57 protein-coding genes and 1 tRNA gene (2 of these 58 running past the window's edge) are annotated in these 56344 nt (G+C 55.4%); 39 read left to right on the top strand and 19 right to left on the bottom strand.

Features of this window, described 5'->3' with window-relative positions:
• On the bottom strand, nt 1-1139 hold the 5' portion of the coding sequence (gene nupC, locus ACQG1Y_RS16125; protein ID WP_006811440.1) for a nucleoside permease NupC. It extends 49 nt beyond the left edge of the window; only the first 1139 of its 1188 coding nucleotides appear in the window; the start codon lies at nt 1137-1139; its stop codon lies off the left edge, out of view.
• Nucleotides 1140-1484: 345 nt separating this feature from the next.
• Between nupC and ACQG1Y_RS16120 the strand changes: the two genes are divergently transcribed.
• Nucleotides 1485-2723 carry an Nramp family divalent metal transporter gene (locus ACQG1Y_RS16120; RefSeq protein WP_023295104.1) on the top strand — a complete coding sequence of 413 codons (1239 nt, stop codon included), beginning with the start codon at nt 1485-1487 and terminating at the stop codon, nt 2721-2723.
• A 33-nt stretch (nt 2724-2756) separates the two neighbouring features.
• Here the strand turns inward: ACQG1Y_RS16120 and ACQG1Y_RS16115 are convergent, their stop codons facing one another.
• Together ACQG1Y_RS16115 and mgrA are read right to left on the bottom strand one after the other, a co-directional pair.
• On the bottom strand, nt 2757-3104 hold the full coding sequence (locus ACQG1Y_RS16115; protein ID WP_015572233.1) for a DUF2502 domain-containing protein: 348 nt from the start codon (nt 3102-3104) through the stop codon (nt 2757-2759).
• 126 nt (nt 3105-3230) lie between these two features.
• Nucleotides 3231-4229: an L-glyceraldehyde 3-phosphate reductase gene (gene mgrA / locus ACQG1Y_RS16110; protein ID WP_017692976.1), complete on the bottom strand. Its 999-nt coding sequence runs from the start codon at nt 4227-4229 to the stop codon at nt 3231-3233.
• Between the two features lie 186 nt (nt 4230-4415).
• On the opposite strand from mgrA, the gene ipdC reads away from it, so the two are divergent.
• Complete coding sequence (ipdC, locus tag ACQG1Y_RS16105; RefSeq protein WP_368740559.1) at nt 4416-6074, top strand: indolepyruvate decarboxylase; 1659 nt, start codon at nt 4416-4418, stop codon at nt 6072-6074.
• Here ipdC and ACQG1Y_RS16100 read toward each other — a convergent pair whose 3' ends face one another.
• Nucleotides 6075-7310: an ion channel protein gene (locus ACQG1Y_RS16100; RefSeq protein WP_032619299.1), complete on the bottom strand. Its 1236-nt coding sequence runs from the start codon at nt 7308-7310 to the stop codon at nt 6075-6077.
• 205 nt (nt 7311-7515) lie between these two features.
• Here ACQG1Y_RS16100 and glk point away from each other — a divergent pair, with 205 nt between their 5' ends.
• Nucleotides 7516-8481 (top strand): glucokinase, encoded by a 966-nt coding sequence (gene glk, locus ACQG1Y_RS16095; protein ID WP_045327736.1) that lies wholly within the window; start codon nt 7516-7518, stop codon nt 8479-8481.
• A gap of 35 nt (nt 8482-8516) precedes the next feature.
• Here the strand turns inward: glk and ACQG1Y_RS16090 are convergent, their stop codons facing one another.
• Both ACQG1Y_RS16090 and ACQG1Y_RS16085 read right to left on the bottom strand, forming a co-directional pair.
• A complete protein-coding gene (locus ACQG1Y_RS16090; RefSeq protein ID WP_017383462.1) occupies nt 8517-9248 on the bottom strand; it encodes a LytR/AlgR family response regulator transcription factor in 732 nt (243 codons plus the stop codon).
• 13 nt (nt 9249-9261) lie between these two features.
• Complete coding sequence (locus tag ACQG1Y_RS16085) at nt 9262-10959, bottom strand: sensor histidine kinase (protein WP_032619300.1); 1698 nt, start codon at nt 10957-10959, stop codon at nt 9262-9264.
• Nucleotides 10960-11345: 386 nt separating this feature from the next.
• Here ACQG1Y_RS16085 and alaC point away from each other — a divergent pair, with 386 nt between their 5' ends.
• Entirely contained in the window at nt 11346-12581 is a 1236-nt protein-coding gene (gene alaC / locus ACQG1Y_RS16080) for an alanine transaminase (protein WP_017383460.1), read from the top strand.
• A 58-nt stretch (nt 12582-12639) separates the two neighbouring features.
• On the opposite strand, the gene ypdK is transcribed toward alaC, so the two are convergent.
• Both ypdK and lpxP read right to left on the bottom strand, forming a co-directional pair.
• A complete protein-coding gene (gene ypdK / locus ACQG1Y_RS16075; protein WP_099458937.1) occupies nt 12640-12711 on the bottom strand; it encodes a membrane protein YpdK in 72 nt (23 codons plus the stop codon).
• Nucleotides 12712-13070: 359 nt separating this feature from the next.
• Nucleotides 13071-13991: a kdo(2)-lipid IV(A) palmitoleoyltransferase gene (gene lpxP / locus ACQG1Y_RS16070; RefSeq protein WP_086524742.1), complete on the bottom strand. Its 921-nt coding sequence runs from the start codon at nt 13989-13991 to the stop codon at nt 13071-13073.
• A gap of 268 nt (nt 13992-14259) precedes the next feature.
• On the opposite strand from lpxP, the gene ACQG1Y_RS16065 reads away from it, so the two are divergent.
• Complete coding sequence (locus tag ACQG1Y_RS16065) at nt 14260-15639, top strand: diguanylate cyclase (protein WP_063138651.1); 1380 nt, start codon at nt 14260-14262, stop codon at nt 15637-15639.
• Between the two features lie 13 nt (nt 15640-15652).
• Here ACQG1Y_RS16065 and ACQG1Y_RS16060 read toward each other — a convergent pair.
• Both ACQG1Y_RS16060 and ACQG1Y_RS16055 read right to left on the bottom strand, forming a co-directional pair.
• Nucleotides 15653-15724 (bottom strand) — tRNA-Arg (locus ACQG1Y_RS16060).
• A gap of 75 nt (nt 15725-15799) precedes the next feature.
• Nucleotides 15800-16729 (bottom strand): formate/nitrite transporter family protein, encoded by a 930-nt coding sequence (locus ACQG1Y_RS16055; RefSeq protein WP_062938268.1) that lies wholly within the window; start codon nt 16727-16729, stop codon nt 15800-15802.
• A gap of 314 nt (nt 16730-17043) precedes the next feature.
• Here ACQG1Y_RS16055 and mlaA point away from each other — a divergent pair, with 314 nt between their 5' ends.
• Nucleotides 17044-17796 (top strand): phospholipid-binding lipoprotein MlaA, encoded by a 753-nt coding sequence (gene mlaA / locus ACQG1Y_RS16050; RefSeq protein WP_003861365.1) that lies wholly within the window; start codon nt 17044-17046, stop codon nt 17794-17796.
• A gap of 44 nt (nt 17797-17840) precedes the next feature.
• On the opposite strand, the gene fadL is transcribed toward mlaA, so the two are convergent.
• Entirely contained in the window at nt 17841-19124 is a 1284-nt protein-coding gene (gene fadL / locus ACQG1Y_RS16045; RefSeq protein WP_032102746.1) for a long-chain fatty acid transporter FadL, read from the bottom strand.
• Between the two features lie 372 nt (nt 19125-19496).
• On the opposite strand from fadL, the gene ACQG1Y_RS16040 reads away from it, so the two are divergent.
• The 4 genes from ACQG1Y_RS16040 (at nt 19497) to sixA (ending at nt 24162) form a co-directional block, all read left to right on the top strand.
• Nucleotides 19497-19781 carry a YfcZ/YiiS family protein gene (locus ACQG1Y_RS16040; RefSeq protein ID WP_017383455.1) on the top strand — a complete coding sequence of 95 codons (285 nt, stop codon included), beginning with the start codon at nt 19497-19499 and terminating at the stop codon, nt 19779-19781.
• Nucleotides 19782-20009: 228 nt separating this feature from the next.
• Entirely contained in the window at nt 20010-21320 is a 1311-nt protein-coding gene (gene fadI / locus ACQG1Y_RS16035; RefSeq protein ID WP_017692982.1) for an acetyl-CoA C-acyltransferase FadI, read from the top strand.
• Entirely contained in the window at nt 21320-23467 is a 2148-nt protein-coding gene (gene fadJ / locus ACQG1Y_RS16030; RefSeq protein ID WP_368740561.1) for a fatty acid oxidation complex subunit alpha FadJ, read from the top strand. The genes fadI and fadJ overlap by 1 nt, the downstream gene beginning before the upstream one ends.
• Nucleotides 23468-23676: 209 nt before the next feature.
• Complete coding sequence (gene sixA, locus ACQG1Y_RS16025) at nt 23677-24162, top strand: phosphohistidine phosphatase SixA (RefSeq protein ID WP_003861375.1); 486 nt, start codon at nt 23677-23679, stop codon at nt 24160-24162.
• Nucleotides 24163-24208: 46 nt separating this feature from the next.
• Here sixA and smrB read toward each other — a convergent pair whose 3' ends face one another.
• Nucleotides 24209-24760 carry an endonuclease SmrB gene (gene smrB / locus ACQG1Y_RS16020; RefSeq protein WP_015572246.1) on the bottom strand — a complete coding sequence of 184 codons (552 nt, stop codon included), beginning with the start codon at nt 24758-24760 and terminating at the stop codon, nt 24209-24211.
• A gap of 145 nt (nt 24761-24905) precedes the next feature.
• On the opposite strand from smrB, the gene prmB reads away from it, so the two are divergent.
• From prmB to ACQG1Y_RS15990, 6 genes are read left to right on the top strand one after another with little or no spacing between them, the layout of a single operon-like run.
• Nucleotides 24906-25838 (top strand): 50S ribosomal protein L3 N(5)-glutamine methyltransferase, encoded by a 933-nt coding sequence (gene prmB, locus ACQG1Y_RS16015; RefSeq protein WP_003861381.1) that lies wholly within the window; start codon nt 24906-24908, stop codon nt 25836-25838.
• Between the two features lie 60 nt (nt 25839-25898).
• Nucleotides 25899-26984 carry a chorismate synthase gene (aroC, locus tag ACQG1Y_RS16010; protein ID WP_015572247.1) on the top strand — a complete coding sequence of 362 codons (1086 nt, stop codon included), beginning with the start codon at nt 25899-25901 and terminating at the stop codon, nt 26982-26984.
• Nucleotides 26985-26986: 2 nt separating this feature from the next.
• On the top strand, nt 26987-27811 hold the full coding sequence (gene mepA, locus ACQG1Y_RS16005) for a penicillin-insensitive murein endopeptidase (protein ID WP_017692986.1): 825 nt from the start codon (nt 26987-26989) through the stop codon (nt 27809-27811).
• Entirely contained in the window at nt 27811-28620 is an 810-nt protein-coding gene (locus ACQG1Y_RS16000; RefSeq protein ID WP_003861386.1) for a sulfite exporter TauE/SafE family protein, read from the top strand. Before mepA ends, ACQG1Y_RS16000 begins: the two co-directional genes overlap by 1 nt.
• Nucleotides 28620-29165, top strand: a complete 546-nt coding sequence (locus ACQG1Y_RS15995) for an elongation factor P hydroxylase (RefSeq protein WP_017692987.1) — start codon at nt 28620-28622, stop codon at nt 29163-29165. The genes ACQG1Y_RS16000 and ACQG1Y_RS15995 overlap by 1 nt, the downstream gene beginning before the upstream one ends.
• Nucleotides 29166-29178: 13 nt before the next feature.
• Nucleotides 29179-29457: a YfcL family protein gene (locus tag ACQG1Y_RS15990; protein WP_063932371.1), complete on the top strand. Its 279-nt coding sequence runs from the start codon at nt 29179-29181 to the stop codon at nt 29455-29457.
• A 58-nt stretch (nt 29458-29515) separates the two neighbouring features.
• Here the strand turns inward: ACQG1Y_RS15990 and mnmC are convergent, their stop codons facing one another.
• Complete coding sequence (gene mnmC / locus ACQG1Y_RS15985; RefSeq protein ID WP_063134546.1) at nt 29516-31513, bottom strand: bifunctional tRNA (5-methylaminomethyl-2-thiouridine)(34)-methyltransferase MnmD/FAD-dependent 5-carboxymethylaminomethyl-2-thiouridine(34) oxidoreductase MnmC; 1998 nt, start codon at nt 31511-31513, stop codon at nt 29516-29518.
• A gap of 158 nt (nt 31514-31671) precedes the next feature.
• Here mnmC and fabB point away from each other — a divergent pair, with 158 nt between their 5' ends.
• Both fabB and ACQG1Y_RS15975 read left to right on the top strand, forming a co-directional pair.
• The gene (gene fabB, locus ACQG1Y_RS15980; RefSeq protein ID WP_015572249.1) at nt 31672-32889 is read left to right on the top strand and encodes a beta-ketoacyl-ACP synthase I; all 1218 of its coding nucleotides are present in this window, start codon (nt 31672-31674) and stop codon (nt 32887-32889) included.
• Between the two features lie 68 nt (nt 32890-32957).
• A complete protein-coding gene (locus ACQG1Y_RS15975) occupies nt 32958-34136 on the top strand; it encodes an MFS transporter (protein ID WP_047741425.1) in 1179 nt (392 codons plus the stop codon).
• Nucleotides 34137-34221: 85 nt separating this feature from the next.
• Here the strand turns inward: ACQG1Y_RS15975 and flk are convergent, their stop codons facing one another.
• Complete coding sequence (flk, locus tag ACQG1Y_RS15970) at nt 34222-35226, bottom strand: flagella biosynthesis regulator Flk (protein ID WP_141414264.1); 1005 nt, start codon at nt 35224-35226, stop codon at nt 34222-34224.
• Nucleotides 35227-35337: 111 nt separating this feature from the next.
• On the opposite strand from flk, the gene pdxB reads away from it, so the two are divergent.
• The 15 genes from pdxB (at nt 35338) to hisP (ending at nt 49407) form a co-directional block, all read left to right on the top strand.
• Entirely contained in the window at nt 35338-36474 is a 1137-nt protein-coding gene (gene pdxB / locus ACQG1Y_RS15965) for a 4-phosphoerythronate dehydrogenase PdxB (protein ID WP_252013265.1), read from the top strand.
• Nucleotides 36475-36540: 66 nt separating this feature from the next.
• Nucleotides 36541-37554 carry an aspartate-semialdehyde dehydrogenase gene (locus tag ACQG1Y_RS15960; protein WP_141414262.1) on the top strand — a complete coding sequence of 338 codons (1014 nt, stop codon included), beginning with the start codon at nt 36541-36543 and terminating at the stop codon, nt 37552-37554.
• Nucleotides 37554-38366: a tRNA pseudouridine(38-40) synthase TruA gene (gene truA / locus ACQG1Y_RS15955; RefSeq protein WP_001286071.1), complete on the top strand. Its 813-nt coding sequence runs from the start codon at nt 37554-37556 to the stop codon at nt 38364-38366. The genes ACQG1Y_RS15960 and truA overlap by 1 nt, the downstream gene beginning before the upstream one ends.
• Nucleotides 38367-38394: 28 nt before the next feature.
• Entirely contained in the window at nt 38395-39054 is a 660-nt protein-coding gene (locus tag ACQG1Y_RS15950) for a DedA family protein (protein ID WP_003861406.1), read from the top strand.
• A gap of 154 nt (nt 39055-39208) precedes the next feature.
• The gene (gene accD / locus ACQG1Y_RS15945; RefSeq protein ID WP_014884667.1) at nt 39209-40114 is read left to right on the top strand and encodes an acetyl-CoA carboxylase, carboxyltransferase subunit beta; all 906 of its coding nucleotides are present in this window, start codon (nt 39209-39211) and stop codon (nt 40112-40114) included.
• 70 nt (nt 40115-40184) lie between these two features.
• Nucleotides 40185-41453, top strand: coding sequence for a bifunctional tetrahydrofolate synthase/dihydrofolate synthase (gene folC / locus ACQG1Y_RS15940; protein WP_023295092.1), 1269 nt, complete (start codon nt 40185-40187; stop codon nt 41451-41453).
• Complete coding sequence (dedD, locus tag ACQG1Y_RS15935) at nt 41443-42138, top strand: cell division protein DedD (protein WP_414234670.1); 696 nt, start codon at nt 41443-41445, stop codon at nt 42136-42138. Before folC ends, dedD begins: the two co-directional genes overlap by 11 nt.
• A 220-nt stretch (nt 42139-42358) precedes the next feature.
• Nucleotides 42359-42847: a colicin V production protein gene (gene cvpA, locus ACQG1Y_RS15930; RefSeq protein ID WP_000262116.1), complete on the top strand. Its 489-nt coding sequence runs from the start codon at nt 42359-42361 to the stop codon at nt 42845-42847.
• A gap of 33 nt (nt 42848-42880) precedes the next feature.
• Nucleotides 42881-44398, top strand: coding sequence for an amidophosphoribosyltransferase (purF, locus tag ACQG1Y_RS15925; RefSeq protein ID WP_006811407.1), 1518 nt, complete (start codon nt 42881-42883; stop codon nt 44396-44398).
• Between the two features lie 89 nt (nt 44399-44487).
• Nucleotides 44488-45057: a UbiX family flavin prenyltransferase gene (locus tag ACQG1Y_RS15920; RefSeq protein ID WP_015572254.1), complete on the top strand. Its 570-nt coding sequence runs from the start codon at nt 44488-44490 to the stop codon at nt 45055-45057.
• Nucleotides 45058-45347: 290 nt separating this feature from the next.
• The gene (gene argT / locus ACQG1Y_RS15915; protein WP_015572255.1) at nt 45348-46130 is read left to right on the top strand and encodes a lysine/arginine/ornithine ABC transporter substrate-binding protein ArgT; all 783 of its coding nucleotides are present in this window, start codon (nt 45348-45350) and stop codon (nt 46128-46130) included.
• 226 nt (nt 46131-46356) lie between these two features.
• Nucleotides 46357-47139: a histidine ABC transporter substrate-binding protein HisJ gene (gene hisJ / locus ACQG1Y_RS15910; RefSeq protein WP_045906782.1), complete on the top strand. Its 783-nt coding sequence runs from the start codon at nt 46357-46359 to the stop codon at nt 47137-47139.
• An 88-nt stretch (nt 47140-47227) separates the two neighbouring features.
• Nucleotides 47228-47914 (top strand): histidine ABC transporter permease HisQ, encoded by a 687-nt coding sequence (locus ACQG1Y_RS15905; RefSeq protein WP_015572256.1) that lies wholly within the window; start codon nt 47228-47230, stop codon nt 47912-47914.
• A complete protein-coding gene (locus ACQG1Y_RS15900; protein ID WP_003861424.1) occupies nt 47911-48624 on the top strand; it encodes an ABC transporter permease in 714 nt (237 codons plus the stop codon). The genes ACQG1Y_RS15905 and ACQG1Y_RS15900 overlap by 4 nt, the downstream gene beginning before the upstream one ends.
• Nucleotides 48625-48633: 9 nt before the next feature.
• A complete protein-coding gene (hisP, locus tag ACQG1Y_RS15895; RefSeq protein WP_003861426.1) occupies nt 48634-49407 on the top strand; it encodes a histidine ABC transporter ATP-binding protein HisP in 774 nt (257 codons plus the stop codon).
• Nucleotides 49408-49547: 140 nt separating this feature from the next.
• Here the strand turns inward: hisP and ACQG1Y_RS15890 are convergent, their stop codons facing one another.
• The 4 genes from ACQG1Y_RS15890 to yfcG form a co-directional block, all read right to left on the bottom strand.
• Nucleotides 49548-50048 carry a GNAT family N-acetyltransferase gene (locus tag ACQG1Y_RS15890; RefSeq protein ID WP_045343827.1) on the bottom strand — a complete coding sequence of 167 codons (501 nt, stop codon included), beginning with the start codon at nt 50046-50048 and terminating at the stop codon, nt 49548-49550.
• Nucleotides 50049-50092: 44 nt separating this feature from the next.
• Nucleotides 50093-50986, bottom strand: coding sequence for a TIGR01777 family oxidoreductase (locus ACQG1Y_RS15885; RefSeq protein WP_032648963.1), 894 nt, complete (start codon nt 50984-50986; stop codon nt 50093-50095).
• A 13-nt stretch (nt 50987-50999) separates the two neighbouring features.
• On the bottom strand, nt 51000-51368 hold the full coding sequence (folX, locus tag ACQG1Y_RS15880; protein ID WP_003861432.1) for a dihydroneopterin triphosphate 2'-epimerase: 369 nt from the start codon (nt 51366-51368) through the stop codon (nt 51000-51002).
• 75 nt (nt 51369-51443) lie between these two features.
• Nucleotides 51444-52073 carry a GSH-dependent disulfide bond oxidoreductase gene (yfcG, locus tag ACQG1Y_RS15875; protein ID WP_003861434.1) on the bottom strand — a complete coding sequence of 210 codons (630 nt, stop codon included), beginning with the start codon at nt 52071-52073 and terminating at the stop codon, nt 51444-51446.
• Nucleotides 52074-52213: 140 nt separating this feature from the next.
• Here yfcG and yfcF point away from each other — a divergent pair, with 140 nt between their 5' ends.
• From yfcF to yfcD, 3 genes are read left to right on the top strand one after another with little or no spacing between them, the layout of a single operon-like run.
• Complete coding sequence (gene yfcF, locus ACQG1Y_RS15870; protein ID WP_017692996.1) at nt 52214-52858, top strand: glutathione transferase; 645 nt, start codon at nt 52214-52216, stop codon at nt 52856-52858.
• Nucleotides 52859-52914: 56 nt separating this feature from the next.
• Nucleotides 52915-53466 carry a phosphodiesterase gene (gene yfcE / locus ACQG1Y_RS15865; protein WP_003861437.1) on the top strand — a complete coding sequence of 184 codons (552 nt, stop codon included), beginning with the start codon at nt 52915-52917 and terminating at the stop codon, nt 53464-53466.
• A 55-nt stretch (nt 53467-53521) separates the two neighbouring features.
• Nucleotides 53522-54088 carry an NUDIX hydrolase YfcD gene (gene yfcD / locus ACQG1Y_RS15860; RefSeq protein ID WP_006811396.1) on the top strand — a complete coding sequence of 189 codons (567 nt, stop codon included), beginning with the start codon at nt 53522-53524 and terminating at the stop codon, nt 54086-54088.
• Nucleotides 54089-54091: 3 nt separating this feature from the next.
• On the opposite strand, the gene ACQG1Y_RS15855 is transcribed toward yfcD, so the two are convergent.
• Nucleotides 54092-55111, bottom strand: a complete 1020-nt coding sequence (locus ACQG1Y_RS15855) for a LacI family DNA-binding transcriptional regulator (protein WP_017383439.1) — start codon at nt 55109-55111, stop codon at nt 54092-54094.
• A gap of 236 nt (nt 55112-55347) precedes the next feature.
• Here ACQG1Y_RS15855 and ACQG1Y_RS15850 point away from each other — a divergent pair, with 236 nt between their 5' ends.
• The 3 genes from ACQG1Y_RS15850 to ACQG1Y_RS15840 all read left to right on the top strand — a co-directional run.
• Nucleotides 55348-55791 (top strand): PTS sugar transporter subunit IIA, encoded by a 444-nt coding sequence (locus tag ACQG1Y_RS15850; RefSeq protein ID WP_017383438.1) that lies wholly within the window; start codon nt 55348-55350, stop codon nt 55789-55791.
• 79 nt (nt 55792-55870) lie between these two features.
• Nucleotides 55871-56143 carry a PTS sugar transporter subunit IIB gene (locus ACQG1Y_RS15845; protein ID WP_003861447.1) on the top strand — a complete coding sequence of 91 codons (273 nt, stop codon included), beginning with the start codon at nt 55871-55873 and terminating at the stop codon, nt 56141-56143.
• Nucleotides 56144-56164: 21 nt separating this feature from the next.
• Nucleotides 56165-56344 carry the 5' end (the start) of a PTS ascorbate transporter subunit IIC gene (locus ACQG1Y_RS15840; protein ID WP_017383437.1) on the top strand. Its footprint extends 1212 nt past the window's final position, so 180 of the gene's 1392 nt are visible here — the first part of the coding sequence; the start codon lies at nt 56165-56167; its stop codon lies beyond the right edge, outside the window.

Genomic DNA, 56344 nt, shown 5'->3' with positions numbered 1-56344 from the left:
GAACCGTAAACCAGCTTCAGGCCAAAGCGAGAAACGACGTTACCTTGCTCTTCGTTCAGGCCTTTAATCGCACCAGCGATAATACCGATGGAAGAGAAGTTCGCGAAGGAGACCAGGAAGACGGACAGGATCCCTTCCGCACGAGGGGAGAGTGTGCTGGCAATCTTCTGGAGATCCATCATCGCCACGAACTCATTGGAAACCAGTTTCGTTGCCATGATACTGCCCACCTGCAACGCTTCGTGAGCGGGCACGCCCATCACCCAGGCAATCGGGTAGAAGATGTAGCCCAGAATACCCTGGAAGGAGATACCGAGTACGGCCGCAAACAGGGCGTTCAGCGCAGCGATCAGCGCGATAAAGCCAATCAGCATCGCGGCGACGATAATTGCAACCTTGAAACCCGCCAGAATGTATTCACCCAGCATTTCGAAGAAGCTCTGTCCCTCGTGCAGGTTTGACATCTGAATGTTCTCTTCGCTGGCATCCACACGGTACGGGTTAATCAGCGAAAGCACGATAAAGGTGCTGAACATGTTCAGAACCAGCGCCGCAACTACGTATTTTGGTTCCAGCATGGTCATATACGCGCCCACGATAGACATGGAAACGGTAGACATTGCGGTTGCCGCCATGGTGTACATGCGGTTACGGGACATCTTGCCGAGAATATCTTTATACGCAATGAAGTTCTCAGACTGACCCAGGATCAGCGAGCTGACTGCGTTAAAGGATTCCAGTTTGCCCATGCCGTTAACTTTCGATAACAGGAAGCCGATCGCACGGATAACTACCGGCAGAACGCGGATGTGCTGAAGGATACCGATCAGGGCAGAGATGAAGACGATAGGGCAGAGCACCTTCAGGAAGAAGAAGGCCAGACCCTGATCGTTCATGCTGCCAAAGACGAAGTTTGTCCCTTCGTTGGCAAATCCGAGCAGTTTTTCGAACATTTCGGAGAAGCCTTTCACGAAGCCCAGGCCTACGTTGGAGTTCAGGAAGAACCACGCAAGTAAAACTTCAATGACCAGCAGTTGGACAACATAGCGAATACGAATTTTTTTGCGGTCTGTGCTGACCAGCAATGCAAGTGCAGTAACGACAACGAGTGCCAGGACAAAATGAAGGACGCGGTCCATATTTGCTCCAAATATGAGGCAGGTTTAATTTCCGTGCACATTCTATGTAACAAGCACAAAGAAAACGAGATCAAGCCCACACTATAGTTACATCCTGTGACGAGTCTCAAAAATAGTGATCAACAAGACATTTTTGTTATGTTAGGTAAATGAGTGAAAAGTTAAGTTTGTGTGCTACGCTTCACAAATGTCTGCGCATTTTCACATTCTGTGACCTTGCTCCACCTGCCTGTCTATCGTTCCTGACTATCAGAGAAATCATGTTAACCGTTACAAATGAACTTGATAATCATTCTCATTTTGATAGCATAAAACATAGCAAAGGCTATATTTTCAGAGGCAGAAATGACGAATAGTCGCGTAGAGAGTAGCAGCGGCAGAGCGGCACGCAAGCTGCGGTTCGCATTAATGGGACCGGCATTCATTGCCGCGATTGGCTACATCGATCCGGGTAATTTTGCGACCAATATTCAGGCCGGGGCCAGTTTCGGCTATAAACTGCTGTGGGTTGTGGTCTGGGCCAATCTGATGGCGATGCTGATTCAGATGCTCTCCGCGAAGCTGGGTATTGCTACCGGAAAAAACCTGGCGGAGCAAATCCGCGATCATTATCCACGTCCGGCAGTTTGGTTTTACTGGGTTCAGGCGGAAATTATCGCCATGGCCACCGATCTCGCCGAGTTTATCGGGGCGGCGATCGGCTTTAAGCTTATCCTGGGCGTCTCCCTGCTTCAGGGGGCGGTGCTGACCGGTATCGCCACTTTCCTGATTCTGATGCTCCAGCGGCGGGGGCAAAAACCGCTGGAGAAAGTCATCGGCGGCCTGCTGCTGTTCGTCGCTGCCGCCTATATTGTTGAGCTGATTTTCTCCCAGCCGAATCTGGCGCAGCTGACGAAAGGGATGGTGATCCCGTCGTTACCCACTTCTGAAGCCGTTTTTCTGGCTGCCGGGGTGCTGGGGGCGACCATCATGCCGCACGTCATTTATCTGCACTCTTCATTAACCCAGAATCTGCATGGCGGGACGAGTAAAGAGCGCTACTCCGCCTCGAAATGGGATGTGACTATCGCGATGACCATTGCCGGATTTGTGAATCTGGCGATGATGGCGACCGCCGCCGCCGCGTTCCACTTTAACGGGCATACCGGGGTTGCCGATCTCGACCAGGCTTATCTGACGCTGGAGCCGTTGCTGAGTCATGCCGCTGCCACTATTTTTGGTTTAAGCCTGGTTGCTGCGGGTCTTTCATCTACGGTTGTGGGGACACTGGCCGGGCAGGTGGTGATGCAGGGGTTCGTACGTTTCCATATTCCGCTGTGGGTTCGCCGCTCGGTCACGATGCTGCCTTCCTTTGTTGTGATCCTGATGGGGCTGGATCCGACCCGCATTCTGGTGATGAGTCAGGTACTGCTAAGTTTCGGGATTGCGCTGGCGCTGGTGCCACTGCTGATCTTCACCAGTAATAAATCGCTGATGGGCGAACTGGTGAATTCGACGTGGGTGAAGCGCGCCGGGTGGGCCATTGTGGTCGTGGTGGTGGCGTTAAACTTGTGGTTGCTGATAGGCACAGCCGCAGGCCTGTAAAAGAAAAAGGAGCCGGAAGGCTCCTTTTTGTTGTTAATGGTGATGGCCGTGACCGTGGCCTCTGCCTTTTCCATGACCCCAGCCGCCACGGCGGTCGTCACGATCGTTCCAGCCTTCGCGGTAGCCGCGTTCGTAAGCCTTACGCTTATCCCAGCCACGGTGATAGCCGTTATCGTGTTTCCACCAGCGGTTTTGACGCCATTCATAATGGCGATGCCAGTAGTCACGGTCGCGCCAGTAGCCACCGTCCCAATATCTGCCGTAGTCATCACGATCGCCAATTTGTAATTTAATCGATGGCAACAGGGTGATTTCGCCCGCACTGGCGACCAGCGGGGCCGAAGCCAGTAATACCGCTGCAAGAATCAGTGACCTGAACATACTCTTCTCCTTCACGATCGGGGCCGCTGTGCGACCTGTTAACGCAATTTTACGAGTTGGTAAACATTCGTTTCATCGCCTCAACTCCTAAATCAGGAACGAGAGCACTTTTTGCTAAAAGTGTTTTTAATCTGAACTGGACAGGATCGTATCTATCGTCTTCAGCTCTTCTGCCGTGAACCGACAATTCTCAAGCACGCCTGCTGCATCTTCAATTTGTCCGGTCTTGCTTGCGCCGATGAGCACGGATGTCACCGCATCGTGGCGCAGGATCCAGGCCAGTGCCATTTGCGATAGCTTTTGCCCCCGGTTTTCCGCCAGCGCATTCAGCTTGCGTACCTTTTCCAGCTTTTTGTCGGTGATCTGCTCCGGGTTAAGGAACTTACTGCCGCTTGCTGCGCGAGAATCCGCCGGGATACCGTTCAGATAGCGATCGGTCAACTGTCCGCCCGCCAGGGGGGAGAAGGGGATACATCCCACCCCTTTATGCTGCAACACGTCCAGCAACCCCTCTTCAGGCGCACGTTCAAACATGGAGTACTTCGGCTGGTGGATCAGACATGGCGTGCCCAGATCCTCCAGTATTTCAATCGCCTGCCTTGCCACTTCTGCCGGGTAGTTGGACAGACCGATGTACAGCGCCTTGCCCTGACGCACCACATGGTCAAGCGCTTTCATGGTTTCACGTAGCGGCGTTTGTGGATCCGGGCGGTGGTGATAGAAAATATCGACATACTCCAGCCCCATACGCCTGAGGCTCTGGTCCAGGCTGGCGATCAGATATTTACGTGAGCCCCAGTCGCCGTAAGGCCCGTCCCACATGGTGTAGCCCGCTTTGGTGGAGATGATTAGCTCATCGCGCCAGGGCAGGAAATCCTCCTGCAAAATGCGCCCGAAATTACGTTCGGCCGAACCAGGAGGCGGGCCGTAATTATTGGCAAGGTCAAAATGCGTAATACCCAAATCGAAAGCACGCTGTAAAAGTTGACGGCTGTTTTCGAGTAACGTCGCGTCGCCAAAATTATGCCAAAGCCCCAGCGAGATGGCGGGAAGCTTAAGGCCGCTTTGTCCACAACGGCGATATTGCATTGTCTGATAACGATTTTTGTCAGGCTGATAACCCATTGACGAGACCTCTGGCGCTGGAAAGAAACATCAGTGTATACGTTTACACTAACCTGAAGAAAATGAGCATAGCTCAGCTTTTTTCGTAAAGCATTCTTTCCAGACCCTGATTGTCGCCAATTCTGGACACGCTTCACGCTTATTTAATACTCAGAGTGAGGTCAACGTCAGAAGGACACTTATAATATGCGTACCCCCTATTGCGTCGCCGATTACCTGCTGGACCGACTAACAGATTGTGGTGCCGATCATCTGTTTGGCGTGCCAGGCGACTATAACCTGCAATTTCTCGATCACGTGATAGACAGCCCGGACATCTGCTGGGTGGGCTGTGCCAATGAACTGAACGCGTCTTACGCCGCAGACGGCTATGCCCGCTGTAAGGGCTTTGCCGCGCTCCTGACGACATTCGGCGTTGGGGAGTTAAGCGCCATGAACGGTGTGGCGGGCAGCTTTGCCGAACATGTTCCCGTCCTCCATATTGTGGGGGCCCCGGGTATGGCGGCGCAGCAGCGAGGAGAGTTATTGCACCATACGTTGGGCGACGGCGAGTTCCGCCATTTCTATCATATGAGCGAACCCATCACCGTTGCACAGGCGGTACTTACCGAACAAAACGCCTGCTATGAAATTGACAGAGTCCTGACCACTATGCTGCGGGAGCGCCGTCCGGGCTACCTGATGCTGCCCGCTGATGTGGCGAAAAAAGCCGCTACGCCCCCTGTAAGCGCTCTCACTGTTAACCCCGCACCGGCTGATTCAGCCTGCTTGCAGGCGTTCCGTGAGGCTGCCGAAAAGCGCTTGTCCACGAGCAAACGCACCGCGCTGTTAGCGGACTTCCTGGTACTCCGCCATGGTCTGCGCACGGCCCTTCAGACGTGGGTGAAAGAGGTGCCGATGGCACACGCCACCATGCTGATGGGCAAGGGCATTTTTGACGAACGACAGAGCGGTTTTTACGGCACCTACAGCGGATCGGCGAGCGCCGCGCCGGTCAAAGAGGCCATCGAGGGGGCTGATGCGGTGCTGTGTATTGGCACGCGCTTTACCGATACGCTCACTGCCGGGTTTACCCACCATCTGACGCCAGACCAGACGATAGAGGTTCAGCCACACGCGTCCCGCGTCGGCGACGTCTGGTTTACGGGTATCCCGATGAGGGAGGCCATTGAAACACTGACAGCGCTGTGTAAAACCTATGTTCGTGATACGCGAGCGCCATTGGATCACAGCGGCTTTTCGTTCCCGACTATCGAAGGGGCGCTGACTCAGGAGAGCTTCTGGCGTACCCTGCAAACGTTTATCCGCCCCGGAGACATTATTCTGGCTGACCAGGGAACGTCTGCTTTCGGCGCTATCGATCTGCGTTTACCGGCGGACGTGAACTTTATCGTCCAGCCGCTGTGGGGATCGATTGGCTACACGCTGGCGGCGGCGTTTGGCGCGCAAACGGCGTGTCCGAACCGACGCGTGATTGTCCTGACGGGTGACGGCGCCGCGCAGTTGACCATTCAGGAGCTGGGATCGATGCTGCGCGACAAGCAGCGCCCGATTATTCTGGTGCTTAACAACGAAGGATACACGGTGGAAAGGGCCATCCACGGGCCGGAGCAGCGCTATAACGACATTGCCCTCTGGAACTGGACGCAGATCCCGCAGGCGCTGAGCCTGGCGCCTCAGGCAGAGTGCTGGCGCGTCAGCGAAGCGGAAGCGCTGGCGGAGGTGCTGGATAAAGTGGCACACCATGAGCGGCTTTCGCTGATCGAGGTGATGCTGCCGAAAGCCGATATTCCGCCGCTGCTGAGCGCGCTGACCAAAGCGCTGGAGGCACGCAATAACGCCTGATTACCTGTCGTTTCGCCATCCCATCAGCATCGGTTTGCCCGCCAGCAGGAGCCAGGCGGGCAACATCACGATACAGAGCAGCGGCAGAAGCGTGGTATCCGGCACGACAACGGCCGCCATAAACAGGCTCAGCCACGCATCGCGCGTGACCACCAGTACCAGCCCCAGAATGGAACAGGAGACGGTAATCGCCGCAGGGACAGCGTCAACGTGCTCATGCAGCATCAGCCCCAGCGCGACGCCAACAAATACCGCCGGGAAGATACGACCTCCCCGGAAACCACAGGCCGCAGCGACCACCAGCGCCGCCAGTTTTACCAGCGCGAACAGCAGATAATCGGAGACGCTAAAGACCTGGCTGAAGGCCAGCTGCTGCATCTCGTCCAGACCCTTAAACAGCGTAACCGTCCCGCCGATGGCGCCTAAAACGCCCAGAATAAAACCCCCCATGCCCAGAATCAGCACCGGATGCTTCAGCCTGTGCATCAGGCGATGCAGGCGAGGGAGACACCACACCGCGACCATCCCCAGCGCAATGGCGATCGCGACGACGACGGCACCGCTGAAAATATCGGTGAGTTGCATCTGGCCGTAGTGGGGGATGGTGAGTGAAAAATGGGGATGGAAAAACAGGCTGGTGGTGAGGGCTCCCGCAGCGGCGGCCATTAGCGGCGCGAAGAGTTTATCCCACAGCGGTACTTCATGATCACTGCTGAGGGTTTGCGAAAAAATGAGCGCAGCCGCGACCGGAGTGCCAAACAGCGCCCCGATGGTGCCTGCTGACGCCAGGATCGTCCAGTCCAGCGCGCCAACGCGCGGAAAAAGACGCGCCCCCAGAAAGACCGCCAGCGCGATATTAACCGCCATAATGGGATGTTCAGGCCCGAGGCTTACGCCGCCTGCAAGACCGATAATCAGCGCGATAATAAGCCCCGGCAGAGCAGAGGGAGAGACAGGGGCGCCAATCAAGGGTTCCAGTGCCGGATCCGGCCCGGCATGACCCGGGCTATAGCGGATCACCAGCCCTACGGCAATCCCGGTCAGGGTCAGCATCATCATGATCCAGCCCGGCGAGTCAATGCTGATGCCGAGTTTTACCGGAAGCGCGGTCCATAAAATCGTTTGCAGCACCGCCGCCACTTTCATGACGACGATGAGCACCAGGCTCGACGCCACGCCAATAATCAGCGCCGGGACAGCCAATAACAGCATGGTTCTGGCTCGCGGATGGAGCATGATGATTTCCTTGTACAAAACGGCTTAACGTTACTTTGCACAATCAGCATTGTGGCAATAGTGCAAAAGGTGCTGAAACGGTAAAGTTATAATGTGACGAAGATCGATAATCCATGGGCAGTCACCTTCTGGTCGTTGTTGTTATCACGCCTTGAATTTACAGTGTCCCAAAGATTTATTCTGACTTTAGCGGAGCAGTAGAAGAATGACAAAGTATGCTTTGGTAGGTGATGTAGGCGGCACCAACGCGCGCCTTGCCCTGTGCGATGTGAACAGCGGTGCAATTTCTCAGGCGAAAACCTATTCAGGGCTGGATTACCCAAGCCTGGAAGCGGTGGTTCGCGTCTATCTGGAAGAGCATAAAGTGAGCGTTGAAGACGGTTGTATCGCTATTGCCTGTCCGATCACCGGCGATTGGGTGGCGATGACCAACCACACGTGGGCCTTCTCAATTGCCGAAATGCGGAAAAACCTCGGCTTCTCGCACCTTGAAATTATCAACGACTTCACTGCGGTTTCCATGGCTATCCCAATGCTTAAACCAGAGCATCTGATTCAGTTCGGCGGTACGGCCCCGGTTGAAGGCAAACCGATTGCCGTTTACGGCGCAGGCACCGGCCTGGGGGTGGCGCACCTGGTCCACGTCGACAAACGCTGGGTCAGCCTGCCGGGCGAGGGCGGTCACGTGGATTTTGCGCCGAACAGCGAAGAAGAGGGCATTATTCTTGAGGAGCTACGCGCTGAGATTGGTCACGTGTCGGCCGAGCGGGTGCTTTCTGGCCCGGGCCTGGTGAACCTGTATCGGGCGATTGTAAAATCAGACGGTCGTCTGCCGGAAAATCTGCAACCTAAAGATGTGACCGAACGCGCGCTGGCCGACAGCTGTATTGACTGCCGCCGTGCTTTGTCGCTGTTCTGCGTCATTATGGGGCGTTTCGGCGGCAACCTGGCTCTGAACCTTGGCACCTTTGGCGGGGTCTATATTGCGGGCGGGATCGTGCCGCGCTTCCTCGATTTCTTTACCGCCTCCGGCTTCCGTGGCGGTTTCGAAGACAAAGGCCGCTTCAGGAGCTATGTCCAGGACATTCCTGTTTACCTGATTGTCCACGACAACCCAGGCTTACTGGGCTCCGGGGCGCATCTGCGTCAGGTACTGGGTCAGATCCTCTGATGCTCATTCCCCTCTCCTGCGGGAGAGGGAACGCGCTACAGGTGCATGAGCTGGCGGAACTCTTTCACTCTGCTGCGGCTTACCGGCACCTGAAAATCCAGATCCTTCAGCCGCAAAATATAGGTGTTATTAAACCAGGGTTCGATTTCGCGGATCTTGTTCAGGTTGACGCAGAACGAGCGGTGGCAGCGGAAGAAGTGAGCGGCCGGGAGTTTATTGCAGAATTCGGTGATGTTCATCGCCATGACGTAGGATTCACGCCGCGTATAGACAAACGTCATTTTTTCATGCGCTTCGGCATAGTAAATATCGTCGACAGGCGTGACGATGATCCGTTCGTCCTTCACCAGATTAATCGTGTCGTTTTCCCGCGCTACCGGGCTGGCACTGGCGGGTAATGCTTGCTGCTGCCACGCGGCTTCCAGCTTATGCAGCATGCTGATAATACGCGACTCCTGGTACGGCTTCAGAATATAGTCAAACGCCTCAAGCTCGAAGGCTTCCACGGCATGCTCTTTCCACGCGGTGACAAACACAATAAACGGCTTGTGGGCGAACTGATTGATATTTTGCGCCAGCAGGACGCCGTCCAGCGACGGAATATTAATATCGAGGAATATCGCGTCGACCCGGTTATGCTGTAAAAATTTCAGCACGTCCAGACCATCCTCAAAACAGCCAACAATCTCCATCTGGCTGTGGGTTTTGATAAGCCAGCTCAACTCCTGTTGAGCCAGAATTTCATCTTCTACGATGATGACTTTCATCTGTTACTCCGGCCTACGGCAACAAGGATATCGGGGCATTCACGGGCGTTCGCTCATTCGGAACATAAAAGGCAATTTCGGTGCCCGGCTCAAGACGGTGAATATGCAGCCCGTCACCGTACAGCAGTTTGACCCGGTGATGCACATTCAGCAGTCCGATCTTGTTGCCTGGCATTTCGTTTGATTTGACGCGCTCGATGACTTTCGGATCGATGCCGTGCCCGGTATCGCGCACGGCGATGCGCACGCGGTTACCGCTTTCCGTCACGCTAATCGTTACTACGCCTTTGCCTTTACACGGCTGAATACCGTGAACAATGGCGTTTTCCACCAGAGGCTGGATCAGCAGGCTTGGGATCACGCAGCTGACCTCTTCATCAATATCGTAAATGACCGTGAGCTTATCGCCAAAGCGTGCCTGCTCGATGGCGATGTAATCCTTGATTTGATACAGCTCTTTTTTGATGTCGATCTGCTCGTCGTCATTTAGCTCAATGTTGTAGCGCAGATAGCGCGACAGATTAAATATCAGCTGCCGCGCGGTATCCGGATTCAGACGGATGGAAGAGGAGATAGCGTTCAGCGCGTTAAACAGGAAATGGGGATTGATCTTGCTTTGCAGGGCGCGCAGCTCTGCCTTATTTGCCATCTCGCGCAGCTGCTCTGCACGCGAAACCTCAAGTTGAGTGGAGATAATCTGCGACAGGCCAATCGCCATCTCCTGGAGCGAGGAGGTGATTTGGTGCGCATGGCAGTAGTAAATTTTCAGCGTCCCCGTGACCACGCCTTTTTCCCACAGCGGGATCACCAGCATTGAGTGGATCTCTGGCGTCCGGTGGGCTTCATCATTGTTTTTAATGATGATTTTTCCGTAGTTAATCGCCTGTCTGGTGGTCGGGCTGATGGTATCGTCGCTGTCGCGATAATTGTGCTCCCCGACGCCAACGTAAGCCAGCACGTGGTCAATATTGGTGATGGCGACCGCATCGGCGTGAATATCACGGCGGATGATATCGCAAACCTGACGTAAAGATTCGGCGTTAACGTGTCGGAAAAGCGGCAGCGTCTTGTTGGCGATATCCAGCGCCAGCTTGGCCTGACGCGCGGCGCTGGCCTCTTTTTCGCCCTCCACGCTTTGCACCAGCAGCACGATAAAACCGATACAGACGCTCCCGAGGATCATAGGAATACCGATCTTCGAGACGATATCCAGCCCCAGCGCAACGGTTGGCGCCCAGACGATGACCAGGATCATGGTCAGCGTTTCGCAGACCATCCCCGCGATAATCCCTGCACGCCAGTGCTGCTTTTTCGGGATTTTGCGGTTAATCCAGCCCGAGAGCAGCCCGGCAATAATGCTGGTGATAAAGCAGGGGACTGCCGTCACGCCGCCAATATCAATCAGGTATCGATGGGTGCCGGCGATGATGCCTGTGATAATCCCTACCCAGGGACCAAAGAGGATCCCGCCCGACATGACGGCGATGATGCGCACGTTCACCAGCGAGCCTTCTACCGGCACCCCGGACCAGGTGCTGAACAGGGCAAACATCGAAAAGATAAACGTGACGGCCAGCAGCTCTTTTGGCGAATGGGCAGATTTATGCAACAGTTCGCGGAACAAGCGGATGCGGATAAGGAAAAAGAGACAGATCAGCATTAATGCCGCGCGGTCGAACACCGCCAGGAGCATATTGAAGATTTCGTGCACGGTCAGGCCTGGGAAAACGGGAAAAATCTATGATAGAAAACATAGGGCCTGATGACCAGCTATCCATCAGATTTATCAAATGGGGAAAAACCATAATTATCAAAGGGGATTGCTGGCTTTTGACTGAAAGTCGGTGCTTTTCCGTTTGGGGAGAAACGTCAGGTAACGATACTGAAAATATTGTGTTAAATCGTAGCGCTTAAAACTGCCTGTTCGCGATAAGAGTTCCGCTTTTCACTGCAATCACATTCCCGTTTTAGCGCAAAATATTGTTTTGCCGTTATCCTCTCGACAGCGTCTTTTTCTTCAGGTTATTTTCTAAGCACGCCACACGGGTGGCAGCGTCGCTCGGACGGTCCGGGCGCTAACGTGACTCTGAGGAATCTATGGCTGAATTCAGTCCTGAACGCCGTTTTACGCGTATCGATCGTCTCCCCCCTTATGTTTTCAATATCACTGCTGAACTGAAAATGGCTGCGCGTCGGCGCGGCGAAGACATTATCGATTTCAGTATGGGTAACCCTGACGGCCCAACGCCGCCGCATATCGTTGAGAAACTCTGCACGGTTGCGCAGCGTCCTGATACCCATGGGTATTCCACCTCACGCGGCATTCCACGCTTACGTCGGGCGATCTCCCGCTGGTATCAGGATCGTTATCAGGTCGATATCGATCCTGAAAGTGAAGCGATTGTGACCATTGGCTCCAAAGAGGGGCTGGCCCACCTGATGCTGGCGACGCTGGATCACGGCGATACCGTACTGGTGCCGAATCCGAGCTACCCGATTCACATCTATGGGGCGGTGATTGCCGGCGCGCAGGTGCGTTCTGTCCCGCTGGTGGAAGGCGTCGACTTCTTTAACGAGCTGGAACGGGCGATTCGTGAAAGCTATCCGAAGCCGAAAATGATGATCCTCGGTTTCCCGTCAAACCCAACGGCACAATGCGTTGAACTTGAATTCTTCGAGAAAGTGGTCGCGCTGGCTAAGCGTTACGACGTGCTGGTGGTACACGATCTCGCCTACGCCGATATCGTTTATGATGGCTGGAAAGCGCCGTCAATTATGCAGGTACCGGGTGCCCGCGATGTGGCGGTTGAGTTTTTCACCCTGTCGAAAAGCTACAACATGGCGGGCTGGCGAATTGGTTTTATGGTGGGAAACAAAACGCTGGTGAGCGCCCTGGCGCGTATTAAAAGCTACCATGACTATGGCACCTTTACGCCGTTACAGGTCGCGGCCATCGCGGCGCTGGAAGGGGATCAGCAATGCGTGCTCGATATTGCCGCTCAGTACAAACGCCGCCGTGATGTGCTGGTAAAAGGGCTTCATGAAGCAGGCTGGATGGTGGAAATGCCTAAAGCCTCTATGTACGTCTGGGCGAAAATCCCTGAGCCGTATGCGGCGATGGGCTCTCTGGAATTTGCCAAAAAACTGCTTCAGGACGCGAAGGTTTGCGTCTCTCCAGGCATTGGCTTTGGTGACTACGGTGACACGCACGTGCGTTTCGCGCTGATTGAAAACAGCGACCGTATCCGTCAGGCAGTGCGGGGCATTAAAAGCATGTTCCGCGCGGATGGCCTGCTTGCAGCGAAGAGCGTTGCGGAACAACCCGAGTCGTAACGGACAACAAAAAAAACAGGCGCCAACGGCGCCTGTTTTTTTGACTGCATTTTCTTAACTAGATCATCAGAGCAAACGTTCCGGCCCAAACTAAAACAATAACCGAAATGCCCATAAAGAAATATTTCACGTTTCATCGCTCCGCGTATCTTCCGGTACGCATTAAAAAAACAGAGTCCAACTGAGTATAGAGAGTTGAAATCATGCGAAAGGGGAAATCGGAATTATCCCGTGACGTCGCTAACTTCAGCTCTGAATTCTGTGCTTTCCTGTCGCCAGACGGCGCTAATGTACGCCTAAATTTCAGGAGTGACAAGAGGCATTTTTTTAAATAATTTCCTACACTTACGAGTGTCGTGGAACGGCGACAGTTTGATTTCGGTACGCAATAAATGCCTGTTGAGCGACGGTCGAAAAAAGCCGTTACGCACTGCGATTACAGGTGTTTGAAAAGGTTAGTTTCTTAGCGAAACTAACCTTCGAAAGGGGTCAGATATAGAGCGAGGCTTCGCCCAGGGGGCGGGTTTTAAAGCGGCGGTGCATCCACAGATACTGCTCAGGCGCACGCATAATTTCAAACTCAATCACCTTATTGATAAAGGTCGCGGCTTCACTCTCATCTTCAGGATAGTTCGCCATCTCTGGGGAGATATGCAGACGATAGCCTGACTTATCCGCTTTTCTGACCATGGTCACCGTCAACATCGCGGCGCCTGAGAGACGTGAAATCACAAAGGTACCGTTCGTCGTAGCGACATCTTTAACCGCAAAGAAAGGGGCAAAACTGCTGCCTTTAGGACCGTAGTCCTGATCCGGGGCAAACCAGACGGCTTCACCTTTTTTCAGGGCGCCAACCATACCGCGCAGATTGTTACGGCTGATCATCGCCTTATTTGAACGCATGCGGCCCCGCGTTTGTACCCATTCCATCAGCGCGCTGTTATGCGGGCGATAGGTTGCCATCATCGGCTGACAAAGACCCATAACGCGGCCGCCCAGCTCAAGCGACATAAAATGCACACCCACAACCATCACGCCGCGGTTTTGCATCTGGGCACGTTTCAGGTTATCCAGGCCTTCCACGTCAAACCATTTACGGACACGCTCGTCTGGCCAGAACCAGGCCATACCGGTTTCAAGCAGCGCCATACCGATAGATTTAAAGTTTTCCGCAATCAGCGTTTCGCGCTGCCGCGCATTGTAATGCGGAAAGCAAAGTTCGAGATTTTTTCGGGCAATGGATTCACGACGCTTAAGAAAGTAACGCGATGCGCTGCCGAGCTTAGAACCCAGGAAACGGATCACGGGATATGGAAGTTGAACCAGCAGCCAAAGCACGCCAAGGCCAAACCATGTAAACCAGTAGCGCGGGTGCAGAAACGCCCGCTGAAATTTGGATTGAGACAAAATAGTGGAACCTATGTGAAGCCTGTGAAGGTAGCGCAGACTTCGCGATACCACGTGCCATTGAGACCGTAGGACGAGGTCATGGTTGCAGGCTTTACCGTTCTTTACGACGTTGCCTGGCCATTGCTGACTTGGGTGGGCGGCATAATGTAGCACCGTTATACATTATGAGCCATCACTCGTTTTTGTTTAAAAAAGCGGCAATTGCGGAGTGGTTTGATTTTGCTATTGTTTAATCTGCGTTCCCGCATGTCTCCTGAAGGTGCAGACCATGGAAACCTACCTGCAAACGGTGAAAGAAGAGTGGGTGAAGCTGATTAATGAAACCGATCCCGATGTGCATCGGCTTGCGACTGAGCTTGCCAGAGACAACGCAACTCCCCTGGTCGCTGAATTCTATCGTGTTGTGCTGGCAGATCCATCGGCAGCTGAATTCCTGACAACCGAACAGGTGGAGAGGCAGCTTCAGGAGGCGCTTCGTCGCTGGCTTATTGATGTGCTCTCATGCCGTGTGGAGCAGGTTGAAGAGCAGATGCGGGCGCAGCAGCGCGCTGCGGATGTTCATGCCCGTATTGGTATTTCGGTTGATTTAGTTGAAATGGGCTTCCGTGTTCTGAAAAAGCTGCTGTTACCTGTCATTACTACCAGCGCCCATTCGCCTGAGGTGAAGCTGCATATTTATCACTACGCGATAAACAGTATCGATCTGGCCATGGAAGTGATGTCGCGGGCCTATGTATTTAGCGAGAACAATGCGGCGAAAGAGGACGAAAATTATCGCATCTTTTCCTTAATGGAGAACGCAGAAGAGGAGAAGGAGAGACAGACCGCGGCGCTGCTGTCATGGGAAATGGTGCTTCTGTATAAGATCACGCTTAATTCCAGTATCGGCAACAGTCTGCCGCTGGGGCAGTCTGAATTTGGACTGTGGTTTAGCCATAAAGGTCGGCACTACTTCAGCGGGATCGCTGAGGCCGGTCATATCTCTCGTCTGATTCAGGAATTCGATGACCTTTTTAACGAGGTCCGTCTTGCAGGGCAGGGTCTGAGTGATAAAGCGCAGCGGGATAAATTCTTGCAGCGAATGCGTAATACCCTCTCGCAAATCATCACGCTTTTGCGCGAACTGTTTGACGAAGTGTCGCGACACGAGGTGGGGGTTGATGTCCTGACCCGCCTGTTGAATCGCCGTTTCCTGCCAACCATCTTCAAACGCGAAATCCTGCACGCCACCCGGGCGGGAACAAAGCTCTCGACGCTGCTGATTGACGTCGACAAATTTAAACAAATCAACGATACCTGGGGGCACAATACCGGGGACGAGATCCTGCGAAAAGTCTCCGGCGCGTTCTACGACAACGTGCGAACCTGTGATTACGTTTTTCGCTACGGCGGCGATGAATTTCTGATTGTGCTAACGGAAATCTCAGAGGTGGACGCGCTGCGAATTGCCGAGCGTATCCGCAGGCGGGTGGAAAAAATCAAGGTTAACTCCCCAACCGGCGATATTATCCCGCTCTCCCTCTCGATAGGCGTTGCGATGTTCAACGGGCATCCCGATTACGAGCGATTGATTCAGGCGGCGGATGAAGCCTTATACGGCGCGAAACGGCGTGGCCGAAACTGCGTGGAGCTTTGGAAGGGGTCGTAAGGAAAGACAGAAGTGTCCCCTGCAGGAATCGAACCTGCAACTAGCCCTTAGGAGGGGCTCGTTATATCCATTTAACTAAGGGGACGAAGCGGCAAGAGTATAGCGTTATTTACACTTTTCGTTAAGCGCATTGCCGCCTGACTGGTCAAAGAGTCACCGTTCACGCCGATTTTTCGGCAGTTTTATCCTTTTTTTCCTGAGCCTTAAGCTCGGCCTTACGCTTGTTGGACATGTCGTTACGGATTTGCGCATGGCTCAGCAGCGCAAAGATAAAGGTCCCGCCACAAATGTTACCTGCGAGGGTTGGCAGGGCGAACGGCCAGAAAAAGTCGCTCCAGTGGAGTGTGCCGTTAAATACCAGATAAAGGATCTCCACGGTTCCGACAACAATGTGCGTGGTATCGGCGAGTGCGATAAGCCAGGTCATCAGGATAATCACCACGATTTTCGCGCTGCCCGCTGACGGGAACATCCAGACCATAGTGGCGATGATCCAGCCGGAAATTATGGCATTAGAGAACATTTCAACCGGCGTGTTTTTCATCACATCCATGCCAATTTTCACAAATGCGTCGCGGGTCGGTTCATCAAATATTGGCATATACTCGAACGCCCAGGCGGCTATGCCCGTACCGATCAGGTTCCCCAGCAGCACGACGCTCCACAGGCGCATCAGTAAACCGAAATTACCGAGGGTCGGATTTTGCATGACGGGCAGTACGGCAGTGACGGTATTCTCCGTAAAAAGCTGCTGTCGCGCCATAATGACGATAATAAAGCCGAACGTGTAGCCTAAATTTTCCAGCAAAAACCCGCCCGGTACGCCTTCCAGCTGAACGTGAAATATCCCTTTGGCGAGCAGAGAGGCACCCATCGACAGACCGGCTGCAATGGCTGACCACAGCAGGGCCATCGCGTCGCGCTCCATCTCTTTTTCCCCGTCCTGGCGAATATGCTCATGAATAGCCATGGCGCGCGACGGCAGGCGATCTTCATCGACTTCTATCTCTTCTCCCCGTTCTTTCTCCTCGCTTTCAATCTCATGTTCCTCTTTGCTTTCAACAATTTTCTCTTCGCTAATGTCTTTCATAACAGCTCCTTCGGGGTAATTGCTCATTTAAGCGTAGCGGCTTTTAGCGCTTTCCCCGTGGGGATGCTCTTAAATTGCTGAAAATGGCAATAAAGGTGAGACATCTCTTTCAAAGCCAATATAAAATTGCCAGCGAAACGAATTCCGAAAGACAGGCTATGCTGAAATTAGCGTGATGACGCGAGCGGGTCGTCATTGTCCTCGTAGACATCGGTAAGCGTGCTGTTACAATCACTTGCACGTTTCAGGCGGAGCATCTCAGGCTCCGTCACAGATGGCATTCAACGATAGCCATATTGAACAGGGAGAAATTTATGAAGCTTCGGCTGTCGGCGCTTGCGCTGGGCGTAACAATGCTTGTGGGCTGCGCCAGCTCTGGCGAGCAAACGGGACGCTCCGATCCTCTCGAAGGATTTAACCGTTCAATGTACAGCTTTAACTATAATGTGCTGGATCCATATCTGGTTCGTCCGGTTGCCGTGGCATGGCGTGACTATGTTCCGCAGCCGGCGCGTAACGGGCTGAGCAACTTTACCAGTAACCTGGAAGAGCCAGCGGTTATGGTCAACTACTTCCTTCAGGGCGACCCGTATCAGGGGATGGTGCATTTCACCCGTTTCTTCCTGAACTCCCTGCTGGGTATGGGCGGCTTAATTGATGTCGCAGGCATGGCGAACCCGAAATTACAGCGTGAACAGCCGCACCGTTTCGGCAGCACGCTGGGTCACTATGGCGTAGGTTATGGTCCGTATGTGCACCTGCCATTCTACGGCAGCTTTACCGTGCGTGATGATGGCGGCGACATGGTGGATACGCTGTATCCTGTACTGTCATGGCTCACCTGGCCGCTGTCGATTGGTAAATGGACCGTGGAAGGAATTGAAACGCGTGCGCAACTGCTGGATTCTGATGGTCTGCTGCGTCAGTCTTCCGATCCGTACATCATGGTCCGCGAGGCCTACTTCCAGAACCATGACTTTATTGCCAACGGCGGTAAGCTGAAGCCGGAAGATAATCCGAACGCGAAAGCCATCGAGAACGAATTAAAAGATATCGATTCGGAATAAATAAAAAAGGTGAGCAATGCTCACCTTTTTTAATCGTGTTGGGATTAGAACGCGTAGTTGAAGTTGGTACCAAACAGCCAGGCTTTACCTTCAGAGGTAAACTCGTACGGGCCTTCCTGGAAGGTCACCTTCTGGCCATGCATGTACGACACGCCCGCGTCGATAGAGGCATTCTCGTTGAACGCGTAGGTTGCCCCCGCACTCACCCAGAAACGGTCCTGATCCGGAATGGAGATAGAACGTTTATCGGCCGGTACCGGGCTGTCATCAAATGCCACGCCGGTACGGAACGTCCAGTTATCATCCATATAATAGGTCGTACCAAGCGCGATACGGTATGCATCGTGGAAGCTTTCGTCTTTATAGAACAGCGTCTGGCCGTTGCTGCCGGTGGCTTTAAGCTCCTCGAACTGGCTCCAGCTGGTATACGCGAGGCTGTAGTGAATTGCCCACTGCGGCGCAACGCGGTTATAACCTGACACTTCCCACATTTCTGGCAGATGCAGCGACAGTGAACCCGGTACGGTTTGATTCGAGGTACCCCATGGAATGGTGGTGCCCGCGCCTGGGACCATACCGTTGACTGGGCTCAGGATGCCGCTTTTGTAATCGCCATCGAAATCAATTTTCACTTCTGAGCGATAGGTCAGACCCCAGCGGTTGTTTTTATCCAGTTCATACAGGATACCGGCGTTCCAGCCGTAACCCCATTCATCACCTTTCAGGCTGGCAATTTTATTGCTGTTTTTCGGCAGTGCAGCAGTTTGCTCCCCGGAGTAACGCTCGATTTTTGCATCGGCGTAGACAGCATCAAAGCCCAGACCAAAGCTCCAGTTATCGTTCAGACGATATGCGCCGCTCAGGTTGAGGTTCAGGGTCGTCAGGTCGGTTTTACCGCCGTATTCCCCGGCCGGATAGTTGTTATTGAACTCCGTTGCCAGGCCATAGTTAGAGGTGACAGAGGCACCCCAACCAAACTGTTCATTGATTGGCGCAACAAAGTGCAGGTTAGGCACCCACGCGGTCGGCGCAATGTTATCCGCCTTCAGATCTGCGCCGGTGAACTGAGATTTGCCAGAAATATTGACATCAGGATCGATGTAAACCGCACCGGCAGAGAAGGTAGGGCGATCAAACATCATGATCAGTGCCGGGTTACGACTCGCGTTGCCTGCGTCATCGGCAATCGCACCTTCCCCGGAATACGCACGGCCAAGGCCAGAGGAAGAAAATTCGTTTAACTGGAAGCCCGCTGACCAGGCGGACGTTGAGACGATTGCCACTGCAACTGCTAAAGCAGTTTGTTTGAACAGGGTTTTCTGGCTCATGACCATAACCTCATTGAGTTATTTTTATTCAATAATTGTTACATACCGTAACAGGAGCGCGAAGTGTAGGGTCTGAGGTATGACTTACAAATCAGACCAGTGGCGAGAGTATAGGTCTGACCAGCTGGGATGTTGCAAGTTTGTTTATTAATATTTTCAGATATGTTTCTTGAAACGAGATCTGGTTGGCAAAATTGTGACCAGTGCGATTCCTCTGAAAAGGGGAATTTTGTTTTAGATCATTTTTTAGTGTGATATTGCTCACTTATCCGATTTTGCGCCATTAACGGCTGGAGGGGGCTCGTCCGGGGGCGTAAAATAGACGCATCGTGTTTATCTCGCGCCCTGCGCGAATACAGAGGAAATTGAGCTATGAGTAAATGCAGTGCTGATGAAACCCCGGTTTGCTGCTGTATGGATGTTGGCACCATTATGGACAACACCGATTGCACCGCCTCTTACAGCCGCGTATTCCCTAACCGCGCTGAAGCGGAAGAGACGCTGGCCGCGCTGAGCCAGCGCGCGCGTGAAGTCGAATCCGATCCGTGTGAAATCAAATCCACCTTCACGGAAGTGGAAGGCGGCGTGCGGCTGGATATCGACTTTGTGTTCGCCTGCGAAGCAGAAACGCTGATCTTCCAGCTGGGCCTGCGTTAATACTTTTTGCACGGGCCTACGATCGTGTAGGCCGGGTAAGGCAACGCCGCAACCCGGCAACAAATCTCACAAATGCCTCTGCCATGCAGGGGCATTTTCTTTTTCTTCTCTGTGCCTTAGCTCGCAATTTTTCGCTTCCCCGATTGGCTCAATGTAAAAAAATAGTTAAGACTATTATCAGGTCAGACCACTTAATGTGTGCGCAAAATTTTTTTACAGGGGAGTGTTATGAGTCAGGCATTACCGCTTATCACCCGACACGGTGACCGCATTGCCATTGTCAGCGGGTTACGTACGCCGTTTGCGCGTCAGGCAACCGCGTTTCACGGTATACCGGCTGTCGATCTGGGAAAAATGGTGGTGGGGGAGATGCTGGCTCGCAGCGAGATCCCGCCAGAGGTTATTGAGCAACTGGTTTTCGGCCAGGTGGTGCAAATGCCGGAAGCGCCCAATATCGCACGTGAAATCGTGCTGGGCACCGGCATGAATGTTCACACCGACGCATACAGCGTCAGCCGCGCCTGCGCCACCAGTTTCCAGGCGGTGGCGAACGTGGCGGAAAGCCTGATGGCGGGGACCATTCGCGCGGGGATCGCCGGCGGCGCGGATTCCTCCTCCGTGCTGCCCATCGGTGTTAGCAAACAGCTGGCCCGCATCCTCGTGGACGCCAACAAAGCCCGGACCACCGGTGCGAAGCTCAAACTCTTCTCGCGTTTACGTCTGCGCGACCTCATGCCCGTGCCACCTGCCGTTGCTGAATACTCCACCGGCCTGCGTATGGGCGACACTGCCGAGCAGATGGCAAAAACCTACGGTATTACCCGCGAACAGCAGGATGCACTGGCGCATCGCTCGCATCAGCTCGCTGCGAAGGCGTGGTCGGAAGGCAAACTTGCCGACGAGGTGATGACGGCTTACATCCCGCCTTTCCGCGAACCGCTGGTGGAAGATAACAATATCCGTGGCACCTCGACGCTGGAGGATTACGCAAAACTGCGCCCGGCGTTTGATCGTAAACATGGCACCGTTACGGCGGCCAACAGTACGCCACTGACGGACGGTGCCGCCGCCGTGATCCTGATGACGGAATCCCGGGCGAAAGAGCTTGGCATAACACCGCTGGGCTATTTGCGTAGCTACGCCTTTACCGCCATTGATGTCTGGCAGGACATGCTGCTCGGTCCGGCCTGGTCCACGCCGCTGGCGCTGGAGCGTGCGGGGTTGACGCTGGCTGACTTAACCCTGATCGATATGCACGAAGCCTTTGCCGCACAAACCCTGGCAAACATTCAGCTGCTGGCAAGCGAGCGCTTCGCGCGCGATGTACTGGGCCGCGCCCACGCGACCGGCGAAGTGGATCAGAGTAAGTTTAACGTGCTTGGCGGATCCATCGCCTACGGCCATCCATTTGCGGCGACCGGCGCGAGAATGATAACTCAGACTTTGCACGAGCTGCGTCGCCGCGGCGGCGGTTTTGGTCTCGTTACCGCCTGTGCGGCGGGCGGCCTGGGTGCAGCAATGGTTCTGGAGGCTGAATAATGGAAACGACATCTGCATTTAATCTGGCTGTTCGCCTTGATAACGTGGCTGTTATCACCATTGATGTACCCGACGAAAAGATGAACACCCTGAAGGCCGAGTTCGGCGTTCAGGTGCGTGCGATGCTCAGACAGATCCGCGAAAACAAAGCGATACGTGGCCTGGTATTTATCTCGGCAAAGCCGGATAACTTTATTGCCGGGGCCGATATCAACATGATTGCCCGGGCGAAAAGCGCTCAGGAAGCAGAAGACCTGGCGCGTCAGGGGCAGCAGGTAATGGCGGAGATCCATGCGCTGTCGATACCCGTTGTCGCTGCGATCCACGGGGCCTGCCTGGGCGGTGGGCTTGAGCTGGCGCTGGCCTGTCACAGCCGCATTTGTACCGACGATGCGAAAACCGTACTCGGACTGCCGGAGGTACAGCTTGGATTGCTGCCCGGTTCAGGTGGCACGCAGCGCCTGCCGCGTCTGGTAGGCGTCAGTACGGCGCTTGAGATGATTTTAACCGGTAAACAGCTGCGCGCCCGCCAGGCGTTAAAGGCGGGTCTGGTTGATGAGGTCGTTCCGCACGCCATCTTGCTTGAAGCCGCCGTTGAGCGGGCGCTGAAAGGTCGTCAGGCGAAACGCCCTCTGCCGGTGCGCGAGCGTATCCTCGCCGGGCCGCTGGGGCGCACGCTGCTGTTCAATATGGTGGGTAAAAAAACTGAGCAAAAAACCAAAGGGAACTATCCGGCAGCGACGCGCATTCTGAAGGTGATTGAAACCGGTTTATCGCAGGGCAGCAGCAGCGGTTATGCTGCGGAAGCGAAAGCCTTTGGCGAGCTGGCGATGACGCCGCAATCGCAGGCGCTGCGCGGCATTTTCTTTGCCAGCACGGAGGTTAAAAAAGATCCGGGCAGTGAAGCTGAACCGGCTCCGCTGCGCGCCGTTGGCGTTCTGGGTGGTGGGCTGATGGGCGGCGGCATCGCATTTGTCACCGCCAGCAAAGGCAAATTGCCCGTACGTATCAAAGATATCAACCCTAAGGGTATCAACCATGCGTTGCAGTACAGCTGGCAGAATCTTGATCGCAAAGTGAAGCGCCGCCATATCAAGGCCTGTGAGCGTGATATAACCCTCGCGATGATCACTGGCGCCACCGACTACAGTGGGTTTGCACACCGCGATCTGGTGATTGAAGCCGTGTTCGAAGATCTCGCCCTTAAGCAGCAGATGGTGGCGGACGTTGAACAGCATTGCGCGCCGCACACCATTTTCGCATCAAACACCTCGTCTTTGCCGATCGGCGACATCGCTGCGAAAGCCGTGCGCCCGGAGCAGGTGATAGGGCTGCACTATTTCAGCCCTGTCGAAAAAATGCCGCTGGTGGAGGTTATCCCGCATGCCACAACCAGCCCGCAAACTATTGCCACCGTGGTGAAGCTGGCGAAAAAACAGGGCAAAACCCCGATTGTGGTCGCGGACAAAGCCGGCTTCTACGTCAACCGCATTCTGGCGCCGTACATTAACGAAGCGATGCGGTTGCTGACGGAAGGGGAGAAAATTGAGCACGTCGATGACGCCCTGGTGAAGTTTGGCTTCCCCGTCGGCCCAATCCAACTTTTGGATGAGGTAGGAATTGATACGGGGACTAAAATTATCCCTGTGCTGGAAGCGGCTTATGGCGATCGTTTTGCGCCGCCTGCAAACTTTGTTTCCGCAATTTTGAAGGACGATCGCAAAGGCAGAAAAAATGAACGCGGTTTCTATCTTTACGCCGTGAAAGGGCGTAAAAGCAAGAAACAGGTCGACCCTTCGGTTTATGCGCTTATTCCTGTCACGGGTCAGGGAAAACTGTCGGCGGTTCAGTGTGCTGAGCGCTGCGTGATGATGATGCTCAATGAAGCGGCGCGCTGCTTTGGTGAGCAGGTGATCAAAAGCGCGCGGGACGGCGATATCGGCGCCGTGTTTGGTATCGGTTTTCCGCCATTCCTTGGCGGTCCGTTCCGGTATATGGATACCCTCGGGACGGGTGAAGTGGTTGCGATCCTGCAACGTCTGGCCTCGCAATATGGTCCACGGTTTACACCTTGTGACGAATTATTGCAGATGGCGGAACGGGGTCAGACATTCTGGCCCGCAAGGGAAACTGATTGCGTAAACTGAAGTCAAAGAAGGGTAAATCCTGAGGTGATGGAACCTGTTCTGGCGAAATTGTAAACAGAGATTGACTATACTTACGCCATTGAGGTAAAAAACAGCGTTTCATTCACCGAATGGATCAGGCACAATGCCCGGCCATCGGGTTTTCTACCTCGGAGCATTAATCGCGGGTAGTTAACGCCGGTGATTCTGGTTAACAAAAGCGGTGCAATATGCAAGTTTTTATCATGCGTCACGGCGACGCGGCACTCGATGCCGCCAGTGACTCAGTACGTCCTTTAACCGTCTGTGGCTGCGACGAATCCCGTCAGATGGCGACATGGCTTAAAGGTCAAAAAGTGGACATTGAACGCGTTCTGGTGAGTCCGTTCCTGCGGGCAGAACAGACGCTGGATGTGGTAGGAGAGTGTATGAACCTGCCATCCAGTGTGGATGTTCTCCCTGAACTCACGCCGTGTGGCGATGTTGGCCTTGTCAGTGCTTACCTTCAGGCGCTGTGCAATGAAGGTGTCGCTTCCGCACTGGTCATTTCCCACCTGCCGCTGGTCGGCTATCTGGTATCTGAGCTGTGCCCGGGCGAAACGCCACCGATGTTCACAACGTCCGCCATTGCCAACGTCACCCTCGACGAAACCGGCAAAGGGGTCTTTAACTGGCAAATGAGTCCGTGCAACCTGAAGATGGCAAAAGCCATCTGACGTGACGTGCGATATGGCGGGGTGCAGCGTGCCTCCCGCCATCCTGTCAGGGCAATTCTGGCGGCTGCCACTCCTCCACCTCAATCAATACCAGCAATGCGGCATCTCCGCCGTACTCTTTTGGCGCCTGATGAAAAGCCATCACATGTGGATGCTGAGCCAGCCACAGCGGTGTCTGTTGCTTAAGAATATGTTTGCCGTGGCCGTGCATCACGCAGGCGCAAAAAACATGCTCGCGACGACATGCCGCGATCAACGCCCCCAGCTCCTGTTTCGCCTGCATCTGGGTCAACCCATGCAGATCGAGGAACAGCTCCGGCGAATAATCTCCCCGGCGTAATTTTTTCAGTTCAAAATGGCTGACGTCTTCGCGCACGTATTTCACCGCACCCTGCGTATTTAGCAGCGGCTGAAACTCATCTGAAAAATAGTGGCTGTTATCGGCCTGCTCCTGGAGCAACCGTTTGACCGGTACCTCGCTGACTTTTTTACGCTGCGGGCGATGGACAATGGTGTCGTGCGTGATTTGACGCGTCCCGGTCATCAGCTGGCGGAATAGAGCCTGATCCTCCTCGCTGAGCGATGTTTTCTTTTTCATTCGTCATTCTCATCTCGTATTTCCGATAGTGTACCCGACTAAACGCATTTTTTAACCTCAAGCGGTACGCGTCATTGCTGATTTATCGCCGTCTTCATGGCAAACTAGCCGCCGAAAATTATGCGAGCATGCCCTGGAGGAAAGAGTGGATAAAATTTTTGTCGATGAAGCAGTAAACGAGCTGCATACCATACAGGACATGTTGCGCTGGTCGGTTAGCCGCTTCAGCGCCGCCAATATCTGGTACGGACACGGTACCGACAATCCGTGGGATGAGGCCGTGCAGCTGGTGCTGCCGTCTCTCTACCTGCCGCTGGATATTCCGGAAGACATGCGCACCGCGCGCCTGACCTCCAGTGAAAAACACCGCATCGTTGAGCGCGTGATCCGTCGCGTAAACGAGCGCATTCCGGTGGCTTACCTGACCAACAAAGCCTGGTTCTGCGGCCACGAATTCTACGTTGATGAGCGCGTGCTGGTGCCGCGTTCGCCGATTGGCGAGCTGATCAACAACCATTTTGACGGCCTGATTAACCATCAGCCGCAGCACATTCTTGATATGTGCACCGGCAGCGGCTGCATCGCCATTGCCTGCGCGTACGCCTTCCCGGAAGCGGAAGTGGACGCCGTCGATATCTCCACCGACGCGCTGGCCGTCACCGAACACAACATTGAAGAGCACGGGCTGATTCATCACGTCACGCCTATCCGCTCTGACCTGTTCCGCGACCTGCCGACGCTGCAATACGACCTGATCGTCACCAATCCGCCGTACGTGGATGCAGAAGATATGTCCGACCTGCCGAACGAGTACCGTCACGAGCCGGAGCTGGGCCTGGCGTCAGGCTCTGACGGGCTGAAGCTGACCCGCCGCATCCTGGCCTGCGCGCCGGATTATCTGACCGACGACGGCGTTCTGATTTGTGAAGTAGGCAACAGCATGGTACATCTGATAGAGCAGTACCCGGATGTGCCGTTCACCTGGCTTGAGTTCGACAACGGCGGTGACGGCGTCTTTATGCTGACCAAGGCGCAACTGCTTGATGCACGCGAATACTTCAGCATTTACAAAGATTAATCCAGCGGGCTTCGGCCCGTTTCACAACGCTCAAACACAAACAACAACATCGGAGCCGTGATGGCAGGAAACAGTATTGGACAGGTATTCCGTGTGACCACCTTTGGCGAGTCGCACGGTCTGGCACTGGGTTGTATCGTTGATGGCGTCCCGCCAGGCATCGAACTGACCGAAGCCGATTTACAGCATGACCTTGACCGTCGTCGTCCGGGTACCTCTCGCTACACCACGCAGCGTCGCGAGCCGGACCAGGTCAAAATTCTCTCCGGCGTATTTGAAGGCCGTACCACAGGGACCAGCATTGGTCTGCTGATTGAAAACACCGATCAGCGTTCTCAGGACTACGGCGCGATTAAGGACGTTTTCCGTCCTGGTCACGCCGACTATACCTACGAACAAAAATATGGCTTTCGCGACTATCGCGGCGGCGGGCGTTCTTCCGCGCGTGAAACCGCGATGCGCGTGGCGGCAGGGGCAATTGCCAAAAAATATCTCCAGCAGAAATTCGGCATCGTTATCCGCGGCTGTCTGTCCCAGATGGGCGACATTCCGCTGGCAATCAAAGACTGGGATCAGGTAGAGCTCAACCCGTTCTTCTGCGCCGATGCCGACAAGCTGGACGCGCTGGATGAGCTGATGCGTGGCCTGAAAAAAGAGGGCGACTCCATTGGTGCGAAAGTCACCGTGGTGGCCGACGGCGTGCCGGCTGGCTGGGGCGAGCCGGTATTTGACCGCCTTGACGCCGACATCGCCCACGCGCTGATGAGCATCAACGCGGTGAAAGGCGTCGAAATCGGCGACGGTTTTGACGTGGTCAAGCTTCGCGGCAGCCAGAACCGCGACGAAATCACGAAGGCGGGTTTCCAGAGTAACCATGCGGGCGGCATTCTGGGCGGCATCAGCAGCGGGCAGCAAATTATTGCCAATATTGCGCTGAAACCAACGTCCAGCATTACCGTCCCGGGCCACACGATTAACCGCGCTGGCGATGAAGTTGAGATGATCACCAAAGGGCGTCACGATCCGTGCGTGGGGATCCGCGCGGTGCCGATCGCAGAAGCGATGCTGGCAATCGTGCTGATGGATCACTTCCTGCGCCAGCGCGCGCAGAATGCGGATGTGACGACCACCATTCCACGCTGGTAACTATGAAAAAAACCGCAATCGCTCTGTTGGCGCTGCTGGCCAGTGGAGCAAGCCTGGCCGCTACGCCGTGGCAGAAAATCACCCACCCGGTAGCGGGGAGTGCGCAGTCCATTGGCGCTTTCTCCAACGGGTGTATCGTCGGTGCGCAGGCGCTGCCGTTGCAGTCGGATACTTATCAGGTGATGCGTACCGATCAGCGCCGTTATTTCGGCCATCCTGACCTGCTGCTGTTTATTCAGCGTCTTGGCAACCAGGTGCATAACCTGGGGCTGGGGACGATGCTGATTGGCGATATGGGGATGCCTGCCGGTGGTCGCTTCAACGGCGGTCACGCCAGCCACCAGACCGGACTGGATGTGGATATCTTCCTGCAATTGCCGAAAACGCGCTGGAGCTCAGCGCAGCTGCTGAAACCGCAGGCGCTGGATCTGGTCTCGGCCGACGGTAAACGGGTCGTCGCCTCGCGCTGGTCGCCGGAAATTTCCAGCATGATTAAGCTGGCGGCAGAGGATAACGACGTCACGCGGATCTTTGTTAATCCGGCCATCAAGCAGCAGCTTTGCCTGGATGCGGGAACGGATCGCGACTGGTTGCGTAAAGTGCGCCCGTGGTTCCAGCACCGGGCGCATATGCATGTTCGCCTGCGCTGTCCGGCGAACAGCCTGGAATGTGAAGATCAGCCGCTGCCACCGCCTGGCGATGGTTGTGGTTACGAACTGCAAAGCTGGTTTGAACCAGCCAAGCCTGGAACCTCTAAGCCTGAGAAGAAGACACCGCCTCCGTTGCCGCCTTCCTGCCAGGCGCTACTGGATGAGCATGTACTTTAATGGATAATTTCGTCGATCTGTTCATGGTGTCACCGCTGCTGCTGGCGGTGCTCTTTTTTGTTGCGATGTTAGCCGGATTTATCGATGCCCTGGCGGGCGGCGGCGGGTTGCTCACCGTTCCGGCGCTGCTGGCGGCAGGCATGAGCCCTGCCCAGGCGCTTGCCACCAACAAACTCCAGGCATGCGGCGGTTCGCTCTCCTCGTCGCTCTATTTCATCCGGCGCAAAGTGGTGAATCTCGCCGATCAGAAGCTCAATATCCTGATGACGTTTATTGGCTCAACGGCGGGTGCGCTGCTGGTCCAGCACGTACAGTCCGACATTCTGCGCCAGATCCTGCCGCTGCTGGTTATCTGTATCGGCCTCTATTTCCTGCTGATGCCAAAGCTCGGGGAAGAAGATCGACAGCGTCGTCTTCACGGCCTGCCGTTTGCGCTGATTGCCGGTGGCTGCGTCGGTTTTTACGATGGCTTCTTTGGCCCGGGGGCAGGTTCGTTTTATGCGCTGGCATTCGTGACGCTGGCCGGATTCAACCTCGCCAAATCCACCGCCCACGCCAAAGTCCTCAACGCGACCTCCAACGTTGGCGGTCTGCTGCTGTTTATCATTGGCGGCAAGGTTATCTGGGCAACCGGGTTTGTGATGATGGCAGGGCAGTTTTTGGGCGCGCGCGCAGGCTCGCGTCTGGTATTAAGCAAAGGACAAAAGCTGATCCGCCCGATGATTGTTGTCGTCTCGGCGGTGATGAGCGCCAAACTTCTTTATGACAGCCATGGACAGGAGATCCTCACCTGGTTGGGGATGAACTAATGAACAGTACGCATAACTACGAACAGCTGATTGAGATCTTCGATAGCTGTTTTGCTGATGATTTTAATACCCGTCTGATTAAAGGCAACGACGAACCGATCTATCTTCCTGCTGATGACGAGGTTCCGTATAATCGCATCATCTTTGCCCACGGCTTTTACGCCAGCGGTTTGCACGAAATTTCGCACTGGTGTATCGCCGGGAAAGCGCGTCGAGAGCTGGTGGACTTTGGTTACTGGTACTGCCCGGACGGGCGCGACGCCGCCACCCAGGGGCAGTTCGAAGATGTGGAGGTGAAACCTCAGGCGCTGGAATGGCTGTTCTGCGTAGCGGCGGGTTTCCCGTTCAACGTAAGCTGTGACAACCTCGAAGGCGACTTCGAGCCAGACCGTATCGTCTTCCAGCGCCGCGTTCATGCGCAGGTGATGGAATATCTTGAGAAAGGCATCCCGGCACGTCCGGCACGCCTGATCGAGGCTTTACAGAATTATTACCACACGCCGGAGATCACGGCGGAATGCTTCCCGTGGCCGGAAGATCTTTAACAGAGGAAAGAAGATGATCGCAGAATTTGAATCACGCATTCTGGCGTTAATTGATGACATGGTGGAACACGCCAGTGATGATGAGCTGTTCGCCAGCGGTTATCTGCGTGGCCACCTGACGCTGGCTGTAGCCGCGCTGGAAGCCGGGGACGATCACTCTGCCGACGCCGTTCACGCGGAAGTCACTCGCAGCCTGGAAAAAGCCATTCTGGCCGGGGAACTCTCTCCGCGCGACCAGTCTTTAGTGCTGGGCATGTGGAACAATTTGTTCCAGCAGGCGAAAGCGAAGTAAGTGTATCACCGCCCTCTCCCACAGGGAGAGGGTCGGGGTAAGGGCACCAGACCGCACCCTACTTGACCATTTTCCCCTTCAGCAATTTCCGCACCCACAGTCGGTTTGGATTCAGCCCCGCGAGCGTAACCCTGTCCAGTGGAACCGGCTCGTTGCTCATTTGCGCGGCTAACGCTTCAGCCAGCAGCGGCGCGGAGCATAATCCCCGCGAGCCTAAGCCACCCAGCATAAACAGCTCGGGATGAACGGGCGCGCTTACCGCCGTTTCTTTGTTGTCAGCAAGATCCTGATAGACTTCAAGCGTGGCGTCATAGTCCGGCACGTTTCCCGCCATCGGCAGGTGATCGCGGGTCGCGCAGCGTACGCCGCAGCGCGCCTGACCCTCACTGACATTCACCTCTTTTGCCCACGACGCATCCGGGAAACAGTCGAGCAGGCGCTGTCGGTTTTGCTGCTGATCCGCTTCGCTGTACTGCATATCTGTTTCACCGCGATGGTAGCTGGCACCGATGCAGTGATGGCCGTTGGACGGATTTTGCGGCGTCAGGTAGCCGTCGTAACACAGCACCTGACGCAGTTTGCTCAGTTGGGGGGCGGCAGGAATATGGCTCACCTGGCCGCCGACCGGATAAACCGGCAATGATGCTGTCTGGGTAAACTGGCTGATATGATGTCCGTTGGCCAGCACAACGCTGGCATGCTGGACCTCTTTGCCGTCAGCGAAACGCAGTTTCCAGTGCGCAGTGCGGCTTAGCGATTGAACCTTATGGGCATAATGCACTGTCAACCCACGCGACTGCCCGAGGGCTATCGCCGCAGAAGTCAGTTCAGCCGGACACAGCCAGCCGCCGAGTGGATACTGAATACCCCCGCAGCCGGTGTCGACTCCAGCGGTCTCAGCAACCTGCTGTGCCGTCACTGCATGGGCGATGGCCTCCGGCAGACCCAGCGACAGCATTTGTGTGATTTTCTGCTGGCTCTTCTCGTCCCAGCCGAGCTGCGTCACGCCGCACCAGTTGTGGTCGAACGCAACCGGCAGGCTATCGTAAAGGCGGCGAGCAAACGTAAACGCCGCCGGGAAGAACTGGAACAGTGCCGGATCGTGTGAACTTAATAAGGGATAAAGCGCGCCCTGACGGTTGCCTGATGCGCCCGTCGCCGGCGCCTCGTCAGCGCAGTAGAGCGTCACCTGCCAGCCACGGTGCAGCAGCGCCAGCGAGAGCAGGGCGCTGGCGATACCCCCGCCCACAATGGCGACCTCACGCGAGGTGCTGGCGCGACGGGCAAACCAGGGGGCCTGCGCCGGGATCGCCAGATCCTGTTCCATCACCCCGACCAGCATGTCGCGTTTACGGCCAAAGCCTTTGGTTTTCCGCATGGTAAACCCCGCCTCCTGCAACCCACGGCGAACAAATCCCGCCGAGGTGAAGGTAGCAAGCGTCGCGCCCGGGCGCGCCAGACGTGCCATGGCACTGAACAGGTGCGGGCTCCACATGTCCGGGTTTTTGGCGGGCGCAAAACCATCCAGGAACCAGGCGTCCACCTTCTGATTCATTGAGTCATCAAGCTTATCGGTCAGGTCGTTAATGTCGCCAAGCCACAGGTCGAGCGTGACGCGTCCGTCGTCCAGAATCAGACGATGACAGCCACCGATAGCCGGAGGCCACTGGGCCTGAAGCTGTTCCGCCCAGTGGGTAAGCTCCGGCCAGCGCTGATGGGCAAGCCGCAGATCGTGCGCGGTAAGCGGAAATTTTTCGAAACTGATGAAATGTAATCTTTGTAAGGTAGCCTTGGGGTGTGCAGTGCGAAACTGGTCGAACGCCTGCCAGAGGGTCAGAAAATTCAGCCCGGTGCCGAAACCGCTCTCCGCTACGACAAACAGGCTGCGCGGATGCTCAGGGAAGCGGGTGCTGAGATGATTTCCTTCGAGGAAAACATAGCGCGTCTCTTCCAGTCCGTTATCATTAGAAAAGTAGACGTCATCAAAATCTCGGGAAACAGGTGTACCCTCAGCGTTGAATTCGAGGTTGGCAGGTTGTATGGCGTTTTGTTTCACGTAAGTTACTCGTCCGACAGGCAGTGGCACGATCTTAGCGATGTGAGCCCATCGGTGCAAATTTCCACAGAAAATGGCTGATCGGACTTGTTCGGCGTACAAGTGTACGCTATTGTGCGACTCGAAACTTTTTATAGTGCGACTTACAGAGGTATTGAATGAAACGTGCAGTGATTACTGGCCTGGGCATCGTTTCCAGCATCGGTAATAACCAGCAGGAAGTCCTGGCATCTCTGCGTGAAGGACGCTCCGGGATCACTTTCTCTGAAGAGTTTAAAGATTCTGGAATGCGTAGCCACGTATGGGGTAACGTTAAACTGGACACCACCGGTTTAATTGACCGTAAAGTGGTTCGTTTCATGAACGATGCCTCTATCTACGCCTATCTTTCCATGCAGGAAGCGATCAAGGATTCTGGTCTGAGCGAAGACGCTTACCAGAACAACCCACGCGTGGGCCTGATTGCAGGCTCCGGCGGTTCCTCTAAAGCTCAGGTGTTCGGTGCTGACGCCATGCGCAGCCCGCGCGGCCTGAAAGCGGTCGGTCCATATGTTGTGACCAAAGCCATGGGGTCAGCGGTTTCCGCGTGCCTGGCAACGCCGTTCAAAATCCACGGTGTGAACTACTCCATCAGCTCTGCATGTGCGACCTCCGCACACTGTATCGGTAATGCGGTTGAGCAGATCCAGCTGGGCAAACAGGACATCGTATTTGCTGGCGGCGGCGAAGAGCTGGGCTGGGAAATGGCCTGTGAGTTCGACGCGATGGGCGCACTGTCCACCAAATACAACGAAACGCCAGACAAAGCGTCCCGTACTTATGACGCACACCGCGACGGTTTTGTTATCGCTGGCGGCGGCGGTATGGTTGTGGTTGAAGAGCTGGAACACGCGCTGGCGCGTGGCGCGCACATCTATGCTGAGATCGTGGGCTACGGCGCAACGTCTGACGGCGCTGACATGGTTGCTCCATCCGGTGAAGGCGCGGTGCGCTGCATGAAGATGGCGATGCACGGTGTTGATACTCCAATCGACTACCTGAACTCCCACGGCACCTCAACGCCGGTAGGCGACGTGAAAGAGCTGGGTGCGATCCGTGAAGTGTTCGGCGACAATAGCCCGGCTATCTCTGCAACCAAAGCCATGACCGGTCACTCTCTGGGAGCGGCGGGCGTGCAGGAAGCGATCTACTCTCTGCTGATGCTGGAAAACGGCTTTATCGCGCCAAGCATCAACATCGAAGAGATGGACGAGCAGGCGGCTGGCCTGAACATCGTGACCGAAACCACCGAACGTGCGCTGACGACCGTTATGTCCAACAGCTTCGGTTTCGGCGGCACCAACGCCACGCTGGTGATGCGTAAGCTGAAAGCGTAAGCGTTTGAAGGTATAGTAGAAGGGAGCCGCGCGGCTCCCTTTTTTTATGCCTGAACACGGAGTTATGCATGAAGGCTGTTACCCCTGGGAAGAGCGCTCCTTCCGGGAATCTTCCCCTTTTCCGCATCGCCTTTGCGGTGTTTCTGACCTATATGACCGTTGGCCTGCCGCTGCCGGTGATCCCCTTGTTCGTTCACCAGGAGCTGGGCTATGGCAACACCATGGTCGGCATTGCGGTGGGCATTCAGTTTTTAGCGACGGTATTAACCCGGGGCTACGCCGGTCGCCTGGCGGATCAGCACGGCGCAAAACGCTCGGCGTTGCAGGGCATGTTTGCCTGCGGGCTGGCGGGGGGAGCCTGGCTGCTGGCGGCGCTGTTGCCAATAGATGCAGCGTATAAATTCGCGCTGCTGGTGGCAGGGCGTCTGATCCTCGGCTTTGGCGAAAGCCAGCTGCTGACCGGCACCCTTACCTGGGGAATGGGGCTGGTGGGGCCTGCGCGTTCCGGAAAAGTGATGTCCTGGAACGGGATGGCGATTTACGGCGCGCTGGCGGCAGGCGCACCGCTGGGGCTGCTGATCCACAGCCAGTTTGGTTTTGCGGCGCTGGCAGGCACCACCATGGTATTGCCGCTGCTGGCGTGGGCGTTTAACGGTTCGGTGCGTAAGGTGCCCGCCCATAAAGGCGAGCGTCCTTCGCTGTGGAGCGTGGTAGGGCAAATCTGGCAGCCGGGGCTTGGGCTGGCGCTTCAGGGGGTGGGCTTCGCGGTTATTGGTACCTTTGTTTCCCTCTATTTCATGAGCCGCGGCTGGGCGATGGCGGGCTTTACGCTGACGGCCTTTGGCGGCGCGTTTGTATTGATGCGCGTGCTGTTTGGCTGGATGCCGGATCGCTTTGGCGGCGTGAAGGTGGCCGTGGCGTCACTTGTCATTGAGACCGTGGGTCTGGTACTGCTCTGGCAGGCGCCCTCTGCATCCGTTGCGCTGCTGGGTGCGGCGTTAACCGGCTGCGGCTGCTCGCTGATCTTCCCGGCGCTGGGCGTTGAAGTGGTGAAGCGCGTGGCTCCGCAGGTGCGCGGCACGGCGCTGGGCGGCTATGCGGCGTTTCAGGATATCTCATACGGGGTCACCGGGCCGCTGGCGGGGCTGCTTGCAACGTCGTTTGGCTATCCTTCCGTCTTCCTGGCCGGTGCGGTGTCAGCGGTGGTGGGAATTGTGGTGACGCTGGTGGCGTTTCGCAGGTCGTAGTTTTTTGCCCGGTGGCGCTTCGCTTACCGGGCCTACAACCGCGCGAACCGTAGGCCGGGTAAGGCGTAGCCGCCACCCGGCAGTTTTAAGCCACCAGCCAGAAAATCGCCAGCGCAATCACCAACGCGATAAACATCAATCCCGGACGGGCAGAAAGCGTTTTGAACGTATCAACTACGGGGGCAAACAGCGGGTTGTAGATCGGCTGAATGTTTCTTACCTCCAGCACGCCGCCTTCCCGCTCGGCGCGGCGAACGAAGATCTGATTGAGCACATCCTGCACCTGCGCGGTGGTCAGCACCGTTTGCGGCGTAGCCTGCCAACTCTGCTGAGCGTAATCCCGGATCGTATCGAACTCGTGCGGTTCCAACGGTTGTTTCAGCGCCGCCTGTACGCTGTGCAGGGTCGGGGCGCTCTGGGTGCTGAGCGTCTGACGCGCCTGGAGCCAGGTGACCAGATGGGTAAACTGTTTTGCCGGGATCATCTCGCCCGCTTTCACACCGGAAAGTTCCAGCATGGATTGCCAGATAAGCTTTGTGGGTTCGCCGGTAGCGGCAGCCAGCTTAGTGACCATCTGCTTGAGCGTATTATGCTCCGCAGGCTGCAATGGCCGTTCTGTAGACGGGCGCTGTTGCGGCTGCGGGATAGAAAGCTGATTGCTTTGTAGCAGGGTCAACACGGTTTTCAGCTGTTCTTGCGAAAGCTGGCTCAGGGCGGTATGACCGTACTGTTGACGGATAAAATCACTCACCGCCTGGCGATTATTCCCCTGGCCCAATAGCTCGGTCAGCTGCGAGATAATCTGGCGGGTAGTATGTTGCTGCTGCGCGCTGGTAAGACGCTGGTTCAGGTTTTGTTCGGCGGCAGGGAAATGGCGCGACTGTAGCGGCGCATCGTTTCTTACGCCCAAATCGTGCTTAACGCCGGCCCATACCTCTGCGTTTTGCTGTGAGGTTAACGCAATAAGACGCGTGATCAGACGCTCCAGTACGGTGCGTTGCTGCGTGGAGAGCGGTTGTTCGCCTGGCGTGTTGGGCGTTACGGGGCCTTCACCCGGAGGGCGCGGAGGCGTACCTGAAATGGGCTGCATCGTCAAAAATCCTTAAAGTCAAACTCTGCGTAACCGGGCGGAGATATATGCCCGGCGGCGAGATTATGGCACACTTGGCAGGTTTACTTCCTCTCAAACAGGTACTCAGACGTGAAAATCCTCGTTGATGAAAATATGCCTTACGCCCGTGAGCTGTTCAGCCGCCTGGGTGAGGTTAAGGCTGTCCCTGGTCGCCCGATTCCGGTCAGCGAACTGGACGATGCAGACGCCCTGATGGTGCGCTCGGTGACCAAAGTAAATGAGGCACTGCTCACCGGCAAAGGGGTTAAATTTGTCGGGACGGCAACGGCCGGGACCGATCATGTGGATGACCAGTGGCTTAAGCAGGCGGGGATTGGTTTTTCTGCGGCGCCAGGCTGTAACGCCATTGCCGTCGTGGAATATGTTTTCTCCTCGCTATTGATGCTGGCCGAGCGCGATGGTTTTGCGCTGAAAGACCGCACCGTCGGGATTGTGGGGGTGGGCAACGTGGGCGGACGTCTGCAAAAGCGTCTGGAAGCCTGGGGTATCCGCACCCTGCTGTGCGATCCGCCGCGTAAGGATAACGGCGATGAAGGCGACTTCCGCACGATGGATGAGCTGGTCGACGAGTGCGACGTCATCACCTTCCATACGCCGCTCTTTAAAGAGGGGCCGTACAAGACTCTGCACCTGGCCGACGAAAAGCTGATCCGCCGTCTGAAGGCTGGCACTATTCTGATAAATGCCTGCCGGGGACCGGTGGTGGATAACGCGGCGCTGCTGGCATGTCTGAACGAACTACAAAAACTCAGCGTGGTGCTGGACGTCTGGGAACCCGAGCCGGATCTCAACGTTGAGCTACTCAACAAGGTGGACGTGGGCACCGCGCATATCGCTGGCTACACGCTTGAAGGCAAAGCGCGTGGCACAACCCAGGTGTTTGAGGCTTACAGCGCCTTTATCGGCCATCCGCAGCAGGTGGCGCTGGATACGCTTCTGCCCGCCCCGGAATTCGGCCGCATTACCCTTCATGGCCCGCTGGATGAGGCAACGCTGAAAAGACTGGTGCATTTGGTGTATGATGTGCGCCGCGATGACGCGCTGCTGCGTAAAGTGGCGGGTATTCCGGGTGAGTTTGACAAGCTGCGCAAAAATTACCTTGAGCGCCGCGAGTGGTCTTCCCTGTATGTCATGTGCGATGACGCGTCAGCGGCGGGGCTGCTGCATAAACTGGGATTTAACGCCGTTCACCACCCGGCACGTTAATGTCTTCTTAATGCTCCCTGTCGGATGCTCCGGCAGGGACGCTTTTTATTTCTGGAGTAAACCACCATGTCTGAAGGCTGGAACATTGCCATTTTGGGTGCCACTGGCGCCGTGGGCGAAGCCCTGCTTGAAACCCTTGCTGAGCGTCAGTTCCCGGTGGGTGAGATTTACGCACTGGCGCGTACCGACAGCGCAGGAGAACATCTGCGTTTCGGCGGCAAATCCGTGATGGTGCAGGACGCCGCCGCGTTTGACTGGACGCAGGCTCAGCTGGCGTTTTTTGCCGCAGGTGCGGAAGCCACGGCGTCTTACATAGAAGAAGCGACAAATTCAGGCTGTCTGGTGATCGACCTGAGCGGCCTGTTCTCCCTGGAGCCGGATGTGCCGCTGGTGGTGCCGGACGTCAACCCGTTTGTGCTGGCTGACTACCGCAACCGCAACATCATTGCAGTACCGAACAGTCTCACCAGCCAGTTGCTGACCGCGCTGAAGCCGCTGATCGACGACGGTGGCCTGTCGCGTATTTCCGTGACCAGCCTGCTTTCAGCCTCCTCTAACGGTAAAAAAGCCGTAGACGCACTGGCAGGGCAGAGCGCGAAGCTGCTGAACGGTATCCCGATCGACGAAGATGATTTCTTTGGCCGCCAGCTGGCGTTCAACATGCTGCCGCTGCTGCCGGATCGTGAAGGTTCGGTGCGGGAAGAGCGTCGTATCGTCGATGAAGCACGCAAAATTTTGCAGGATGACGGGCTGATGATCTCCGCGAATGTCGTGCAGTCTCCGGTCTTTTACGGCCACGCGCAGATGGTCGGGTTTGAAGCCCTGCGTCCGCTGGCGGCTGAAGAAGCCCGCGACGCGTTTGGCCGCGCTGAGGACATTGTCCTGTCCGAAGAGAGCGAATTCCCGACGCAGGTGGGCGACGCCACCGGCAGCGCGCATCTCTCTGTGGGCTGCGTGCGTAACGATTACGGTATGCCGGAGCAGGTGCAGTTCTGGTCCGTTGCCGACAACGTGCGTTTTGGCGGCGCGCTGATGGCGGTCAAAATCGCGGAGAAACTGGTGCAGGAGTATCTGTACTGATGTCAGATGTGGAACAAAAGCCGGTCCACAGAATTGCCCTCGGCATTGAATACGATGGCAGTAAATACTATGGCTGGCAGCGGCAGAATGAGGTGCGCAGCGTCCAGGAGAAGCTGGAGAAAGCGCTCTCTCAGGTGGCGAATGAACCGATAAGCGTCTTCTGTGCGGGCCGCACCGATGCCGGCGTTCACGGCACGGGGCAGGTGGTGCATTTTGACACCACCGCCGTGCGCAAAGACGCGGCCTGGACGCTGGGTGTAAATGCGAATTTGCCTGGTGACATTGCCGTACGTTGGGTGAAAGCTGTGCCGGATGATTTTCACGCGCGTTTCAGCGCGACGGCGCGGCGCTACCGTTATGTCATCTATAACCAGCGCCTGCGCCCGGCGGTGTTAAGCCAGGGCGTGACGCATTTTTATGAACCGCTGGATGCAGAACGTATGCAGCGTGCGGCGCAGTGTCTGATTGGAGAGAATGATTTTACGTCGTTTCGTGCGGTGCAGTGTCAGTCCCGTACGCCGTGGCGTAACGTCATGCACATTAACGTCAGTCGTTATGGCGCGTATGTGGTGGTGGATATCAAAGCCAATGCCTTTGTACATCATATGGTGCGGAATATTGTAGGCAGCCTGATGGAAGTGGGCGCCGGACACCAGCCGGAGAGCTGGATTGCAGAACTGCTGGCAGCGAAGGACAGAACGCTTGCGGCAGCAACGGCGAAAGCGGAAGGTCTGTATCTGGTTTCGGTGGATTATCCGGACCGGTTCGACCTGCCAAAACCGCCAATGGGCCCGCTGTTTTTAGCGGACTAAACAAAGGTGCAATTAGGGCTTAGACAATATGGACGTAATACGTTTTCTGATTGATTTCATCCTGCATATTGATGTTCACCTGGCGGAGCTGGTCGCGCAGTACGGCGTCTGGGTGTACGCCATTCTGTTCCTCATTCTGTTCTGTGAAACCGGCCTTGTGGTTACGCCGTTCCTGCCGGGAGATTCACTGCTGTTCGTGGCGGGCGCGTTATCCGCACTGCCAACGAATGATCTCAATGTCCATCTGATGGTGGTCCTGATGATCATCGCCGCGATTGTTGGTGATGCGGTCAATTACACCATCGGGCGGGTGTTTGGCGAGCGGTTGTTCAGTAATCCGGACTCGAAGATTTTCCGCCGCAGTTATTTAGATAAGACCCATGCGTTCTATGAGCGCCATGGCGGTAAGACCATTATCCTTGCCCGCTTTGTGCCTATTGTGCGTACATTTGCACCGTTTGTGGCGGGAATGGGTCACATGTCCTATCGTCATTTTGCCATGTACAACGTGGTGGGCGCGCTGCTGTGGGTGCTGCTGTTCACCTATGCAGGCTACCTGTTTGGCGATCTGCCGGTGGTTCAGGAAAACCTTAAGTTACTGATTGTAGCGATTATTGTGCTTTCCGTACTGCCTGGCGTCATCGAAATTATCCGTCACAAACGCGCGGCGGCAAAGCAAGCGAAGTAAATGCACGCTGGCGGTTCGACCACTTTTTTATCCAAAGTTTCGGGCTGTTATGTTTTAATGTGCAACATTCATGGTCTGTTGGAGGCAAAAATGGCATTATTCGCCTCTTACAGCAAAACTGGCATACGACCAGGTTCAGGCAGAAAGGTTATCAATGAGCTGGATTGAACGAATTAAAAGCAACATTACCCCAACGCGTAAAGCGAGCATTCCTGAAGGGGTATGGACGAAGTGTGATAGCTGCGGCCAGGTTCTGTATCGCGCAGAGCTGGAACGCAATCTTGAGGTGTGTCCGAAGTGTGACCACCATATGCGTATGTCGGCGCGCAACCGCCTGCATAGCCTGCTGGACGAAGGTTCTCTGGTAGAACTGGGCAGCGAACTGGAGCCAAAAGATGTGCTTAAGTTCCGCGACTCCAAAAAATACAAAGATCGTCTGGCCTCTGCACAGAAAGAGACCGGCGAGAAAGACGCGCTGATCGTCATGAAAGGCACCCTGCACGAGATGCCGGTGGTTGCCGCCGCGTTTGAGTTCTCCTTTATGGGCGGCTCAATGGGCTCTGTGGTTGGCGCGCGCTTCGTGCGTGCCGTTGAGCAGGCGCTGGAAGACAACTGCCCGCTGATCTGCTTCTCCGCCTCCGGTGGCGCACGTATGCAGGAAGCGCTGATGTCCCTGATGCAGATGGCGAAAACCTCTGCGGCGCTGGCGAAAATGCAGGAGCGCGGTCTGCCGTACATCTCGGTACTGACCGATCCAACCATGGGCGGCGTTTCTGCAAGCTTCGCGATGCTGGGCGACCTGAACATCGCTGAGCCAAAAGCGCTGATCGGCTTTGCGGGTCCTCGCGTTATCGAGCAGACCGTACGTGAGAAACTGCCGCCGGGCTTCCAGCGCAGTGAGTTCCTCATTGAGAAGGGCGCCATCGACATGATCGTCCGCCGTCCGGAAATGCGCCTGAAACTGGCAAGCGTCCTGGCGAAGCTGATGAATCTGCCGGCGCCGAACCCGGACGAGCCGCGCGAAGGCGTGGTGGTACCGGATCAGGAACCCGAGGCCTGATAACTGAAAAGGGCAGGGCCGAATGGCGCTGCCCTTTTGCTTTCTAAACCGTTAATGACAACCGGGCATCATGGAAAATAAAAGCATTCCTCAAGCCACGTCGCCCCTGGCCGCGTGGCTTTCTTATCTGGAAAACCTGCACAGTAAAACTATCGACATGGGCCTTGAGCGCGTAAGCCAGGTTGCCGCGCGTCTTGACGTGTTGAAACCCGCGCCTTTCGTATTTACCGTGGCCGGCACTAACGGTAAAGGCACCACCTGCCGCACGCTGGAATCTGTCCTGATGGCGGCGGGGTACAAGGTTGGCGTTTACAGCTCGCCGCATCTGGTGCGCTATACCGAGCGCGTGCGCGTGCAAAACACCGAGCTGGCGGAATCCGCCCATACGGCGTCGTTTGCCGCTATCGAAGCTGCGCGCGGCGAAACCTCATTAACCTATTTCGAATACGGCACCCTGTCGGCGCTGTGGCTGTTTAAGCAGGCGCAGCTGGACGTGGTGATCCTGGAAGTGGGGTTGGGCGGGCGTCTGGATGCCACCAATATGGTGGATGCGGATGTCGCCGTCGTCACCAGCATCGCGCTGGATCACACCGACTGGCTGGGCCCGGACCGCGAGAGCATTGGCCGTGAGAAGGCCGGTATTTTCCGGGCCAATAAGCCTGCCGTGGTAGGCGAACCGGACATGCCGCACACCATTGCTGAGGTAGCGAAAGAGAAGGGCGCTCGTCTGCTGCGTCGCGGCGTGGACTGGCAGTATGAGGTGCAGGACAAAGGCTGGCGCTTCAGCGATGCGCAGGGCGTGCTGGAGAATCTGCCGCTGCCGCAGGTGCCACAGCCTAACGCGGCGACTGCGCTGGCAGCCCTGCGCGCCAGCGGATTAGCGGTAAGCGAGCAGGCGATCCGCGATGGCATTCAGAACGCACTGTTACCGGGACGTTTTCAGATTGTGAGTGAGTCGCCGCGTCTGATTCTGGATGTTGCACATAATCCGCATGCGGCGGCGTACCTCGCAGGACGTCTCAAATCGTTACCAAAAACCGGGCGCGTGCTGGCGGTTATCGGTATGCTTCATGATAAAGATATCGGCGGCACGCTGGCCTGCATGGAGAGTGTGGTCGATAGCTGGTATTGTGCTCCTCTGGAAGGGCCGCGCGGCGCGACTGCTGAGCAGTTGATGGAACATCTCGGCAAAGGCGAAATCTACAGCAGTGTGGTTTCGGCCTGGCGTGCCGCGATGGCGGAGGCTAAACCAGAAGATACCGTGCTGGTGTGTGGGTCATTCCACACGGTGGCACATGTCATGGAAGTGATGGACGCGGGGAGAACCGGTGGCGAGTAAGTTTCAGAACCGTTTAACAGGAACCATTGTGCTGGTCGCGCTCGGGATGATTATTCTCCCGGGACTGCTCGACGGGCAAAAAAAGCATTACCAGGATGAATTTGCGGCCATTCCGCTGGTACCCAAACCGGGCGATCGCGACGAGCCCGATATGCTGCCAGCGGCAACGCAGGCGCTGCCTGCCCAGCCGCCAGAAGGTGCAGCGGAAGAGGTGCGCGCAGGTGATGCAGCCGCGCCGTCTCTTGATCCGTCGCGTCTGGCCGCGAATAACAACGTTGAAATCGATCCTGTACCGGTAGAGCAACCCAAACCGGTTGAAAAACCGAAGCCGGTAGAGAAAACGCAGCCTAAACCGCAGCGTGACAAAGCCGACGAGCAGCTGGCTGCGGCAACGGAAACGCCGCCACCGGCCAAACAGACCCAGCAGGAGGCCGCCCCTACGGGTAAAGCCTATGTCGTTCAGCTCGGTGCGTTGAAAAATGCAGATAAGGTCAATGAGATCGTGAGTAAACTGCGCGGCGCGGGATACCGTGTTTATACTTCACCCACCACGCCGGTACAGGGTAAAATTACCCGTATCCTCGTCGGGCCGGATGCGTCTAAAGATAAGCTCAAAGGTTCGCTTGGCGAGCTGAAGCAAATCTCCGGCCTGAGCGGTGTGGTGATGAACTACAGCGCAAACTGATAGAAATTACCCCCTCACCCTAACCCTCTCCCTTGAGGGAGAGGGCCGGGGTGAGGGGGAGGCAGACGTTCACAGAAACGTCAAAGGTGCGGTGGCGTTGAGCATTTTTTCAGCGCCTTTTTTATTTACGCGTGGGAAGGAAATCCCTACGCAAACGTTTTCTTTTTCTGTTAGAATTCGCCCCGAACTGGATGACAGGGCGTTTAATCGTGGGACACATATGGTCTGGATTGATTACGCCATCATTGCGGTGATTGGTTTTTCCTGTCTGGTTAGCCTGATCCGTGGCTTTGTTCGTGAAGCGTTATCGCTGGTAACCTGGGGTTGTGCTTTCTTTGTTGCCAGTCATTACTACACTTACCTGTCTGTCTGGTTCACGGGCTTTGAAGATGAACTGGTCCGAAACGGAATCGCCATCGCGGTGCTGTTTATCGCGACGCTGATTGTCGGCGCTATCGTCAATTACGTGATAGGTCAGCTGGTCGAGAAAACCGGTCTGTCAGGAACGGACAGGGTACTCGGCATCTGTTTCGGCGCGTTGCGAGGCGTGCTCATTGTGGCCGCGATCCTGTTCTTCCTGGATACCTTTACCGGGTTCTCCAAAAGTGAAGACTGGCAAAAATCGCAGCTCATTCCGGAGTTCAGCTTCATCATCAGATGGTTCTTTGACTATCTGCAAAGCTCGTCGAGTTTCTTGCCCAGGGCATAAACCCTGAGATGTGGCTTAACGAGGAAAAGACGAATGTGCGGTATTGTCGGTATCGCCGGTTTCATGCCGGTAAACCAGTCGATTTATGACGCGTTAACGGTGCTTCAGCACCGTGGGCAGGATGCTGCGGGTATCATCACCATTGATGCAAACAACTGCTTCCGTTTACGCAAGGCGAATGGCCTGGTAAACGATGTGTTTGAAGCCCGCCATATGCAGCGTCTGCAAGGTAATATGGGGATCGGTCACGTTCGTTATCCTACTGCTGGCAGTTCCAGCGCCTCTGAGGCTCAGCCTTTTTACGTTAACTCCCCGTATGGCATCACGCTTGCCCACAATGGCAATCTGACCAATGCCCACGAGCTGCGTAAAAAGCTGTTCGAAGAGAAACGTCGCCACATTAACACCACCTCTGATTCTGAAATCCTGCTCAATATCTTTGCCAGCGAACTGGATAACTTCCGCCATTATCCGCTGGAAGCAGACAACATTTTTGCCGCCGTTGCCGCGACTAACCGCCTGATCCGTGGCGCGTATGCTTGCGTGGCGATGATCATCGGTCACGGCATGGTGGCCTTCCGCGATCCAAACGGCATTCGCCCGCTGGTGCTCGGCAAACGTGACCTCGGCGATGGCCGTTCCGAGTACATGGTTGCCTCCGAAAGCGTGGCGCTGGACACTCTGGGCTTCGAATTCCTGCGTGATGTCGCGCCAGGCGAAGCGGTCTACATCACTGAGAAGGGCCAGCTGTTTACCCGTCAGTGCGCCGACAACCCGGTGAGCAACCCGTGCCTGTTCGAATACGTTTACTTCGCGCGTCCGGACTCGTTCATCGACAAGATTTCGGTTTACAGCGCGCGCGTCAACATGGGGACGAAGCTGGGTGAGAAGATTGCCCGCGAGTGGGACGATCTCGACATTGATGTCGTGATCCCAATCCCTGAAACCTCCTGTGATATCGCGCTGGAAATTGCCCGTATTCTGGACAAGCCGTACCGTCAGGGCTTCGTAAAAAACCGCTACGTGGGCCGCACTTTTATCATGCCGGGCCAGCAGCTGCGTCGTAAGTCCGTACGTCGTAAGCTGAACGCTAACCGTGCCGAGTTCCGCGACAAGAACGTGCTGCTGGTGGACGACTCCATTGTGCGCGGCACGACGTCTGAGCAGATCATCGAGATGGCGCGTGAGGCCGGGGCGAAGAAAGTGTATCTCGCCTCCGCAGCGCCGGAAATTCGCTTCCCGAACGTGTATGGCATTGATATGCCAACCGCTAACGAGCTGATTGCTCACGGTCGTGAAGTAGACGAAATCCGGCAGATCATCGGTGCCGACGGCCTGATTTTCCAGGATCTGAACGATCTGATCGACGCGGTGCGCGCCGAGAACCCGGATATTCAGCAGTTCGAATGCTCGGTATTCAATGGGATCTACGTAACGAAAGACGTTGACCAGCAGTATCTCGACTATCTGGATTCGCTGCGTAACGACGATGCGAAAGCCGTCCAGTTGCAAAACGATCTCGAAAGCTTAGAGATGCACAACGAAGGTTGATGCGTATGCAGGTGAGGGCGTTCGCCCTCACTTGCAACTCCCCGTAAAATCCTGCACAGTCTGCCCTGAAATCAGCAAGGGCGAAAATCATGAAACGACTCATTGTAGGGATCAGCGGTGCCAGCGGCGCGATTTATGGCGTCCGGCTTTTACAGGTGCTGCGTGACGTTGCAGGCGTAGAAACCCATCTGGTGATGAGCCAGGCGGCGCGTCAGACCCTCTCTCTTGAAACCGATCTCTCCCTGCGCGACGTTCAGGCCCTGGCTGACGTTGTCCACGATGCCCGCGATATCGCCGCCAGCATCTCTTCGGGCTCGTTTAAAACGGCCGGCATGGTTATTTTGCCCTGTTCGATTAAAACTCTTTCCGGCATTGTAAACAGCTATACCGACACGCTGGTGACGCGTGCAGCGGATGTGGTGCTGAAAGAGCGTCGTCCTCTGGTGCTTTGCGTGCGGGAAACGCCGCTGCACCTGGGACATCTGCGTTTAATGACGCAGGCAGCCGAACTGGGGGCCGTGATTATGCCGCCGGTCCCCGCGTTCTATCATCGTCCGCAAACGCTGGACGATGTCATCAACCAGACCGTTAACCGCGTACTGGATCAGTTCGATATCGACCTGCCGGAAGATCTCTTTACCCGCTGGCAGGGGGCGTGAAGCTGTGCACAAACAAGGTGCATGAAAAGACAATTTGCCCTGTTTCAGGGCAAAACTGCAACCGCGATCATATCCTCGACATTTAATTCGCTTTTTCCCTTTTTCTCTTTCCGGTTCGTTCGGCAGACCTGCTATCTTTCACCATTAAGGCAGTATCGCAACGTTTTATTAACATATTTAACGTCGAAGTTTTAACCCGACGACAATGTGGCATAAGACCTGCAAGAAAAGCCTGCAACACAACACACAACATAAACCATAATAAAATCACGGTTCTTGAGGGTAAATGTATGAAGAAGACGGTTCTGGCTCTGTCTTTGCTCGTGGGCTTGAGTGCAGCAGCAAGTAGCTATGCAGCGCTTCCACAGACAGTTCGTATCGGTACAGACGCAACCTACGCGCCATTCTCCTCCAAGGATGCGAAAGGCGACTTCGTGGGGTTTGATATCGATCTGGGAAATGAGATGTGCAAACGCATGGAAGTGAAATGCACATGGGTGGGCAGTGACTTTGACGCGCTGATCCCGTCGCTGAAAGCCAAGAAAATTGATGCCATTATCTCTTCTCTCTCCATCACGGAAAAACGTCAGCAGGAGATCGCCTTCTCTGAGAAGCTCTACGCTGCCGACTCACGTCTGATTGCCGCGAAAGGCTCGCCAATCCAGCCGACCATCGACTCGCTGAAAGGCAAACATGTTGGCGTGCTTCAGGGCTCGACCCAGGAAGGTTACGCCAATGCTAACTGGCGCGAGAAGGGCGTCGATGTTGTGGCTTACCAGAACCAGGATCTAATCTACTCTGACCTGGCGGCAGGCCGTCTGGATGCCGCGTTTCAGGATGAAGTCGCCGCGAGCGAAGGCTTCCTGAAACAGCCTGCGGGTAAAGAGTACGCCTTTGCCGGCCCGTCGGTAAAAGACAAAAAATACTTTGGCGACGGTACCGGTATTGGCCTGCGTAAGGATGATACCGAGCTGAAAGCCGCCTTCGACAAAGCGTTTAATGAGCTGCGTAAAGACGGTACCTACGACAAACTGGCGAAGAAATACTTCGATTTCAACGTCTACGGTGATTAATGCCTGAATAAGATGCACTGAAGTGGTGCATCCTAACGGGGTTATGTTCCAGTATGGTGCAATACATGCACCATACTGGATCGCTGTGTGCATAGTTAAGCATTTAAAATGCAAAAATTCCCGTTCAAAGGCATTAATCTTTGCCTGAATGAGGGGATTAATGGCACATTAACAACACCCCGTCGTCGTAAAAATCTCGTATTAAGACAGTTTGTTGAGGACAGATATGAAAAAACTGGTGTTGTCACTTTCTCTGGTACTGGCTTTTTCCAGCGCCACCGCGGCATTCGCAGCAATTCCGCAGAAAATTCGTATTGGAACTGACCCAACCTATGCACCTTTCGAATCGAAGAATGCGAAGGGGGAACTGGTCGGTTTTGACATCGATCTGGCTAACGAGCTGTGCAAACGCATTAAAGTGCAATGTACCTACGTTGAAAACCCGCTGGATGCGCTGATCCCGTCCCTGAAAGCGAAGAAAATTGACGTGATCATGTCCTCCCTGTCCATCACAGAAAAACGTCAGCAGGAGATTGCCTTCACGGACAAACTCTATGCGGCGGACTCACGTCTGGTGGTGGCGAAATCCTCTGACATTCAGCCAACCCTTGAATCTCTGAAAGGCAAACGCGTGGGCGTGTTGCAGGGTACGACGCAGGAAACCTACGGCAACGAGCACTGGGCGCCAAAGGGGATTGAAATTGTCTCTTACCAGGGCCAGGAAAACATCTACGCAGACCTCACGGCAGGCCGTATTGACGCGGCATTCCAGGATGAAGTGGCGGCAAGCGAAGGCTTCCTGAAACAGCCTGTGGGTAAAGATTACAAGTTCGGCGGTCCGTCCATTAAGGACGAAAAACTCTTTGGCGTCGGTACCGGTATGGGCCTGCGTAAAGAAGACAACGAACTGCGTGAAGCCCTGAACAAAGCGTTCGCCGAGATGCGCGCGGACGGCACCTATGACAAGCTGGCTAAAAAGTACTTCGATTTTAACATTTACGGCGGCTAATCGCCCCGTCTGATAACGTGCGGCCCCTCCCGTTGCGGGAGGGGAAAAGACACGGTTCCACCACTCACGAGACGACAGGGCACGCGGTATGCTGTACGGATTTTCTGGCGTTATTTTACAGGGCGCGCTTGTCACCCTTGAGCTGGCTATCAGCTCCGTGGTGCTGGCGGTGCTGATAGGCCTGGCGGGCGCGGGGGCAAAATTATCCGCCAACAGACCGCTGGCGCTGATATTTGAAGGCTATACCACGCTGATTCGCGGCGTGCCTGACCTGGTGCTGATGCTGCTGATCTTTTACGGCCTGCAAATCGCACTTAACGGCGTGACGGATGCCATTGGCATGGAGCAGATCGATATCGACCCGATGGTGGCCGGTATTATTACCCTTGGTTTTATCTACGGCGCTTATTTCACTGAGACTTTCCGCGGCGCTTACATGGCCGTGCCGAAAGGGCATATTGAAGCGGCGACCGCCTACGGTTTTACCTCCTCACAAACGTTTCGCCGGATCATGTTCCCGGCCATGATGCGCTACGCGCTGCCGGGCATCGGTAACAACTGGCAGGTTATTCTCAAGGCTACGGCGCTGGTCTCCCTGCTGGGTCTGGAAGATGTGGTGAAGGCCACGCAGCTGGCGGGTAAAAGCACCTGGGAACCGTTCTATTTTGCGGTGGTCTGCGGCGTAATTTATCTGGTCTTTACGACCGTCTCCAATGGTGTGCTGCTTCTGCTCGAACGTCGCTACTCCGTGGGTGTGAAGAGGGCTGACCTGTGATTGAGATTATTCAGGAGTACTGGAAATCCCTGCTGTGGACGGATGGCTACCGCTTTACTGGCGTGGCGATCACGCTGTGGCTGCTGATCTCCTCGGTGGTAATGGGCGGCATTCTGGCGGTGTTTCTTGCCATTGGCCGCGTGTCGAACAATAAATTTATCCAGTTCCCTATCTGGCTATTCACCTACGTGTTTCGCGGTACGCCGCTGTACGTGCAGCTGCTGGTGTTCTATTCCGGGATGTACACGCTGGAGATCGTGAAAGGCACCGAGATGCTGAACGCGTTCTTCCGCAGCGGTCTGAACTGTACGGTGCTGGCGCTGACCCTCAATACCTGCGCCTATACCACCGAGATCTTCGCCGGGGCCATCCGTTCTGTGCCGCACGGTGAGATCGAGGCGGCGCGCGCGTACGGCTTCTCGTCCGTGAAGCTCTACCGCTGTATTATTCTGCCTTCGGCGCTGCGTATTGCGCTGCCGGCCTACAGCAACGAAGTGATTTTAATGCTGCATTCGACGGCACTGGCGTTTACCGCCACGGTACCGGATCTGTTAAAGATTGCCCGCGATATTAACTCTGCCACCTACCAGCCGTTTACGGCGTTTGGCATTGCGGCAGTGCTCTATTTGATCATTTCTTACGTCCTGATCAGTCTGTTCCGTAAGGCTGAAAAACGCTGGTTGCAGCATATAAAACCGTCGACGCACTGAGAATTTATGATGGCTGAGAACAAATTAAACGTAATTGATTTGCACAAGCGCTACGGCGAACATGAAGTGCTGAAAGGGGTGTCGCTGGAGGCTAACGCGGGCGACGTGATCAGTATTATCGGCTCATCAGGTTCGGGTAAAAGTACCTTCCTGCGCTGCATCAACTTCCTCGAAAAGCCGAGCGAAGGATCGATTGTGGTGAGCGGACAGAACATTAATATGGTCCGTGATAAAGACGGCCAGCTTAAAGTGGCGGATAAAAACCAGCTGCGCCTGCTGCGTACACGCCTGACGATGGTGTTCCAGCACTTCAACCTCTGGAGCCACATGACGGTGCTGGAGAACGTGATGGAAGCGCCGGTTCAGGTGCTCGGCTTAAGCAAGCAGGAAGCCCGCGAGCGTGCGGTCAAATACCTGGCGAAAGTGGGTATCGACGAGCGGCAGCAGATCAAATATCCGGTGCACCTGTCAGGGGGGCAGCAGCAGCGTGTTTCCATCGCCCGTGCGCTGGCGATGGAGCCGGAAGTGTTGCTGTTTGACGAACCGACTTCCGCGCTGGATCCTGAACTCGTTGGCGAAGTGCTGCGCATCATGCAAAAGCTGGCGGAAGAGGGCAAAACGATGGTGGTGGTGACGCACGAGATGGGCTTCGCCCGTAACGTTTCTAACCACGTTATCTTTCTGCATCAGGGCAAGATAGAAGAGCAGGGGCATCCGGACGAGGTGCTGGCGAACCCGCAAAGCCCGCGTTTGCAGCAGTTCCTGAAAGGCTCGTTGAAGTAGGTTTGGCCTTTCTCCCTCTCCCTGCGGGAGAGGGCCGGGGTGAGGGCATCAGGCCGCAGAGCCGCCCAATTGCCCGGTGGCGCTTCGCTTACCGGGCCTACAAACCCCGTAGGCCGGGCAAACGCAGTGCCGCCCGGCATTCAACACTCCAGCCGATACACCCAGTCGTCATACCGTACGCCGTTAATCTCGTACGCCTTCTCCAGCACCTGCGTGCGCACAAAACCCGCTTTCTCAAGGACCCGCACCGACCCAACGTTATCTGCCAGCACGTACGCGTTTATCGCCTTCACGCCCGTCTGGTTAAATGCATACTCGCACACCGCGTGCAGCGCCTCGCTGGCAATGCCTTTTCCCTGCGCGGCAGGCACAACCGTGTAGCCAATATCCGCCTCTTCACGGTTCGCCGCACTGATTTGCAGGCCGATATCCCCGAGCGGCGTAACGTCGTTATGCAGACGGATCACAAAGACATGCTCTGCCATCAGGCGCGCGGCAAATACGCGGCGCGTCTCTTTTTCCGGCGTGATAGCGGCCATATAGCGCATGATGGCGGGGTCTTCACGCAGAGAGCGGAAGAACGCCCAGTCAGAAGGTTCGAAAGGGGTGAGGTGAAGCCGGGTTGTGGTAATGGTTGCCATAGTTAAGCCATCTCATCCAGACATGGCGTATAACTCTAACATATTCACTGCACCACATCCCCCAGCGCCTCTTCCAGGTCATACCAGCGGAACGTGAACCCGGCCGCTTCCAGCCGTTTTGGCAGCGCGCGTTGCCCGCCCAGCACCAGCACCGAAGACTCACCCATCAACAGACGAATCGCCGTTGCAGGCACGCGCAGCACCGCCGGGCGATGCAGGGCATGCCCCAGGGCATGAGCAAATTGTTCATTACGTACGGGGTAAGGCGATACCATGTTAAATGGCCCGCGCAGATCGTTGTCTAGCAGCCAGAGAATGCCGTTGACCATATCCTCGATATGGATCCACGCCAGATACTGACGACCATTGCCGATGGGCCCGCCAAGCCCCATTTTAAACGGCGGCAGCATTTTACCGAGAATACCGCCCTTCGGCGCAAGTACCACGCCGGTGCGCAGCAGGCAGACGCGGGTACGATCGCTTTGCGCCGCGCAGGCGATGCGCTCCCACTGGGCGCAGAGTTTATGGGTAAACTCGTTGTGCGGCGGCTCCTCTTCGGTCACCACCACTTCACCGAGATCGCCATAGTAGCCTGTAGCAGAGCCGGAAATCAGCACCGAAGGCGGCGTCTCGCTGTTGCGAATCAGCTCAACCAGCCTTTCGGTCATGTTCCAGCGGCTGCTGCATAAACGCTGTTTTTGCTCTTCGGTCCAGCGTTTATCGGCGATAGGTTCGCCAGCAAGGTTGATGACGGCGTCAAAGCCGTTCAGATCCTGCCTTTCCGCCAGGCCTTTCCAGATCTCAACGCCGACGCCCAGCACCTGGCGCGCTTTCTCCGGGCTGCGCGTGACCACGGTAATGTCGTGATGCAACGCCTGCAAACGTGGAATGAGATGGCGACCAATCAGGCCCGTACCGCCGGTGAGCAGGATCTTCATACAACCTCCAGGTTTACGCCTGGCGCTGCCAGCTTAACGTCATGGAGACGGAGTCGGCGTAGCGCAGGGCGTGAAGTTTATCGATCTCCACTTCAGCATAAGTGACCCAGTGGTGTTCGCGTGCGATGTCGAGCACATCCTGAGTTAATTTTTCCAGTAGCGCAAAACGGTTGTTCTCAACGTACTGGATGATGCTTTTGGTGATCGTGCGATAGTTCAGCGCGTCATTGATGTCCTCGCTGGCACGCGCCTTGTCTGCCGGGTAGTGGATCACTACATTCACCACGATATCCTGGCGATTCGCGATCTCCTCCTCTTTGATACCAATGAACGTGCGTAAGCGTAAGTTTTTTATACGAATAATAGCGTCATGCTGGGACATTGCAGGTCTTCTCCGTGTCAGTATTTTCACCTCATCATACATGAGGAAAACACCTGCACCCAACGGGGCGCAGGCTCAAATCTGATGGATTTTTTGCATGGCGCGTTCGGTGGCCGGGCGGGTCCGGATGCGCTCAAACCAGTTGTTCACCGCCGGATAAGTGGCCAGATCGATCCGGTGGCGTTCATGGGTGTTGATCCACGGCCAGCAGGCGATATCTGCGATGCTGTAATGCTCACCTCCCAGCCACGGTGATTTTTCCAGCCGACGGTTCAGGACCCCGTACAGGCGCTGGGTTTCGACCTGATATCGCTCAATGGCGTAAGGGATCGTCTGCGGCGCATAGGCAGTAAAGTGATGATTCTGCCCCAGCATCGGCCCGAGGCCGCTCGACTGCCAGAATAACCATTGCAGCGTGTGATGACGCTCGCGCAACTCCCCGCTCAGGAGCTTGCCGGTTTTCTCTGCCAGATAGAGCAAAATCTCTCCGGACTCAAACAGGCTTAACGGTTTGCCGCCGTCGGAGGGCAGGTTATCAATGATGGCCGGAATTTTATTGTTGGGCGATATGGCCAGAAAAACGGGGCGGAACTGGTCGCCTTTACTGATATCCACGCGAATGATCCGGTAGTCCACTTCGGCTTCTTCGAGAAAGAGGGTGATCTTATGGCCATTAGGGGTGGGGGCATAATAGAGATCTATCATTCTCAACTCCTGTCAGTGCGAATAGTGTTGCCATAAAAAATCAGTATAGGTGCTTGTTGTAAATCGTGAGTTTTCATCAAGTGACAGCGAGGCAAAGAGATTATATGTTGAGTGAAAACCGATCAGCCGATGAGGATGTTATGAGCCAGCCTGTAATAACGTTGTGGTCCGATGCGAACTTTTTTTCTCCTTATGTCATGAGCGTTTATGTGGCGCTGGCAGAAAAGGGGCTTACTTTTAGTCTGAAAACCGTCGACCTGGACAGCGGCGAACATCTGAAGCCCCAGTGGCAGGGCTACGCGCTCACTCGCCGAGTCCCTGTGCTGGAGATCGACGGTTTTGAGTTGAGTGAATCCTCGGCGATTGACGAGTATCTTGAGGACCGCTTTGCCCCGCCAGAGTGGGAACGCATCTATCCTCACGATCTGCAAAAGCGCGCCCGCGCTCGCCAGATCCAGGCATGGCTGCGTAGCGACCTGGTGCCGATTCGCACAGAACGCTCTACGGACGTGGTGTTCGCTGGCGTCAAAAAGCCAGCCCTCAGCGAGGAAGGCTTATCCAGCGCCCGGAAGCTGATCGAAACTGCGTCATCGCTGCTGGCGCAGGGTAACCCCAACCTGTTTGGCGAGTGGTGTATTGCCGACACCGATCTGGCGCTGATGCTCAATCGCTTGATCCTCAATGGCGATGACGTCCCACAGCTGCTGGTGGATTACGCCACATTCCAGTGGCAACGCGCGTCGGTACAGCGCTATCTGGCACTCTCTGCTAAGCGCGCGGGCTGATAAGACGGGGCGCTTAAGGTATGATAGGGGCAGTCTGAATTCCTGAGGAGTAACTGATGAAACTGATGTTTGCGTCGGATATTCATGGATCGCTGCCCGCGACCGAACGCGTGCTTTCTCTGTTCGCCCAAAGCGGGGCGCAATGGCTGGTGATCCTGGGCGACGTGTTAAACCACGGCCCACGCAATGCGTTGCCGGAAGGCTACGCTCCTGCGCAGGTGGCGGAAAAACTTAATCATTTTGCCTCGCGCATTATCGCCGTTCGCGGCAACTGTGACAGCGAAGTTGACCAGATGCTGCTGAATTTTCCCATCACCGCTCCCTGGCAACAGGTGTTGATGGAAAACAGCCGTTTGTTCCTGACCCACGGGCACCTGTTCGGCCCGGATAACCTGCCGTCACTCGCCGCTGGCGATGTCCTGGTTTATGGTCATACTCATATTCCGGTGGCGGAAAAACGCGGGGCGTTTTATCACTTTAATCCCGGGTCTGTCAGCATTCCTAAAGGCGGCAATCCGGCAAGCTACGGCATGTATGAAGACGGGACATTAAGCGTTATCGCACTTAATGATCAGCAAGTTATTGCGCAGATAGCGATTAATCCGTAAGTTACACCACAACTGCAAACGCGCCGAAAGAGCGCTTAGACGAGAAGGTTTCCCGATGGTGGAGCAGAATCATTTGGCAAGTACTGAGTGGGTTGACATTGTCAGCGAAGAGAATGAAGTGATCGCGCAGGCCAGCCGCGAACAAATGCGTGCGGAGCGTCTGCGTCACCGCGCGACGTACATCGTTGTTCATGACGGCATGGGCAAGATTCTGGTCCAGCGTCGCACCGATACCAAAGATTTTCTTCCTGGTATGCTGGATGCCACAGCGGGTGGCGTTGTGCAGGCCGATGAAGTATTGCTGGATTCCGCGCGTCGTGAAGCGGAAGAAGAGTTAGGTATCGCTGGCGTGCCGTTTGCCGAGCACGGGCAGTTTTATTTCGAAGATGAGCATTGTCGCGTCTGGGGCGGGCTGTTCAGCTGCGTTTCCCACGGGCCTTTCGCCTTGCAGGAAGAGGAAGTGAGCGAAGTGTGCTGGATGACGCCGGAAGAGATCACCGCGCGTTGCGACGAGTTCACGCCGGATTCCCTTAAAGCATTGGCGCTGTGGATGACCCGCAACGCCAAAAACGAATCCGCTAAACCGGAAAATAAGGCGGAAAAAGAGGAAGAGGCTGAGTAAGCCTTAACAGCTTTCCCGCAGACACAGGCTGGACGCGATGGGTTTATGATCGCGCCAGTCTCCGTCATTCAGACGTTCCAGTAACGCTTTCCCGGCTTCAATCCCAATCTTGCGATGCGGTACTGCCATCGTTGTCAGCGGCGGCTGGCAGACGCGGCTGACGTCGCTGTCGCCAAAGCCCACGACCGCTAAATCGTCCGGCACTTTGATGCGCCGACGCTGGCACTCATACAGCGCGCCGCAGGCCAGTTCATCTGATACGCACACCAGCGCATCCAATTCCGGCCACGCCAGCAGGAACTCTGGCAGTTGTGCCGCACCGGTGGAGAAGTTCGGCGGCATGGCGGCATTAATCACTCTGTTCGGCGACAGGTGGTGGCGCAGCATCGCCTTGTACCAGCCCTGCAAATGCTGCTGAAAAATCCACTGCTCCTGGTTAGCGCACAGCAGGCCGATATTCTGGTAGCCACGCTGAATCACCATCTCGGTAAGTTCATACATGGCGGCGACGTTATCAATCCCGATATTCATATCAATCGGATCGGCACGCATTGCACCCATTTCCATCACCGGGATAGAGGCGTTTTTCAGCCAGTGGCGTACGGTATCGGAGTGCTCGACGCTGAGCAGTATCGCCGCGGCGATATTCGAGGCCAGCAGCGTTTCGAGCAGTTTCTCTTCCTGTTCAAGACGATGCTGAGATTCCGCCAGCATGATCTGGTATCCGGCTGGCTGGAGCACCTGCTGTAGCCCGGCGAACATCTCGGAACAGCCAGCTTCGGAAAGGTTGGGAACTACCATCGCGATCGTCCATGACGACGCCGATGCCAGTGCGCTGGCGGCAAGATTGGGCATATAACCCAGCTCCTGCACCGCGGCTTCAATTTTTTCACGCAGTTTATCGGAAACCTGTTCGGGCGTGCGGAGGGCACGGGAAACAGTCATCGTGCCTACGCCGGCAAGCTGTGCGACATCCGCGAGCGTTACTTTTCCGGTACTGCGCCGTTTTCGGGTTAAAGACATACATCTTCCTGCTGACAGGACGCGATTCAGTTTCATCCTTCATTTTACGTGACAGGCAGTATACGCCTTAAATCCCTTTTTTTGCTGTGATTTCGCACCATGATAGCAATTTGATAGCGCTATCACAGTTCTGCATGTTAGTCGTTGGTAGCGCTATCTTTGTGATCGCGATCGCAGTCATTGATTGATGGGTTGAATAGAGTTTGCCCATGTCTGGTCTTTAGAGGGAGTGAAAAATGCTCAAAAAGTGGATATATGATACAACCATCATCCTACAGGATAGCGTTGAAAGCTGGCCCCAGGCGCTGGAACTGTGCGCGAAACCGCTGCTGGATTTGCAGGTCATTGCGCCGGAATATGTCACGGCTATCATCGAGCAGCACCAGACGTTAGGTCCCTACTATGTGCTGGCTCCAGGGCTGGCAATGCCACATGCGCGACCGGAAGAAGGGGCGAAAGGACTTGGCCTGTCATTATTAAAACTAAAACAGGGCGTCTCTTTTGGTGCCGGTGAGTTTGATCCCGTCGATGTGATTGTGATGCTGGCGGCACCGGACAAGCATAGCCATATCGAAATGATCTCAGCCTTAGCGGAATTATTTTCCAGCGACGAAGATATGGCTGAATTACATCGGGCGAATACGCTGGAGGAGATAAAAACCGTTATCGATCGCTTCTGATTTAATTATTTAATCCGATTCATCTCAACATTACGCGTCAGCGTGATGGGGCGTACTCTACTCAAAAAAGGGGATAACAATGAAAATCATGGCTATTTGCGGCTCCGGCCTGGGCAGCAGTTTTATGGTCGAAATGAATATTAAAAAGGTGCTCAAAAAACTGGAAATTGAGGCCGAAGTTGAACACTCCGATCTCTCCTCGGCCACGCCGGGCGCGGCGGATCTGTTTGTAATGGCGAAAGACATTGCCGCCAGCGCCAGCGTGCCGGAAAGCCAGCTGGTGGTAATCAACAATATCATCGATATCAACGAACTCGAAGCGCAGCTGCGCGCCTGGTTCGAAAGACAATAATCCTGATAAGGCGAGGTGGATATGTTTATCCTTGAAACGCTGAATTTCGTTGTTGATATTTTAAAAGTCCCTTCAGTGCTGGTCGGGTTAATTGCTCTGATTGGTCTTGTGGCGCAGAAAAAAGCCTTTTCGGATGTGGTAAAAGGCACAATTAAAACCATTCTCGGCTTTATTGTACTGGGCGGCGGCGCAACTGTGCTG

It is taken from the genome of Enterobacter cloacae complex sp. 397G4 (assembly GCF_050031515.1).
Lineage (GTDB): Bacteria > Pseudomonadota > Gammaproteobacteria > Enterobacterales > Enterobacteriaceae > Enterobacter > Enterobacter hormaechei_C.
Note: the sequence above shows the minus strand (reverse complement) of the source record. Positions and strands in the feature narration are given on the sequence as shown.

Coding starts and splice junctions, on each gene's coding strand:
- ACQG1Y_RS15920 (WP_015572254.1), top strand. CDS start 44,488: ATGAAACGACTCATTGTAGGGATCAGCGGTGCCAGCGGCGCGATTTAT.
- hisJ (WP_045906782.1), top strand. CDS start 46,357: ATGAAAAAACTGGTGTTGTCACTTTCTCTGGTACTGGCTTTTTCCAGC.
- yfcE (WP_003861437.1), top strand. CDS start 52,915: ATGAAACTGATGTTTGCGTCGGATATTCATGGATCGCTGCCCGCGACC.
- ACQG1Y_RS15950 (WP_003861406.1), top strand. CDS start 38,395: ATGGACGTAATACGTTTTCTGATTGATTTCATCCTGCATATTGATGTT.
- aroC (WP_015572247.1), top strand. CDS start 25,899: ATGGCAGGAAACAGTATTGGACAGGTATTCCGTGTGACCACCTTTGGC.
- folC (WP_023295092.1), top strand. CDS start 40,185: ATGGAAAATAAAAGCATTCCTCAAGCCACGTCGCCCCTGGCCGCGTGG.
- accD (WP_014884667.1), top strand. CDS start 39,209: ATGAGCTGGATTGAACGAATTAAAAGCAACATTACCCCAACGCGTAAA.
- ACQG1Y_RS15995 (WP_017692987.1), top strand. CDS start 28,620: ATGAACAGTACGCATAACTACGAACAGCTGATTGAGATCTTCGATAGC.
- fabB (WP_015572249.1), top strand. CDS start 31,672: ATGAAACGTGCAGTGATTACTGGCCTGGGCATCGTTTCCAGCATCGGT.
- alaC (WP_017383460.1), top strand. CDS start 11,346: ATGGCTGAATTCAGTCCTGAACGCCGTTTTACGCGTATCGATCGTCTC.
- sixA (WP_003861375.1), top strand. CDS start 23,677: ATGCAAGTTTTTATCATGCGTCACGGCGACGCGGCACTCGATGCCGCC.
- ACQG1Y_RS15850 (WP_017383438.1), top strand. CDS start 55,348: ATGCTCAAAAAGTGGATATATGATACAACCATCATCCTACAGGATAGC.
- ACQG1Y_RS15885 (WP_032648963.1), bottom strand. CDS start 50,986: ATGAAGATCCTGCTCACCGGCGGTACGGGCCTGATTGGTCGCCATCTC.
- mlaA (WP_003861365.1), top strand. CDS start 17,044: ATGAAGCTTCGGCTGTCGGCGCTTGCGCTGGGCGTAACAATGCTTGTG.
- fadI (WP_017692982.1), top strand. CDS start 20,010: ATGAGTCAGGCATTACCGCTTATCACCCGACACGGTGACCGCATTGCC.
- ACQG1Y_RS16000 (WP_003861386.1), top strand. CDS start 27,811: ATGGATAATTTCGTCGATCTGTTCATGGTGTCACCGCTGCTGCTGGCG.
- glk (WP_045327736.1), top strand. CDS start 7,516: ATGACAAAGTATGCTTTGGTAGGTGATGTAGGCGGCACCAACGCGCGC.
- yfcG (WP_003861434.1), bottom strand. CDS start 52,073: ATGATAGATCTCTATTATGCCCCCACCCCTAATGGCCATAAGATCACC.
- ACQG1Y_RS16065 (WP_063138651.1), top strand. CDS start 14,260: ATGGAAACCTACCTGCAAACGGTGAAAGAAGAGTGGGTGAAGCTGATT.
- yfcD (WP_006811396.1), top strand. CDS start 53,522: ATGGTGGAGCAGAATCATTTGGCAAGTACTGAGTGGGTTGACATTGTC.
- folX (WP_003861432.1), bottom strand. CDS start 51,368: ATGTCCCAGCATGACGCTATTATTCGTATAAAAAACTTACGCTTACGC.
- hisP (WP_003861426.1), top strand. CDS start 48,634: ATGGCTGAGAACAAATTAAACGTAATTGATTTGCACAAGCGCTACGGC.
- ACQG1Y_RS16115 (WP_015572233.1), bottom strand. CDS start 3,104: ATGTTCAGGTCACTGATTCTTGCAGCGGTATTACTGGCTTCGGCCCCG.
- ACQG1Y_RS15990 (WP_063932371.1), top strand. CDS start 29,179: ATGATCGCAGAATTTGAATCACGCATTCTGGCGTTAATTGATGACATG.
- ACQG1Y_RS16120 (WP_023295104.1), top strand. CDS start 1,485: ATGACGAATAGTCGCGTAGAGAGTAGCAGCGGCAGAGCGGCACGCAAG.
- ACQG1Y_RS16100 (WP_032619299.1), bottom strand. CDS start 7,310: ATGCTCCATCCGCGAGCCAGAACCATGCTGTTATTGGCTGTCCCGGCG.
- mepA (WP_017692986.1), top strand. CDS start 26,987: ATGAAAAAAACCGCAATCGCTCTGTTGGCGCTGCTGGCCAGTGGAGCA.
- ipdC (WP_368740559.1), top strand. CDS start 4,416: ATGCGTACCCCCTATTGCGTCGCCGATTACCTGCTGGACCGACTAACA.
- yfcF (WP_017692996.1), top strand. CDS start 52,214: ATGAGCCAGCCTGTAATAACGTTGTGGTCCGATGCGAACTTTTTTTCT.
- ACQG1Y_RS15845 (WP_003861447.1), top strand. CDS start 55,871: ATGAAAATCATGGCTATTTGCGGCTCCGGCCTGGGCAGCAGTTTTATG.
- fadJ (WP_368740561.1), top strand. CDS start 21,320: ATGGAAACGACATCTGCATTTAATCTGGCTGTTCGCCTTGATAACGTG.
- ACQG1Y_RS16055 (WP_062938268.1), bottom strand. CDS start 16,729: ATGAAAGACATTAGCGAAGAGAAAATTGTTGAAAGCAAAGAGGAACAT.
- ACQG1Y_RS15890 (WP_045343827.1), bottom strand. CDS start 50,048: ATGGCAACCATTACCACAACCCGGCTTCACCTCACCCCTTTCGAACCT.
- argT (WP_015572255.1), top strand. CDS start 45,348: ATGAAGAAGACGGTTCTGGCTCTGTCTTTGCTCGTGGGCTTGAGTGCA.
- ACQG1Y_RS15975 (WP_047741425.1), top strand. CDS start 32,958: ATGAAGGCTGTTACCCCTGGGAAGAGCGCTCCTTCCGGGAATCTTCCC.
- flk (WP_141414264.1), bottom strand. CDS start 35,226: ATGCAGCCCATTTCAGGTACGCCTCCGCGCCCTCCGGGTGAAGGCCCC.
- ACQG1Y_RS16040 (WP_017383455.1), top strand. CDS start 19,497: ATGAGTAAATGCAGTGCTGATGAAACCCCGGTTTGCTGCTGTATGGAT.
- mgrA (WP_017692976.1), bottom strand. CDS start 4,229: ATGGGTTATCAGCCTGACAAAAATCGTTATCAGACAATGCAATATCGC.
- smrB (WP_015572246.1), bottom strand. CDS start 24,760: ATGAAAAAGAAAACATCGCTCAGCGAGGAGGATCAGGCTCTATTCCGC.
- cvpA (WP_000262116.1), top strand. CDS start 42,359: ATGGTCTGGATTGATTACGCCATCATTGCGGTGATTGGTTTTTCCTGT.
- ACQG1Y_RS15960 (WP_141414262.1), top strand. CDS start 36,541: ATGTCTGAAGGCTGGAACATTGCCATTTTGGGTGCCACTGGCGCCGTG.
- truA (WP_001286071.1), top strand. CDS start 37,554: ATGTCAGATGTGGAACAAAAGCCGGTCCACAGAATTGCCCTCGGCATT.
- ACQG1Y_RS15905 (WP_015572256.1), top strand. CDS start 47,228: ATGCTGTACGGATTTTCTGGCGTTATTTTACAGGGCGCGCTTGTCACC.
- ACQG1Y_RS16090 (WP_017383462.1), bottom strand. CDS start 9,248: ATGAAAGTCATCATCGTAGAAGATGAAATTCTGGCTCAACAGGAGTTG.
- fadL (WP_032102746.1), bottom strand. CDS start 19,124: ATGAGCCAGAAAACCCTGTTCAAACAAACTGCTTTAGCAGTTGCAGTG.
- ACQG1Y_RS15855 (WP_017383439.1), bottom strand. CDS start 55,111: ATGTCTTTAACCCGAAAACGGCGCAGTACCGGAAAAGTAACGCTCGCG.
- purF (WP_006811407.1), top strand. CDS start 42,881: ATGTGCGGTATTGTCGGTATCGCCGGTTTCATGCCGGTAAACCAGTCG.